This window comes from bacterium (genome assembly GCA_035945995.1).
Lineage (GTDB): Bacteria > Sysuimicrobiota > Sysuimicrobiia > Sysuimicrobiales > Segetimicrobiaceae > DASSJF01.
In genome coordinates, this window is the sequence record DASYZR010000143.1 from 1 (window position 1) to 56,894 (window position 56,894).

55 protein-coding genes and 2 tRNA genes (1 of these 57 running past the window's edge) are annotated in these 56,894 nt (G+C 70.4%); 13 read left to right on the forward strand and 44 right to left on the reverse strand.

All coding sequences use genetic code 11. The annotated features are described in order from the left end of the window. The first annotated feature begins 161 nt into the window (after positions 1–161). Positions 162–713, forward strand: a complete 552-nt coding sequence (locus VGZ23_16200) for a hypothetical protein (protein ID HEV2359135.1) — start codon at positions 162–164, stop codon at positions 711–713. 372 nt (positions 714–1,085) lie between these two features. Further along, the gene (locus VGZ23_16205) at positions 1,086–1,376 is read left to right on the forward strand and encodes a hypothetical protein (protein HEV2359136.1); all 291 of its coding nucleotides are present in this window, start codon (positions 1,086–1,088) and stop codon (positions 1,374–1,376) included. 78 nt (positions 1,377–1,454) lie between these two features. Here the strand turns inward: VGZ23_16205 and VGZ23_16210 are convergent, their stop codons facing one another. The 4 genes from VGZ23_16210 to VGZ23_16225 all read right to left on the reverse strand — a co-directional run bounded on the left by VGZ23_16210 (position 1,455) and on the right by VGZ23_16225 (position 3,386). Then, on the reverse strand, positions 1,455–2,291 hold the full coding sequence (locus tag VGZ23_16210; GenBank protein ID HEV2359137.1) for a hypothetical protein: 837 nt from the start codon (positions 2,289–2,291) through the stop codon (positions 1,455–1,457). Between the two features lie 20 nt (positions 2,292–2,311). Then, positions 2,312–2,427: transfer RNA gene (locus VGZ23_16215), tRNA-OTHER, on the reverse strand. Between the two features lie 89 nt (positions 2,428–2,516). Then, a complete protein-coding gene (locus tag VGZ23_16220) occupies positions 2,517–2,906 on the reverse strand; it encodes a hypothetical protein (protein ID HEV2359138.1) in 390 nt (129 codons plus the stop codon). Between the two features lie 404 nt (positions 2,907–3,310). Next, positions 3,311–3,386 (reverse strand) — tRNA-Lys (locus tag VGZ23_16225). 68 nt (positions 3,387–3,454) lie between these two features. On the opposite strand from VGZ23_16225, the gene VGZ23_16230 reads away from it, so the two are divergent. Beyond that, on the forward strand, positions 3,455–3,793 hold the full coding sequence (locus VGZ23_16230; protein ID HEV2359139.1) for a DUF6616 family protein: 339 nt from the start codon (positions 3,455–3,457) through the stop codon (positions 3,791–3,793). A gap of 62 nt (positions 3,794–3,855) precedes the next feature. Here the strand turns inward: VGZ23_16230 and VGZ23_16235 are convergent, their stop codons facing one another. Genes VGZ23_16235 through VGZ23_16260 form a run of 6 tightly spaced genes read right to left on the reverse strand, consistent with a single transcriptional unit; the run spans position 3,856 to position 9,927 of the window. Beyond that, positions 3,856–4,908 (reverse strand): ABC transporter substrate-binding protein, encoded by a 1,053-nt coding sequence (locus VGZ23_16235; protein ID HEV2359140.1) that lies wholly within the window; start codon positions 4,906–4,908, stop codon positions 3,856–3,858. A gap of 29 nt (positions 4,909–4,937) precedes the next feature. Further along, positions 4,938–6,125, reverse strand: a complete 1,188-nt coding sequence (locus VGZ23_16240; protein ID HEV2359141.1) for a CoA transferase — start codon at positions 6,123–6,125, stop codon at positions 4,938–4,940. Further along, complete coding sequence (locus tag VGZ23_16245; GenBank protein HEV2359142.1) at positions 6,125–6,925, reverse strand: enoyl-CoA hydratase-related protein; 801 nt, start codon at positions 6,923–6,925, stop codon at positions 6,125–6,127. The genes VGZ23_16240 and VGZ23_16245 overlap by 1 nt, the downstream gene beginning before the upstream one ends. Then, the gene (locus VGZ23_16250; protein HEV2359143.1) at positions 6,922–8,268 is read right to left on the reverse strand and encodes an FAD-dependent oxidoreductase; all 1,347 of its coding nucleotides are present in this window, start codon (positions 8,266–8,268) and stop codon (positions 6,922–6,924) included. The genes VGZ23_16245 and VGZ23_16250 overlap by 4 nt, the downstream gene beginning before the upstream one ends. Before the next feature lie 46 nt (positions 8,269–8,314). After that, positions 8,315–9,145: an ABC transporter permease gene (locus VGZ23_16255; GenBank protein ID HEV2359144.1), complete on the reverse strand. Its 831-nt coding sequence runs from the start codon at positions 9,143–9,145 to the stop codon at positions 8,315–8,317. Continuing rightward, entirely contained in the window at positions 9,142–9,927 is a 786-nt protein-coding gene (locus VGZ23_16260; protein ID HEV2359145.1) for an ABC transporter ATP-binding protein, read from the reverse strand. Before VGZ23_16260 ends, VGZ23_16255 begins: the two co-directional genes overlap by 4 nt. A 116-nt stretch (positions 9,928–10,043) precedes the next feature. On the opposite strand from VGZ23_16260, the gene VGZ23_16265 reads away from it, so the two are divergent. Both VGZ23_16265 and VGZ23_16270 read left to right on the forward strand, forming a co-directional pair. Further along, on the forward strand, positions 10,044–11,357 hold the full coding sequence (locus tag VGZ23_16265; GenBank protein ID HEV2359146.1) for an amidohydrolase: 1,314 nt from the start codon (positions 10,044–10,046) through the stop codon (positions 11,355–11,357). A gap of 49 nt (positions 11,358–11,406) precedes the next feature. Continuing rightward, positions 11,407–12,534 (forward strand): FAD-dependent oxidoreductase, encoded by a 1,128-nt coding sequence (locus VGZ23_16270; GenBank protein HEV2359147.1) that lies wholly within the window; start codon positions 11,407–11,409, stop codon positions 12,532–12,534. A gap of 18 nt (positions 12,535–12,552) precedes the next feature. Here the strand turns inward: VGZ23_16270 and VGZ23_16275 are convergent, their stop codons facing one another. After that, positions 12,553–13,380 carry a glucose 1-dehydrogenase gene (locus tag VGZ23_16275; protein HEV2359148.1) on the reverse strand — a complete coding sequence of 276 codons (828 nt, stop codon included), beginning with the start codon at positions 13,378–13,380 and terminating at the stop codon, positions 12,553–12,555. A 5-nt stretch (positions 13,381–13,385) separates the two neighbouring features. Then, complete coding sequence (locus VGZ23_16280) at positions 13,386–14,594, reverse strand: FAD-binding oxidoreductase (GenBank protein ID HEV2359149.1); 1,209 nt, start codon at positions 14,592–14,594, stop codon at positions 13,386–13,388. A gap of 245 nt (positions 14,595–14,839) precedes the next feature. On the opposite strand from VGZ23_16280, the gene VGZ23_16285 reads away from it, so the two are divergent. From VGZ23_16285 to VGZ23_16305, 5 genes are all read left to right on the forward strand, one after another. Then, positions 14,840–16,171, forward strand: coding sequence for an extracellular solute-binding protein (locus VGZ23_16285; protein ID HEV2359150.1), 1,332 nt, complete (start codon positions 14,840–14,842; stop codon positions 16,169–16,171). 8 nt (positions 16,172–16,179) lie between these two features. Next, positions 16,180–17,103 (forward strand): sugar ABC transporter permease, encoded by a 924-nt coding sequence (locus VGZ23_16290; GenBank protein ID HEV2359151.1) that lies wholly within the window; start codon positions 16,180–16,182, stop codon positions 17,101–17,103. Next, entirely contained in the window at positions 17,103–17,948 is an 846-nt protein-coding gene (locus VGZ23_16295; GenBank protein HEV2359152.1) for a carbohydrate ABC transporter permease, read from the forward strand. Before VGZ23_16290 ends, VGZ23_16295 begins: the two co-directional genes overlap by 1 nt. A gap of 122 nt (positions 17,949–18,070) precedes the next feature. Beyond that, a complete protein-coding gene (locus tag VGZ23_16300) occupies positions 18,071–19,537 on the forward strand; it encodes an alkaline phosphatase family protein (GenBank protein ID HEV2359153.1) in 1,467 nt (488 codons plus the stop codon). Positions 19,538–19,635: 98 nt separating this feature from the next. Beyond that, positions 19,636–20,427 (forward strand): SDR family oxidoreductase, encoded by a 792-nt coding sequence (locus VGZ23_16305; protein HEV2359154.1) that lies wholly within the window; start codon positions 19,636–19,638, stop codon positions 20,425–20,427. A gap of 48 nt (positions 20,428–20,475) precedes the next feature. Here the strand turns inward: VGZ23_16305 and VGZ23_16310 are convergent, their stop codons facing one another. Together VGZ23_16310 and VGZ23_16315 are read right to left on the reverse strand one after the other, a co-directional pair. Continuing rightward, complete coding sequence (locus VGZ23_16310) at positions 20,476–21,414, reverse strand: permease (protein ID HEV2359155.1); 939 nt, start codon at positions 21,412–21,414, stop codon at positions 20,476–20,478. Between the two features lie 115 nt (positions 21,415–21,529). After that, entirely contained in the window at positions 21,530–22,672 is a 1,143-nt protein-coding gene (locus tag VGZ23_16315; GenBank protein HEV2359156.1) for a citrate synthase, read from the reverse strand. A gap of 152 nt (positions 22,673–22,824) precedes the next feature. Here VGZ23_16315 and VGZ23_16320 point away from each other — a divergent pair, with 152 nt between their 5' ends. Beyond that, positions 22,825–24,438, forward strand: coding sequence for an ABC transporter substrate-binding protein (locus VGZ23_16320; protein HEV2359157.1), 1,614 nt, complete (start codon positions 22,825–22,827; stop codon positions 24,436–24,438). A gap of 52 nt (positions 24,439–24,490) precedes the next feature. Here the strand turns inward: VGZ23_16320 and trpA are convergent, their stop codons facing one another. From trpA to aroE, 24 genes are all read right to left on the reverse strand, one after another. Next, positions 24,491–25,315, reverse strand: a complete 825-nt coding sequence (gene trpA / locus VGZ23_16325) for a tryptophan synthase subunit alpha (protein ID HEV2359158.1) — start codon at positions 25,313–25,315, stop codon at positions 24,491–24,493. Next, positions 25,312–26,556 carry a tryptophan synthase subunit beta gene (trpB, locus tag VGZ23_16330; protein ID HEV2359159.1) on the reverse strand — a complete coding sequence of 415 codons (1,245 nt, stop codon included), beginning with the start codon at positions 26,554–26,556 and terminating at the stop codon, positions 25,312–25,314. Before trpB ends, trpA begins: the two co-directional genes overlap by 4 nt. Then, on the reverse strand, positions 26,553–27,191 hold the full coding sequence (locus VGZ23_16335; protein HEV2359160.1) for a phosphoribosylanthranilate isomerase: 639 nt from the start codon (positions 27,189–27,191) through the stop codon (positions 26,553–26,555). Before VGZ23_16335 ends, trpB begins: the two co-directional genes overlap by 4 nt. Continuing rightward, a complete protein-coding gene (gene trpS / locus VGZ23_16340; protein ID HEV2359161.1) occupies positions 27,188–28,261 on the reverse strand; it encodes a tryptophan--tRNA ligase in 1,074 nt (357 codons plus the stop codon). Before trpS ends, VGZ23_16335 begins: the two co-directional genes overlap by 4 nt. Then, positions 28,254–29,108 carry an indole-3-glycerol phosphate synthase TrpC gene (trpC, locus tag VGZ23_16345; protein ID HEV2359162.1) on the reverse strand — a complete coding sequence of 285 codons (855 nt, stop codon included), beginning with the start codon at positions 29,106–29,108 and terminating at the stop codon, positions 28,254–28,256. The genes trpS and trpC overlap by 8 nt, the downstream gene beginning before the upstream one ends. A gap of 6 nt (positions 29,109–29,114) precedes the next feature. Next, complete coding sequence (trpD, locus tag VGZ23_16350; protein HEV2359163.1) at positions 29,115–30,134, reverse strand: anthranilate phosphoribosyltransferase; 1,020 nt, start codon at positions 30,132–30,134, stop codon at positions 29,115–29,117. A 4-nt stretch (positions 30,135–30,138) separates the two neighbouring features. Continuing rightward, positions 30,139–30,771, reverse strand: a complete 633-nt coding sequence (locus tag VGZ23_16355; GenBank protein ID HEV2359164.1) for an aminodeoxychorismate/anthranilate synthase component II — start codon at positions 30,769–30,771, stop codon at positions 30,139–30,141. A 46-nt stretch (positions 30,772–30,817) separates the two neighbouring features. Beyond that, a complete protein-coding gene (gene trpE / locus VGZ23_16360; GenBank protein ID HEV2359165.1) occupies positions 30,818–32,299 on the reverse strand; it encodes an anthranilate synthase component I in 1,482 nt (493 codons plus the stop codon). Further along, the gene (locus VGZ23_16365; protein HEV2359166.1) at positions 32,296–33,150 is read right to left on the reverse strand and encodes a prephenate dehydrogenase/arogenate dehydrogenase family protein; all 855 of its coding nucleotides are present in this window, start codon (positions 33,148–33,150) and stop codon (positions 32,296–32,298) included. Before VGZ23_16365 ends, trpE begins: the two co-directional genes overlap by 4 nt. A gap of 8 nt (positions 33,151–33,158) precedes the next feature. Next, on the reverse strand, positions 33,159–34,181 hold the full coding sequence (aroF, locus tag VGZ23_16370) for a 3-deoxy-7-phosphoheptulonate synthase (protein HEV2359167.1): 1,023 nt from the start codon (positions 34,179–34,181) through the stop codon (positions 33,159–33,161). Between the two features lie 452 nt (positions 34,182–34,633). Beyond that, positions 34,634–35,716 (reverse strand): S-adenosylmethionine:tRNA ribosyltransferase-isomerase, encoded by a 1,083-nt coding sequence (locus VGZ23_16375; GenBank protein HEV2359168.1) that lies wholly within the window; start codon positions 35,714–35,716, stop codon positions 34,634–34,636. Beyond that, positions 35,713–36,489 carry an SDR family oxidoreductase gene (locus VGZ23_16380; GenBank protein HEV2359169.1) on the reverse strand — a complete coding sequence of 259 codons (777 nt, stop codon included), beginning with the start codon at positions 36,487–36,489 and terminating at the stop codon, positions 35,713–35,715. Before VGZ23_16380 ends, VGZ23_16375 begins: the two co-directional genes overlap by 4 nt. Positions 36,490–36,623: 134 nt before the next feature. Then, positions 36,624–37,244 (reverse strand): response regulator transcription factor, encoded by a 621-nt coding sequence (locus VGZ23_16385; protein HEV2359170.1) that lies wholly within the window; start codon positions 37,242–37,244, stop codon positions 36,624–36,626. Further along, on the reverse strand, positions 37,241–38,320 hold the full coding sequence (locus tag VGZ23_16390; GenBank protein ID HEV2359171.1) for a GAF domain-containing sensor histidine kinase: 1,080 nt from the start codon (positions 38,318–38,320) through the stop codon (positions 37,241–37,243). The genes VGZ23_16385 and VGZ23_16390 overlap by 4 nt, the downstream gene beginning before the upstream one ends. Positions 38,321–38,460: 140 nt before the next feature. Continuing rightward, entirely contained in the window at positions 38,461–39,507 is a 1,047-nt protein-coding gene (gene nadA / locus VGZ23_16395) for a quinolinate synthase NadA (GenBank protein HEV2359172.1), read from the reverse strand. An 8-nt stretch (positions 39,508–39,515) separates the two neighbouring features. Beyond that, positions 39,516–40,466, reverse strand: coding sequence for a carboxylating nicotinate-nucleotide diphosphorylase (gene nadC, locus VGZ23_16400; GenBank protein HEV2359173.1), 951 nt, complete (start codon positions 40,464–40,466; stop codon positions 39,516–39,518). Positions 40,467–40,492: 26 nt separating this feature from the next. Then, positions 40,493–42,520 carry a molybdopterin-dependent oxidoreductase gene (locus VGZ23_16405; GenBank protein ID HEV2359174.1) on the reverse strand — a complete coding sequence of 676 codons (2,028 nt, stop codon included), beginning with the start codon at positions 42,518–42,520 and terminating at the stop codon, positions 40,493–40,495. A 61-nt stretch (positions 42,521–42,581) separates the two neighbouring features. Further along, on the reverse strand, positions 42,582–43,328 hold the full coding sequence (locus VGZ23_16410; protein ID HEV2359175.1) for a sulfite exporter TauE/SafE family protein: 747 nt from the start codon (positions 43,326–43,328) through the stop codon (positions 42,582–42,584). Next, complete coding sequence (gene aroA, locus VGZ23_16415; protein HEV2359176.1) at positions 43,325–44,602, reverse strand: 3-phosphoshikimate 1-carboxyvinyltransferase; 1,278 nt, start codon at positions 44,600–44,602, stop codon at positions 43,325–43,327. Before aroA ends, VGZ23_16410 begins: the two co-directional genes overlap by 4 nt. Beyond that, the gene (gene aroH / locus VGZ23_16420; GenBank protein ID HEV2359177.1) at positions 44,602–45,009 is read right to left on the reverse strand and encodes a chorismate mutase; all 408 of its coding nucleotides are present in this window, start codon (positions 45,007–45,009) and stop codon (positions 44,602–44,604) included. Before aroH ends, aroA begins: the two co-directional genes overlap by 1 nt. 74 nt (positions 45,010–45,083) lie before the next feature. Beyond that, positions 45,084–45,647: a type II 3-dehydroquinate dehydratase gene (gene aroQ / locus VGZ23_16425; GenBank protein ID HEV2359178.1), complete on the reverse strand. Its 564-nt coding sequence runs from the start codon at positions 45,645–45,647 to the stop codon at positions 45,084–45,086. Further along, complete coding sequence (gene aroB / locus VGZ23_16430) at positions 45,640–47,361, reverse strand: 3-dehydroquinate synthase (GenBank protein HEV2359179.1); 1,722 nt, start codon at positions 47,359–47,361, stop codon at positions 45,640–45,642. The genes aroQ and aroB overlap by 8 nt, the downstream gene beginning before the upstream one ends. A 29-nt stretch (positions 47,362–47,390) precedes the next feature. Then, positions 47,391–48,524: a chorismate synthase gene (gene aroC / locus VGZ23_16435; GenBank protein HEV2359180.1), complete on the reverse strand. Its 1,134-nt coding sequence runs from the start codon at positions 48,522–48,524 to the stop codon at positions 47,391–47,393. A 5-nt stretch (positions 48,525–48,529) separates the two neighbouring features. Further along, positions 48,530–49,444, reverse strand: coding sequence for a shikimate dehydrogenase (aroE, locus tag VGZ23_16440; GenBank protein ID HEV2359181.1), 915 nt, complete (start codon positions 49,442–49,444; stop codon positions 48,530–48,532). Between the two features lie 168 nt (positions 49,445–49,612). Between aroE and VGZ23_16445 the strand changes: the two genes are divergently transcribed. Then, positions 49,613–50,191, forward strand: coding sequence for a phosphoribosyltransferase family protein (locus VGZ23_16445; protein ID HEV2359182.1), 579 nt, complete (start codon positions 49,613–49,615; stop codon positions 50,189–50,191). 1 nt (position 50,192) lies between these two features. Beyond that, the gene (locus VGZ23_16450) at positions 50,193–51,503 is read left to right on the forward strand and encodes an MFS transporter (GenBank protein HEV2359183.1); all 1,311 of its coding nucleotides are present in this window, start codon (positions 50,193–50,195) and stop codon (positions 51,501–51,503) included. Here VGZ23_16450 and VGZ23_16455 read toward each other — a convergent pair. The 6 genes from VGZ23_16455 to gyrB all read right to left on the reverse strand — a co-directional run. Beyond that, entirely contained in the window at positions 51,400–52,083 is a 684-nt protein-coding gene (locus VGZ23_16455; protein ID HEV2359184.1) for a histidine phosphatase family protein, read from the reverse strand. The two genes, VGZ23_16450 and VGZ23_16455, sit on opposite strands and share 104 nt — an antisense overlap. After that, positions 52,080–52,481 carry a twin-arginine translocase TatA/TatE family subunit gene (locus tag VGZ23_16460; GenBank protein HEV2359185.1) on the reverse strand — a complete coding sequence of 134 codons (402 nt, stop codon included), beginning with the start codon at positions 52,479–52,481 and terminating at the stop codon, positions 52,080–52,082. Before VGZ23_16460 ends, VGZ23_16455 begins: the two co-directional genes overlap by 4 nt. Positions 52,482–52,579: 98 nt before the next feature. After that, a complete protein-coding gene (locus VGZ23_16465) occupies positions 52,580–53,095 on the reverse strand; it encodes a putative metallopeptidase (protein HEV2359186.1) in 516 nt (171 codons plus the stop codon). Positions 53,096–53,104: 9 nt separating this feature from the next. Continuing rightward, the gene (locus VGZ23_16470; GenBank protein ID HEV2359187.1) at positions 53,105–53,611 is read right to left on the reverse strand and encodes a DinB family protein; all 507 of its coding nucleotides are present in this window, start codon (positions 53,609–53,611) and stop codon (positions 53,105–53,107) included. A gap of 81 nt (positions 53,612–53,692) precedes the next feature. Beyond that, positions 53,693–56,131: a DNA gyrase subunit A gene (gyrA, locus tag VGZ23_16475; GenBank protein HEV2359188.1), complete on the reverse strand. Its 2,439-nt coding sequence runs from the start codon at positions 56,129–56,131 to the stop codon at positions 53,693–53,695. Between the two features lie 3 nt (positions 56,132–56,134). After that, a protein-coding gene (gene gyrB / locus VGZ23_16480) for a DNA topoisomerase (ATP-hydrolyzing) subunit B (protein HEV2359189.1) crosses the window boundary here: on the reverse strand, positions 56,135–56,894 show its 3' end. It continues 1,157 nt past the right edge of the window; 760 of the gene's 1,917 nt are visible here — the last part of the coding sequence; the start codon falls outside the window, past its right edge — the gene reads right to left on this strand; its stop codon occupies positions 56,135–56,137.

Genomic DNA, 56,894 nt, shown 5'->3' on the forward strand with positions numbered 1-56,894 from the left:
ATCGGCGCGACGACCTTCCCCCTCGATGAACGGCCGCTGGGGGAACCGGTTCGTCACGTTTGTCCGGCCGCCCTCCGCAGCGACAAGGCGCTGCATGGTCAAATGCCCAATACATTAGGACCACGTGACCCGCCTGAAGACGAAGGGGGCAGGCTGTTATGTTGGACCGGCAGACGGTTGAGCGGGTGGCCAGTTACTATCCGCCACAGGAGCAAGCGAAGGACGACATGGTTTTCTCCGAGGCCTTTCGAAAGCCGATCCGAGCGCGGCGGTACCTGGAGATGAAAGACCTGCTTCGCATCGCGGATTGGAAGTCGCCGCGACCGAAGCCGCTCCTCCGTAGCAACAGCGCCGAGTTACTGCAAACAGTCAGCCGGAAGGCGTTCGCCGAGCGCGATCCAGAAGAGGCCATCCGGCACCTGGACCGACTGCGTGGCGTGTCGGTTCGCATGGCGAGCGCGATCTTGACGATCTACGAGCCGGATACATACACGACCCTGGACCAGAATGCGTGGCGATCATTGGCGCGGCTGGGCTATGTCGACGACCCGGGAACGAATTTGGATGCTTTCCTCAGCAAGCCGGAGACGTACGCGCCTTATCTCGCGACGTGCCGGAACCTAGCGACCGATTGTCGCGTGTCGTTGAGGACCTTGGATAAGTGTCTGTGGGTGCTCCGAGGTCGGACTCCTGCGGAATTCTTCGGCACGTGATCCATGCCCAACCAACAGGGCGCGGAGCGTCCCCCGTGGGGGCGACCGCCGCAGCGCCGAACGAGACCATTACGTTAGGGGGAGGGGCCTTGACCATCATCAAGTTCCAACAGGAGTTGTTCAGGGCACTGATGCGGGCGCGCATTCCTCGCATTCCTCAGGGTATCAAGACCGAACAGTCCTTGGAGCGCCAGTTTATTATCCCTCACGCCATCCGCATCGCGGCAGCGCAGGACGACATTCTGCTCTTCAGCCACCCCTGGGGCAACAGGCTACGCTGCACCGGCGGGTGCGCCGAGAATCCCGCCCGGCGGCCCGGGTCGGGAGGTCGGCTGTCCAGACTGCTGGGCGGCGAGCAAAGCGTGGGCGACGGTGGAGGCGTTCGGAACGCGGCACACCTTCGACATGGTGGCGAGGGACCGTGCGGGTCGCACGCTCGCGGTCGAAATCAAGTTAGTCTCCGCCCGTGGCGGCCGGATGCCGAACGGCGACATTCAACGCTTCCTCGGCCAGGTGGCGCTCGCGGCGACTAAACACGATGCAGTCATTGGGGTGTGCGGGTACCACGGCAAACTCAACGCCAGGTGGCGTGACGACACTCCCGATGTGGAGAGGTGGCTCAGCGGGCGCAACGCGCAACTTGTGTTCCGCTACGTCGGATGAACTGAACGTGCGAGGAGGGCGTCTGAGAGACAGGAAGACGCGGCTGACGTACTCCCGGCCACTGCCAGGGACGGCACGTCAGGAGCCTGATTGGACGTCAAGCCTATTCTCTCGTTGGAGCCGACGTATCAATTCTCTGAGCGTTAGCACCTCCATGTCACCCACCTGCGCGCGGCGAATCAATTCGCGTAGTCTCCCATCATGTGTTACAAAGACATCGGCGGGCGATGCCGAGGCTGCGTGGTGAAGGTCGCCGAAATGCGCTTCCTCCAGTTCGCGATTACCGAACATTCTTGCATGCGCGAGCACCAATGGTACTACGACACCCAGCCGGATCGGCTTGAGCGCAAGCAAACCGGCCCAGCCGCGCCGTTCACACTGGACGAGGACACCCGCACGCTCGGCCATGATTCGCAGCCACTCAACAGCATGAGCGTTCATGAACTGCTTGAAAGTGAGGCGGCGCGGCATCGCGGCCCGCCATCTCTCCATAGCATGGGTCCAGCCGTCCGTCCACGCGGTTCGCTGCTGCTTGTAGGTAAGCACCGTTCGTAGAAGAGCGCCGTAGTCGCGCGGCGTTGGTGATGTCAGGCGCGCCAGGTCGAGGTTTGTGGCGTACGGGCTTGCCGCAGCACCAGTCCCACGCGCGTACGCTCGGAAGCAGTCGTTGAGAAGGGGCACAACGTGGTTGATGATATGCGCCCGATCCGTGAGCCCGACGATCCATCGAATCTCGTCGAGCGCCTGCTTCTTGTTGTCCATAAGTAGCACTTCCGAAACCGTGACAATGCTCAACGACAGCGATAGATGACCATGCTTGGTGGCCATGCGCAACGTGGCTTCATCTTGGTCCATGGCACCCCGGGTGCGATGGCGGAGATGACTCAGCACGTTCCTGTCGAGGTAGACGATCATGGTCCATGGTGCATCCCTGCTGGTCCGGCTGCCGGGAGTCGAACCCGGACGCTGTTTCCAGCAGCGGCTTGTACCGCGCTCCTCGCGAGATGACCGCGATACAAGCCGCCGCGTCTGCCAGTTCCGCCACAGCCGGAAGGCCGGAGAGTTGGGAGCATTATCCTCACTCGCCATCGACCTCGTCAAGAGACGGTGGCTTGCCGCTGGTTCACCCGGGTGTTTACGTTAGCGCGGCCCGTCCCCGTTCCCGTCCGGCCCGACCGTCGGCATGTACGACAGCATGCGCCGCTCCGCCGCCGCGCGCTCGCTGGCAAGGTACTCCTCGCGCCGTTCCTGGAGCCACTGCCTGATCCCGTCCCGCAGTTCCGGCGGCATCTCCTTCAGCGCGGCGGCCGCCTCGGGGGCGAACGGCCCGCTGGGCTCGTCCGGCGGCTCGATGACGACCGGCGCCCGACCCCAACCTCTCGCGGCGAGCCACTCACCGGCCAACATGCGGTCACGTAGGCTGATACGGCGTCGCTCCCCGATGGACACGGCGTCTCCGGCGAACACGGCGCGGTAGAATCGGACGAGGTCCTCGCCGTCGCCGACAGCCTGCCTGACCAGCGCCGCCAAACCTCTTGGTCTCCCCCCGCCGTTTCTGCGCGCGTCGAAGCCAGCGAAGAATGGTCGGCCGATCGGCAGTTCGGTCGCAGTTTTGTGCGGTGCGCCGCCGTCACCGTTCCGCTCAGTCATGCCGACCTCCGTCTACCGACAATCCCACGTCCATCATGAAGCCAGAAGGGTTGGCGGTCAACCAAACGGATGTATGAGTACGGTGCGCGGCACCGACAGAATGCTTCAGTCGGTCGGGTACCTGTTCAGCCGGTCGTCGTCACTGGCGCATGGAGCACCCCGACGGAAAGCATCCCCCGAGGGGGACGGTCGCCGCCTAAGTTCGGCTGAATGTCGGCATCGGACCACCAAAGTGGGTAGCAGGAGGGTAGCAGATGAAAGCGGTCCTTCGCCAGCCCTTGATCTGGTGGGCCCTGAGGGACTCGAACCCCCGACGCCCGGGTTAAAAGCCCGGCGCTCTACCCGCTGAGCTAAGGGCCCGCAACCACGATCTTATCATAGATGATGCCGAGGCTAAGCCCGGAATCGTTTCGGGGTATATCTCTACCGTGTATTATTATCTCGAGGAATGGAAGCATCGCCGCGAATGGCTCGCCCTGACTCCGGAAGACCGGGGGAAGTTTCTGTTTGACCTCAGCCCGACGATTCAGCGGTTGGTCGATGCCGGCGCCGAGCTCGTGGGATATTGCCTCAACCATACCGATCACCACGGAAGAACCGATCGATTCCTGCGGATCTGGCGGATTCCCGACAAGGAGTTCGCGCAGCGGATCGAAGAGGCACTCGAGCGGGCCGGCTGGCACGCATTCTTCGAACGGGGCGAGGCGCGGGGAGAAGTCCTGACCCCGCAGGTCGCGATCCCCTATCTCGTCAACCCCGAGAAATAGGGGGCTCCAAACGCCGTGACGTCCGCCGGGGAGCGGACTAGCCGCCCCCCGGCGTTCTACGTTCAGATCTTCGGCGTCTTCGCCATCTCCACGATCTCGTTGGTCATCACGTCGGTCGGCGCGACCTCTTTGGGGATCTGCTGCAGGCCGTAGTACGTGTCGCTGATCGCCTTCCAGACTTTCGGGTCCATGTAGCCGAGCCCGTGTTGCTTCGTCAGCGGCGAGGACAGATAAGGAATCTCGTTCTTCCACGTCTGCAGCTCCAGCGGACGGCTGAGGGCCGGCGCCGCCTTGAGCACCCAGTCGACCGCTTCGTCCGGATGCGCCGCCGCGTAGGTCCAGCCGCGCGCGCTCGCGGACAGGAACCGGGCCAGCACATCCTTGCGGTCGCTCAGCACGCGGTCGGTCGTGAAATACGTGTACGCGTACAGCTGGATGCCAAGGTCCCACAGCTTGAAGTAACTGTAGCTCCCCGCCTGCCGCACGGCCTCGATCTGCGGCGCGTCGATGATCCAGCCGGTGATCACGTCCACCTGCCCCGTGATGAGCGGGCGGGTGTCGCCGCCGACAAACTGGACCTTTACCTTGTCCGGCGGGATGTGATACTTGGCGAGCACCGCCGCGAGCAGCGGGCGCGCGGTCGCCTGAATACCGATCGTCTTGCCCTCGAAGTCCTTCGGCGTGTGGATGCCCGACTTCGTCAGGAAGATGAACGCAAACGGGTGGCGCTGGAGCACCGCGCCGAACGCCTTGACGGGCACGCCGCGGCTGCGCGCGTTGACCAGGACGGCGACCGACGACACGTTGCCGAACGGCACGCCGCCGCCGGCCACGATTTGAATCGGGTCGATGTTGGGGCCGCCCGGCTGAATCTTGAGGTCGATGCCGGCGTCCTTGAAATACCCCTTGCCGGCCGCGACGAAATCGCCCGCCATCTGGGCGTTGGCGAGCCAGCCGAGCTGTTCGGACAGTCCCGTCATGCCCTGCGCCTGCGCCGGCGACCCCAGGCCGAGCAGCCGGCCGCCGGCCAGACCGAGGCCGAGCGCGGTTCCTCCGGAAAGGAGAGCGCGCCGGCTCACCGGCCGCGTGAACAGCGTGATCGTGTCCCGTCTCATTCCGACACCCCCAGTCGAATCGTTCGAGATTACACTGCCGCGTCCGCCCGCAACCGTGCGATGTCGCCATCACCGTAGCCGAGTTCGCGGAGGATCTCGTCGGTGTGCTCGCCCACCTCGGGCGCGCCCCGGCGCACCCGGGCCGCCGTCTCACTGAGCTTCACCGGGTTGCCGACCGCCGCCACGCGGCCCCGCCCGGGATCCGGGATGTCGATGACCATCTCGTTGTGGGCGACTTGGGGATCGGCAAAGGCTTCGGCCAGCGTGTGGATGGGGGCGCACAAGATGTCCTCGCCTTCCAGGGCCGCCAGCGCCTCCGCCCGGGTGAGCTCCGCGATCCGGCGCCGGAAGATCGCCTGCAGCTCCGCCCGGTTGGTCATCTGCGCGGCCTCCGTCGCGAACCGCGGATCCTCGTGCAGCGGCTCGAGATGGAGCGCGCGGCAGATGTCCCGCAGCGGTTCCTGCTTGAACGCGCCGAGAAACAGGAGCCACTTCCCGTCCCGGGTCTGGAAGTGGCCGTTGAGCGGCATCCGGCTCCAATTGATCTCCTGGCCGGCGTTGATGAGGCAGGTCGCTTCCTGCTGCTGCATATAGAGCATGCTGTCGAAGAGCGACGACGAGACGAGTTGCCCCCGCCCGGTCCTTTCCCGCGCGAGGAGGGCGAAGAGGATGCCCTGCACCAGCAGCATGCCGGCGGCGAAGTCGCACACGGCGACCGTGAACGGCTCCGGCGGCGTCCCGGGTTCGGCGCGGCGCATCAGCGCGCCGCCCATCGCCTGCGCCAGCCAGTCCTGACCGCCCTTCGCCTGATAGGGACCCGAGGGACCGAAGCCGGTGCCCATCGCATAGATGAGACGGGGGTTCAGCTCCCGCGCCTGTTCGTAGCCGCAGCCGAGCCGTTCCATGGCCCCGGGGCGGAAGTTATGGACGAGAACGTCGGCGCGCCGGATCAGCCGCGCCATGATGTCCCGGCCGCCGGGCCGGCGGAGATCCAGCGTCATCGCGCGCTTGTTGCGGTTCCCGGCGATGAAAAGGTAACTCGTGCCGTCGGGCTGCGGGAGCGTCGTCCGGAGAAAGTCGCCGCCGCCCGGCCGCTCGATCTTGATGACGTCGGCGCCGAAATCGCCCAGCATCTGCGTCCCGATGGGCCCGAGTGTGATCTGGCTGAAGTCGAGGACCCGAATCCCCTCGAGCGGCTGCGGCGATCGCTGCGCCATTACTTCCCCCTCCAGCGCGGCGGGCGTTTCTCCCGGAAGGCGCGCGTCCCCTCCTCGGCGTCGTCCGAGGCGATAGCTTCCATCACGCGCCGCGGGAACCAGCGGGGCGCGGCCCACGACGGCACGTCCCGCGCCTCCATGGCGATCTGCTTGGTGCCCTCGACCGACAGCGGGGCGCACGCGATGATCTCGGCCGCCCATCGCTCCGCCGCCGTGATGAGCTCGGCCGGGGGGACCACTTCGTTGACGAACCCCGCGCTGAGGCCCTCGCGCGCGCTCACGCGGCGCCCGGTCAACAAGATCCCCATGGCGGCTTTGTAGGGAATTTGGCGGGTGAGCATCGCGATCCCGCCGTCGAGCGCCATGTACCCTACGCGGGGCTCGGGGAAGCCGAACTCCGCGTGATCGGCCGCCACGATCAGATCGCAGGCCAGCGCCAGCTCGAATCCCGTCCCGAGCGCGAGCCCGTTCACCGCGGCGATCACCGGCGTGAGGAGATCGCGCCGGAAGGAGAGCCCGCCGGCCCCCAGCTGGGGGCCGTTCCAGAGATAGGGGACGCCGTTCGCCGCGTCGGGATCCTTGAGGTCGGTGCCGGCGCAGAACGCCCGGGTGCCCGCGCCGGTCAGAATCGCCACGCGGATCTCGCGGTCGTCGCGCACGTCGTCCCACGCCGACGAGAGCGCCGCATGCGCGGCACGGCTGAGCGCATTGAGCACGGGCGGCCGGTCGATCGTCACCCGGGCCACCGGCCCGTCCTTCGTGTACTGAATTCCGGCCTCGCGGCGGGCGGCGTCGTTCATGCCGTAGTCCCCCCGTAGCGCGCCGTCGCGACGATCGGAGAGCCGAGAATCGCGCCCTGGGCGACGAGCCGCTCCTGGAGGGCGCCGACGTCGACCCGCCGGGGCTCGAGACCCGCCTGCGCGGCCATGGCCGCCGCGGTCCCCGCCGCCTCGCCCATAACCATGCACGGCGGGATCTCGCGGCTGATCTTCTGCGCCTCCGGCGTCGCCGAGTAGTGCCGCCCGGCGACGAGCAGCCCGTCGACCTGGACCGGCAGCAGGCTCCGGTACGGCATGTAGTAGTCGCGGCCGCGGCCGATGACGTCGGGAAAGGTGCGCCGCTCCGCAATATCCTCCTTCGTCACCACGTACTCGCCCAACAGGAGCCGCGTCTGCCGCACGCCGGCCTGGGGCGCGGCGTCCAGGATGTAGGCGCGTTCAAACCCGGGAAAGTGCCCGCGCAGCCACGCGGCCGCCTTGACGAACCGGCGGCGCGCCTCCAGCTCCAGCCTGGTCAAGTCTTCCACCCGGAGCCCGTCGAGGCCGTGGAGGTGCGGTGTGTTGCACCAGATCACGCCGTCCCGCGGGGTGCGCAGCCACCACAAATCCCACGAGGCGCCGAAGATCTGCTTGACCTGCTGATTGAGCCGGCGCGCCTCGTCGGGGCGCTCGCGCTCGAACCGCATGGCCCGATCGACGTCGACGTCCGCCAGGCGGTGGACGAGAGTCATCATGTACGCCCCTTTGATGTGGGGCGCGCCGGCGCCGGCAAACACGTCCCCATCGCCCGTCGCGTCGATGAAGACGCGGCCTTCGATCGCCTGCCGGCCCTCTTTCGTCTCCACGATCACCGCGCGCAGGCGGCCGTCGTCGACCACCGCGCGCGAGAACCAGGAATGCAGCCGCAGCGTGACGCCGGCGTCGAGCGCCATCTCGTGGGAGATCTGCTTCCAGACCTCCGGATCAAACGACGCGCCATACGTCGTGGGGTGCGGATGGAGGCGGGCGTAGAAATCCTCGAACCCCCACCGCGCCCACTTCCACCACAGCTCTTCGTCCTGCCGGAAGCACTCGTCGAGGGGCGGGACGACGCATCCTCCGGCCGCCGCCATGCGCTCGACGATCTCATGGCCGATGCCGCCGACGGTGCGCCCGCCGCGGTCGCACATGTCGTCGAGCAGCAGCACCATCCCGCCGGACGCGAGGCCCCCGAGGTAGCCGTACCGCTCGAGGATGAGCACGTGCGCGCCGTTCCGGGCCGCGGCCACCGCGGCGGCGATTCCCGCGGGGCCTCCGCCGACCACCACCACGTCGGCTTCCGCCGCCACCGGCACCTCGCGCGCGGGTTCGTGAACGGTCTTCATGGCGGACCCCCTTCCGGTACGCGGACGATCCCGACGCCGCCCATCGCTATCGGGCGGCCCCGCCCGGCCGGCGCCACGGCACGGCGTAGATCTCCAACAGCGAAATCAGCCCGAACAAGGCGAGGGCGAGCGCCGAGGCGACCGCCATGGTGGCATAGAGGAGCGGCGTGCGGTAGTCGTAGGTCGCCGCGAGGATCAGGTAGCCGAGCCCTTTGTTCGAGCCGATCCACTCCGCCACGATCGCACCGAGCAGGCTGGCCGTGCTCGCGATGCGCAAGGCCGAAAAGAGATACGGCAGCGACGTCGGCCACCGCAGGTGGCGGAACACCTCCCACTTCGTGGCCGAGAGCACGTGCATCAGCTCCTGGGCCTGGGCGTCGACCGCGTTGAGCCCGTCCACCATGTTGACCAGGGTGGGGAAGAACGTGATCAGCGCGGCGATCGCGATCTTGGGCGCGTACCCGTTGCCGAGCAGCAGGACGAGGATCGGGCTGATGGCCACGATCGGCAGCGTGCGGACGGTGACGGCGAGGGGATAGACCGTGTGCCGGAACGTCCGGTTGTGGACGAACCCGATCGCGATCAGTACGGCAATGACGTTGCCCACCAGAAAGCCGCCGAGCGTTTCCACGATCGTCGGCCAGGCGTTGACCGCGAGAAGGACGGGCTGGGCCTGGAGGGCAGCCGCGACCTCGAGCGGCGAGGCGGCGAGGTAGTGCGGAACCTTGAACACCACCATGATCGCCTGCCACAGCGCCAGCACCGCCAGGATGCCCCCGACGGACAGGGCCCACCGCCGCACGGCGCTCTCACGGTCCGGGCCCTGCCCGGCCGCCGCGGCGGACGCGGGAGCGAGCGGGTGCGCCGCGGTCTTCACGCCCCATCCTCCAGCGCGGCCCGCAGCTCGGCCGTATACCGCGTGAACTCCGGTGCGTCCTTCATCTTGGGCTCGCGCGGGTACGGCAGACCGATGTCCACGATACGCCGGATGCTCGCCGGCCGCGGCGACATCACCACGACGCGCATGGAGAGGTAGACGGCCTCCGCGATGCTGTGGGTCACGAAGACGACGGTCCGCCGGACCTCGGTCCAGATCCGCAACAGCTCTTCGTTCAGCCGGTCCCGCGTGATGGCGTCGAGCGCGCCGAAGGGCTCGTCCATCAGCAAGACCTTGGGATCGCTCACGAGCGCGCGGGCGATCGCGACGCGCTGCTGCATGCCGCCGGAAAGCTGGGCCGGGCGCGCCCGGTTGAATCCGTCCAGCCCCACGAGCCGCAGGAGTGCTGCGGGCGTCGCCGGGGCATGGTGCCGCGCGCCCCAGTTCCCGATGCGAAGGGGCAGGGCGACATTTTCCTCGGCGCTGAGCCAGGGCAGCAAGATCGGCTGCTGGAACACCATGCCCAGGGCCCGGGTCCGCCGGGCCTCGGCGGGGGAGACGCCCAGCACGGACGCACGGCCCCGGGTGGGCGGGAGGATGTCCGCGATGACGCGCAGCAACGTCGATTTGCCGCAGCCGGAAGGGCCGAGGAGCGACACGAACTCCCCCTGCCGGACCGCGAGCCTGATCCCGCGGAGCACTTCGAGGGCGCCGTCGGGGACCGCAAAGGCCATGCCGACGTCGTCGAGCTCGATCGCCGGCACCTCCACCATGACGGACATCTGCATCGCGTTCTGCGATTCGCGAAGAGAGTCCTCCGCCCGGGACCCCGCCGCGAGGCCGCGGAGGATAGGCCGGCTTGACCGACGAGCGGACGCGCGATGGGGGGAGCGTGCGCATGGGTGACCCGATCCGGCAGATCCTGAGGGGCGGCACCGTCGTGACCATGAACCCGCGGCGCGACGTGTTCGCTCCGGGCACCATCGTCCTCGACGGCGCGCGCATCGTGCACGTCGGCGCGGGAGGCGACTGGCCGGTCCGGGACGGCGATACGGTCGTGGAGTGCGGGGGACATCTCGTCATGCCGGGCCTGATCAACACGCACACGCACGCCGGGTTTGCGCTCTTCCGCGGGCTGGGGGAAGACCGCTCGCGCGCGGAGTGGTTCGCCTCGGCCTACGCGCCGCCCCACATGGACGGCGCGCGCCCGGACGATTACTACTGGGGCACGATGCTGGGCGGCCTCGAAATGCTGACGAACGGGGTCACGTGCACCGCGGACCGCTTCTCCCACATGGCCGTCATCGCCGAGGCGTTCGACCGCCTCGGGATGCGCTCCGTGCTCTGTCACACGCTGCGCGACCTCACGGCGCCCCTGGAATGGGCGCAGGCGCTCGCCCTGATCGACCGGTGGGGCGTGGCGCCGGAGTCCCGGATCCACTGCGGCCTCGGGCCGCACGCGCCCGATACCTGTTCCGACGATCTGCTGCGCCGCGTGCGGCAGACGGCCGGGGAGACCGGCGCGCGTATCTTCATCCACTGCGCGCAGGCGGAGGCGGAACTCGCCGCGCTCCGCGCGCGCGGCCACGGCGGCGGGGTGCGGTGTCTCGCCGGCACGGGGCTGCTCGGGCCCGACCTCGTGGCGGCGCACTGCATCTACATCGACGACGAAGAGATCCGGCTACTGGCGGACAGCGGGAGCTGGGTGAGCCACTGCCCCGTGAGCGCGGCCCGGATCGAAGGCCGCCTCGCCCCGATCCCGTCCCTCCTCCGCGCCGGCGCGCGGGTGGCCCTGGGGACCGACTGGGCCGTGACCAACAACGGCATGGACCTCTTTGACGAGATGAAGTGCGCGGGCGTGCTCAACAAAGTGGCGGCCGCGGACCCGTCGGTGCTGCCGTCGGCGGCGCTGCTGCCGATGGCGACGATCGACGCGGCCCGCGCCCTGGGCCTCGAGGCGCAGATCGGCAGCCTGGAACCGGGGAAGCGCGCGGACGTCATCGCGCTGGCGATGGACGCCCCGCACCTGCGGCCGTGGCACGACGTCGCGGCGACGCTCGTCTACTCGGCGAAGGGGCTCGACGTGCGCCACGTCTGGGTGGACGGGCGGTGGCTGGTTCGGGACCGGCGGCCGCTCGACCTGGACGCCGAGGACGTGTATGCCCAGGTAGAGCGCATCTGGAGCCGGTTGAGGGCGAACGGCCCCGACTGACGCGGGGCGAACGGCCCCGTCTGACGCGGGGCGAACGGCCGGTAGGTCCATGCCAACCACCCACGCGGACGTACTGATCGTCGGGGGCGGTGTAATCGGCTCGTCGATCGCCTACCATCTCGCCCTCCGGCGGACCCGCGTGGTCGTGCTGGACCAGGCGCCCCCGGCCACGCCGCCGAGCGCGTCGTGGGCCAGCGCCGGCGGCGTCCGGCAGCAGCGGCGCGATCCCCGCGAGTGGACCTTGACCCGGGCGGCCGCCCGGCGCTGGCCCGGCCTGGCCGGCGAACTGGGCGCCGACATCGAGTTCCGGCACAGCGGACACCTGCACGTCGTCGAGACCGACGACGACCGACGCGTGCTCGAGGAGCGCGTCGCGCGCGAGCGTGATGCCGGGCTCGGCGTCCGGATCGTGGACGCGACCGAAGCCCGGCGCCTCGCTCCCGGCATCGCGGACACCGTGATCGCGGGCGCGTTCAGCCCGGGCGACGGGCAGGCCGACCCGATCAAGACGACGCGCGCCTTCGCCGCGGCCGCGGCGGCCCGTGGTGCATCGTATCGCACCGCGGGGCCGGCCCGACTTCTCGGCGAGGGGCACCGGGTGCGCGGCGCCGCCGCGGGCGGCGACACGTTCACCGCAGACACCGTCGTCGTCGCGGCGGGCGCGTGGAGCGCCGGCCTCGTCCGGCCGGTCGGCGTGCGCCTGTCGATCGTGCCGCGCGGTCCGCAGATGATCCTGACCGACCCGGCGCCGGCGGCCCTTGCGCCCACGATCACGGGAAGCGGGCGGGCGCTCTCGCTCAAGCAGCTGCCGAGCGGCGCGTACTTTATCGGCGGGGGCTGGCCGTCGGACGTCGACGCCGCCAGCATGACGTGCGCGGTCCGCGACGACAGCGTCCGGGGCAGCTGGCGCGTTGCGACGGAGGTCTGGGTACCGCTGCGGGCCTGCCGGATCCGGCAGGCGTGGTGCGGGCTCGAAGGCGAGAGCGCCGACGGCGTGCCGCTGATCGGACCGGTGCCGGGCGTGGCCGGACTTTACGTCGCCGCGGGTTTCTCCGGGCACGGCTTCCAGCTAGCGCCCGCCGTTGGGGCGGCCGTCGCCGCGGCCCTGCACGGCGAGCCGGCCCCCGGTCTCGACCCGCTCTCCCCGGCCCGCGCGGGGGCGATCGGCGCCGGTTAGCGCCGCCCGTCTTTACACTTAGGAGCCCGACGACTCCGGGGATGTCTCGCCGGCGATCGCCGGGAATCGGCTGAGCGGGAAAATATCCACCGTCGCCGATCGTTGTTGGACCAGCAATCCCCCGTCGACGACCAACAAGTGGCCGGTGATGTAGCGCGCGTCGTCAGAGGCCAAGAACACCGCGGGACCGGCGAGCTCGTCCACTTCACCCACCCGTCCCAGCGGGATGTCTTCACCTCGCGCCCGTTTGACGTCATCGTTCATGTTCGAACTGTCAATCGATCCGGGTACGAGCGCGTTGACGCGAACGCCATACGGCGCGAGATCGAGCGCCATCGCACGCGTCAGGGCTTCGACGCCGCCCTTCGCCGCGTCGTACGCGGCGTTGCCGCGATGCGCTCGAGAGGCACCGCCACTGGACACGTTGATAATGACGCCCGATCGCTTGCGCGCCATCACCTGCGCGGCGCGAACGCTGCAGAGAAACACGCCCGTCAAATTGACGGCGACAATGCGCTCCCACCACCCGTCGTCGGCGTCCAGAAAGTGACGCATCGTATCGGTCAGACTCGCGTTGTTGACAAGCACGTCGATGGTGCCGAAGTGCCGAAGGGTCGTCTCCACCAATCGATCGACCTGGGTTGGGATGGAGACGTCGCCGGCAACGGCCACCGCCGACCGGCCGCCGGCCACCAGAGTCTCGGCCACCTCTTCGGCGGCGGCGCTGACGTCGTTGACGACGACGTGTGCCTGCTCGGCGCCGAAGCGTGTCGCGATCGCCCGTCCGATGCCGCGCGCTGCGCCCGTCACGATCGCGACTTTGCCCGCCATCCGCGTCGCAGGCATCATCGCTAGCCGAGCATGACCCCCCGGCCCGGCTCGTTGGGACGATCGCCGTATTCGTGTTCGCCGATAAGAAGCGCGCCCTCTTTGAACCGCGTCGCGCGAAACGGCCGCAGCGGCACGGTGCGCGGCTCGCCGCCGGTCATCCACTCCGCGAGCGCCGCGCCGAGCGCCGGCGCGGTCTTGAACCCCGACCCGTTGTCGCCGGTGCAGATCCAGAGTCCCTCGATCTCCGGGTGGCGGTCGATGATCTGCTTGCCGTCGGGCGTGATCGTGATCGCCCCGGCCCATCCGCCGCGCATCGGCGCGCCGGTGACAGCAGGCATGCGCCGCGCCAGGCGCTCCCGCGCCCGGATCACGTAGTCGCCGTCCACGCCTTCGTCGAGGGTGTCCGGGTTCGGCAGATCCTGGCGGGTCGAGATGCCGACGAGCGTGCTGAGAAACCCCGCGCCCTCCGGGCGCATCCACAGATCGTTCGCGCCGTCGATGCAGATCGGATGAAGCGCCGCGTGCTGAGGCGGCCGCCGGAAGAGCGTGACCTGCACGCGCACGGTGGTCAGCTCGTCCGCCGCGCCGACCGGCCGCAGCAGCGGCAGCGCCCAGGCCCCGCCGGCCACGACGACCGCGGGCGCGGCGATGAAGCCGTCCGAGGTCTCGACGCCCTCGACCCGGCCTCGCTCGACGCGGAGCGCGTGCACTTCCGTCCCGACGCGCACGTCCGCGCCCAGGTCCGCGGCGCGCCCGGCGAAGCCGTGCGTCGTCGCCACGGGATCGGCCATCCCTGAATCGGGCTCATAGGCCGCGGCCACGATGTCGTCGGTCCGCCACGACGGGACGATCGCGTGGACGTCGTCCGGCCCGATCACCGTCGTGTTCACCCCGACCCGCCGGAGCATCGCGACGTTGGCCCGCAGTTTGGTCTCGTTGGCCGCGGAGACGAGTCGCAGCATCCCGGTGTTGACGAAACCCGACGAGCCGGCGCCGACCACATCGTACCAGTGCTGGAAATACGGCAGGCTCGCCGCGGCCAGGCGGGCCTCCGGCTCGTTCGCGTAGTGCATGCGCACGAGGGCGCCGGACTTGCCGGTCGCACCGGCGGCGAGAAAGCGCCGCTCGCAGAGCACGATCCGGCCGGCGCGGCGGGACGCGAGGTGGAATGCGACGCTGGTCCCGACGACGCCGCCGCCGATCACCACGGCATCCGCGGTTGCCGCCATAATGATGCCTGATTCAGCCGCGCCGGTGCGGCTCTCCTGCATTCGATGCCGCCGCGTGCTCGCACCCCGGCGTGCGCATGTGGTACGCGCGGCGAAAGGGGGGGCGCACGGGGGAAGCGAAGCCCCCCGTGCGCCACGGTGCGCGCAGGGGGGGTGTTGACATGGCCAGTATGCGAAAGGTTCGGCGAGGACTTCGTCAATCCACCGCGTCGGACGCGCCTCGCTCCGACGGCCACGCTCCGCGTGTGTCTCGGCGGGCACTGCTCCGGGCGGCAGGCGCCGGCGCGCTGGGGCTCGGCGCGCTCGGCACCGCCCCGGGCCTGCTGCGCTGGGGCGGCGCCGCACCCGCGACGCTCAAGGGCACCTCGCTCACGACGCTGCAGGCGACGTATTTCATCCCGGCCGCCCAGGATCTCTTCAAGAAGCAGGTGCAGGAGTGGGGCCAGGCCAACGGCGTCAACGCCAACGCGGATTTCCTCAACTGGCCCGATCTGCAGCCGAAAATCTCCGCCGCGATTCAAGCGGGCGGGTACGACATCGTCGAGCTGTGGCCGGGCTGGAACTATCTCTACGCGGACAATCTCGTCGATCTCACGGACATGACGGAGGCGTACGCAAAACGGGACGGCGGCCTCGAGGCGTTCGCGGCCACCGACGCCAAGGTGGGGTCCCGGTACTTGGGGATCCCTCACGGACAATCGAACGACGCCCTCAACTATCGCATCAGCTGGCTCAGGGAGGCCGGGGCGAACGTCCCGGATGCCGCGGTCCAGGCCAGGACCGGGAAGATTCTTGACCTGACGTGGGATCAGTTCTTCGCCCTCGGCAAGAAGCTCAAGGCGAGCGGCCATCCGCTCGGGCAGGCCTTTGGCCACAGTCAGGGCGACCCGCCGAGCTGGGCGTACCCATACATGTGGAGCCACGGGGCGATGGAGGTGGAGCGGGACGGCAAGACGGTCGCCTTCAACAAGCCGATCTTCGTGGACGCGATGAAGAAGCTTGTGTCGGCGTGGAAGGAGTCGTTCGACGAGACGGGTCTGTCCTGGGACGACTCCAGCAACAACAAGGCGTTCCTCGCAGGACAGATCGCGGCGACGCTCAACGGCTCGAGCATCTACGCGGCCGCGCTCAAGGACTACCCCGACATCGCCAAGGATATGAACCATACAATGATCCCGCGTGGCCCCGCCGGCCGGTTCGCCCTGCTCGGCACGCGGACGCTCGCCATTCTCAAGAATTCGAAGAACATCGCCGGCGCGAAAGAGTTTCTCGCCTGGTGGTTCCAGGACAAGCAGTACGGCGACTGGCTCCACATTCAGGCCGGCTACAATCTGCCGGCGATGAAGAAATGGGCGAAGGATCCGATGTGGGGCAAGGACCCGGTGATGTACGCGTTCAGCAAGGAGGCCAGTGTCGGCCGCGACCAGGGGTGGGCGGGGCCGCCGAACTCCAAGTCCGGCTTGGCGTTCTCGAAGTACATCATCGTGGACACCTACGCCAAGGCGATCCAGTCGGGCGACGCCGCCGGCGCGATCAAGTGGGGGGCCGACCAGCTGGGGGCGATCTACGGGCGGTAGTAACCGGGGTGCCCACGACGGTTGCACAACCGCACGTGCCGGCGGCGCGTCACACGCATTCGCTCTTGGAAAACGAGCGGAGCCTCGGGCTCCTCCTCATGCTGCCCGGAGCGCTGCTGCTGGTCGTCTTCATGGCCTACCCGTTCTTTCTCGGGTTGTGGCTCTCGGTGACGGACAGCACGATCGGACACGCCGGCCGGTTCGTCGCGTTCCGCAACTTCACCGACCTGCTCGGCGACAGCATCTTTCGGCAGACGGCGCGGAACACGTTCATCTACGCCTTGGTCACCGTCCCGTTCAAACTCCTGCTGGGCCTGGGCCTCGCGCTGGTGCTGAACGCCCCCATCCCGTTTCGCAACGCGGTGCGGGCCGGCGTCCTCATGCCGTTCATCGTGCCGACGGCGTTGAGCAGCCTGGGGTGGCTCATGATCTTCGACCCAATCTTCAGCCCCATCTCCTGGCTGCTCCGGCACTGGGGGCTCATCGCCCGCAACATCAATTTCCTCGGCGGCCCCGTGCTGGCCATCGTGTCCGTGATGATCGCCAACATCTGGCGGGGCACGCCGTTCTTTGGGGTGACCATTCTCGCGGGCCTGCAGGCCGTGCCGGCGGAACTCCACGATGCGGCCGCGATCGACGGCGCCGGCGCCTGGCACCGGTTCCGCAACGTCACGCTGCCGATCATCACCGGCGTCATGCTGATCAGCACGCTCTTCTCGATCATCATGACGTTCGCCGACTTCCAGCTCATCTACATCCTCACGAAGGGCGGCCCGGCAAACGAAACCCACATCTTCGGCACGTATGCCTACCAGATCGGCCTGAGCGCGACGGAGATCGGGCAGGGCGCCGCGATCGCGCTGTACATGTTCCCGCTCCTTGCGGTCCTCGCGGTGCTGCTGCTGCGGTACCTGCGGCGGGACGTGGCGTGATGGTCGGCAGCCGGAGCGCGGTGCGGCAGATCTTCGCGGTGTACCTGCCGCTCGCCGCCTTTCTCGTCTTCCTCCTGGCGCCGTTCTACTGGATGGCGATCGTCTCGCTCAAGCCGCCGGCCGACCTGTTCAATCTGCGGTTCAACCCGCTGTGGGCGCGGCACTTCACGCTCAACAACTACGTGTACCTCTTTCGCGACACCGCCTTTGCGACGTGGGCCAAGAACACGCTGATCATCTCGACGGCGGCGACCATCCTGTCGCTCGTCTGCAGCGTCCTGATCGGGTACGCGCTGGCGCGCCTGCGGTTTCCGGGCAGCGGTGTGATGGGGATGTCGATCTTCCTGGCCTACCTCGTGCCGCCGACGCTGTTGTTCCTGCCGCTCGCCCAGGTCGTCGGCTGGCTGCGCCTGTACAACACCTATTGGGCGCTCATCCTCACGTACCCGACGTTTCTCATTCCGTTCGGCTCCTGGCTGCTGATGGGCTACTTCCGGACCATCCCGCGAGAGATCGAGGAATGCGCGCAGATCGACGGCAGCACCCGCGTGGGCACACTCCTCAGGATCGTGCTGCCGCTCTCGCTGCCGGGCGTGCTCTCGGCCGCGATCTTCTCGTTCACGCTCTCGTGGAACGAGTTCCTCTACGCCCTCATCTTCATGTCGTCGGGACCGCTGAAGACGATTCCCGTCGGCACCGTCAGCGACCTCATCCGGGCCGACGTGCTGTTTTGGGGTCCGCTGATGGCCTCGGCGGTGCTCGGGTCCGTCCCGATCGCCCTCATCTACACGTTTTTCGTGGAGCATTACGTCTCCGGCCTCACCGCGGGCGCGGTGAAAGGCTAGCAGCCGCGGCGCCCGCCGGGAACTCCTCACCCGGCCCCGGCGCTCTCTGCTCTCGACAGCGGGCGCGGAGGCTTCCTCATCCGTGCGATCCGGCCGCGCACGCCCGCACACGGAGGGGGTCCATGCGGATCAACGCCCAACAACTCCACCCGGCCACCAGGCACCGCCGTCCGCGGATCGTCTGCCGGTTCCGCCGGGCGGTCCTCGCCGTTCTCGGAACGGCGCTGAGCGCGCTGCTGCCGTGGGGACTGCCGGCCGGCTGGCTCCAGGAGACGCCCGCCGCGGATCTCGGCGGCATCCACAAGATCCAACACGTCGTCGTCATCATGCAGGAGAACCGCTCGTTCGACGCTTACTTCGGCACCTACCCCGGCGCGGACGGCATTCCGATGCGGCAGGGGGTGTGCGTGCCCGATCCGCGGGCCGGCGGGTGCGCGAAGCCGTTTCACGATTCGCGCGACCTCAACCGCGGCGGCCCGCATGGCGCGGCCAATGCCGCGGCGGACATCGACGGCGGTAAGATGGACGGGTTCATCGCCCAGGCGGTCCGGACCGGGCGGTGCCGCAATGTCTTCGATCCGACCTGCGCCGGCAGCGCCGCCGCGCCGGATGTGATGGGCTACCACGATGCGCGGGAGATCCCGAACTACTGGACCTACGCGCGCGAGTTCGTGTTACAAGATCGCATGTTCGAGCCCAACGCCTCGTGGAGCCTGCCCGAGCATCTGTTCATGGTCTCGGAGTGGTCGGCGCGGTGCGCGACCGGCGATCCGATGAGCTGCGTGAACGAGCTCCAGAGTCCCGACCGGCTTGGAGGCCGGCGCAGTCCCGGCACGCGCGCGCCCAACTACGCGTGGACGGACCTGACGTACCTCCTGCACAAGGCCGGCATCAGGTGGGCGTACTACGTCGCCGAGGGCACTCAGCCGGACTGCGACAACGACGCGGCCAGTTGTCCCCCCAAGCCGCAGCGCGCCGGGACGCCCGAGATCTGGAATCCGCTGCCGTGGTTTGCGACGGTGCGGAACGACGGCGAGCTGCGGAACATTCAGACCGTCCCGCACTTCTTCGAGGCCGCGCGCGGCGGAACGCTGCCCGCCGTGTCCTGGGTCGTGCCGAACGGCCGCACGAGCGAACACCCGCCGGCCCTCGTCAGCGCGGGCCAGACGTACGTCACGAGTCTGATCAACGCGGTCATGCAGGGACCGGACTGGAACAGCACCGCGATCTTCCTGGCCTGGGATGATTGGGGCGGCTTCTACGACCACGTCGCACCGCCGACGATCGATGAGAACGGCTACGGTCTCCGCGTGCCGGGGCTGGTGATCAGCACCTACGCCCGCCGCGGCTACATCGACCACCAGGTGTTGAGCTTCGACGCCTACGTGAAATTCATCGAGGACGATTTTCTCGGCGGCCGGCGCATCGATCCGCGGACCGACGGCCGGCCCGACCGCCGTCCGACCGTCCGCGAAGACGCCCCGCAACTCGGGAACCTCGCGGCGGACTTCGACTTCACGCGGCCGCCGCGCCCGCCGCTGGTGCTCCCGCTCAAGCCGTCGCCCGGATCGGCCTCGGCCGGCCCGTAGCGCGCGTTTCCGGCCCGACGCCGCGGGCAAGCGGGCCGCGGCAACGCCCGACGCTGCGGGCCAAGGGGAAGGGGCGGCCGGACCGAAATAGCGGGAGCATGGCGGAAGAACGTCGTTGGGCCTTGATCCTCGGCGCGAGCAGCGGCTTCGGCGAGGCGACGAGCCTCGAGCTCGCCGCGGCCGGCTACGACATCATCGGCGTCCACCTGGACCGCAAGGGCACGATGCCGCACGTCGAGGACGTGATCGGCGGGATCCGCGCCGCGGGGCGCGCGGCCGTGTTCTTCAACGTGAACGCCGCGGACCCCGAGCGCCGCGTCGAAGTGCTCGCGCGCGCCCGCGAGGAGGCGGGCACGGGCGGCGCGGTCGGGGTGCTGCTCCACTCGCTCGCGTTTGGCAACCTGCGCCCGTACATCGCCGAGACGGCCGCGGACGCGATCACCCCGGCGCAGATGGACATGACCCTCTCGGTGATGGCGCACAGCCTCGTCTACTGGACGCAGGACCTCGTGCACTCCGGGCTGATGCGGCGGGGCGGCAAGATCTTCGCGATGACCAGCGCCGGCGGGACACGCGTGCTGCCGAACTACGGGGCGGTCTCGGCCGCCAAAGCAGCGCTCGAGTCCCACATCCGCCAGTTGGCGATGGAACTGGCGCCCCGCGACATCACCATCAATGCGATCCGCGCCGGCGTCACGGATACGCCGGCGCTCCGCAAGATCCCCGGCAACGAGGCGATCGTCGAACAGGCGCTCCGGCGCAACCCCTCGGGCCGCCTCACCACGACGCGGGACGTCGCCCGGGCGATCGCCGCGCTGTGCGGACCGGGCACGGAATGGATGACGGGCAACGTGATCGGCGTGGACGGGGGCGAGGACGTAATCGGTTAGTGCTCCTCCAACTTGATTGGTGGGGCATGGTATGGTGGGGAGGATAGTCTAGACGAGCCTGTTAAGCAGATAGCCGAGCATGCCGGTGAGAACCACCACGCTGGCAGCATAGACGACCGCCGTTCGCAATCCCATAACCCGAGCAACAGGGCCAAGCGTGGACAGGTTCGTCCCCACACCCGCAACCAGCAGGATCATGCCGCTGCCAGCGCCGAGTCCCTTATCAAGCAATGTTCGTACCCACGGCAATGAGGCGAGACTGTCAGTGTAAAAGGCTCCCGCGACGACAAGAGCTACCAAGATTCCCCACAGGCTCGCTTTCCCAAGATACGTGGTGACAAGTTCTTTTGGCACGGTTGCTTCGATTGCCGCCCCCAACAGGATACCGGCAATCATCCAGGGGCCAAGCTCCCGCAACAAGTCAAATGCGAACCGTGCTCCAGACTTTGCCTTGTCCCTCGGGTTGGATAAGTCGAGCAGACGCTGGTCCGCAGAGTCCACCGGGCCGGCATCGCAACACCCCGCTTCGGTGCATCCGCCGGCCTCGGGAAGCGCGGGGGCGGCCGATACCCCCGACGAACGACCAATAACGGTATCGATGAGCACACCGGCCAAGGACCCAACCACGACCGCGGAAAGAGAGACGATCAATCCGGCACGCCAACCCAGAAAGATGACCAGAGCCGTTAGACCATACCAGTTGAACCACGGAACAGCAATCAAAAACGCACAGGCGGGTCCCCGATGGCTCCCCGAACGGTAGAGGGTTAATGCCGTGGGGATGCCCGAGCAGCAACAGAGGGGCATAAGGAATCCCCATGTGGCTGCCAGCGCGTTCGCGCCGACGATGCTTCCGCCGAGATGGCGGGCGACCGCCGCTTTGTTGACAATCGCGTTGAGAATCCCGGCGACGAGGAAACCCAGCACTGCCACTTCGGCAAACTCCCGAAGATAGCCTAACGCTGTATGCATGAAGATCTGTAGCATCGTAGCACCGCCCTGGCAACTGGGGACCAGCCGCTAACCGTGGCGCTGGTCCCCAGTCTTCGGAACCGATGGCTTGCTCAACTCATCGGCACTCGCGGCCCGCGGGCCGGACCGCCTAGCGCTGGTCGATCGGGAGATACACGCGATTGCGTGGGCCGACGTACTCGGCCCGCGGCCGGATGATCCGGTTGTCGGCCAGCTGCTCGAGCACGTGCGCGGTCCAGCCGCTGATCCGGCTCACCGCAAACACCGGCGTGAACAACTCCAGCGGGATGCCGAGCTCGTAGTAGGACGACGCCGAGTAGAAGTCCACGTTGGCGTGGATCTTTTTCTCCGACAGCATGAACTGCTCGAGCGTCCGCGACATCTCGAACCACTTCAACTCGCCCTTGCGCCGGCCCAGCTCTTCGGACATCCGGCGCAGGTGCGTCGCGCGCGGGTCTTCGGTCTTGTAGACCCGATGCCCGAACCCCGGGATCTTCTGCTTCCCGGCCAGCATCTCGCGGGCGGCCGGGAGGACCTTCGACGGCTCGCCGATCTTCAGCAACAGACGCATCACCGCTTCGTTGGCCCCGCCGTGGAGCGGCCCCTTGAGCGTGCCGATCGCCGAGGTGATCGCGGAGTGCATGTCGGCGAGCGTCGCCGCCGTCACGCGGGCGGCGAAGGTGCTGGCGTTCAGTTCGTGATCCGCGTGGAGAATCAGCGCGATCTCCATCGTCTTGACGCTGGTGTCGTCGGGACGCCGGCCCCAGAGCATGAAGAGAAAATTGGCGGCGTGACTGAGCGAGGGATCGGGCGGGATGGGATCGTTCCCATCGCGGCACCGCCCGATCGCGGCCACGATCGTCGCGAGTTGCGCGGTCAGCCGCACCGACTTCCGAAGATTCGCCGCCGGGGAGTCATCGCGCGTCTCGGGATCGTAGACGCCGAGCGCCGACACGGCCGTGCGCAGGGCGTCCATCGGCAGCACGGCGCGGGGAAACCCCCGCAGCATGTTCAAGACGGGGTCGGGCAGTGCGCGCGCCGCGACGAGGTCTCGCTGCAGGGCGCTGAGCTGGTCGCGGGTGGGCAGGTCGCCGTGCCACAGTAGATACGCGACTTCTTCGAAGCCCGCGTGCGCGGCCAGGTCGTGGATGTCGTACCCTTGGTAGATCAGCCGGCCTTCGATCCCGTCGACGAAGCAAATCCGGCTTTCCGCCGCGACGATGCCCTTGAGCCCTTCGGCAACATGGCCGGGCGCCCCGGATGCGGAGTCCACGCCCCCACGGTACCGGCGCGCGCGCGGCGTGTCAAATGCGCGGGGAGGACTTGCCCGGTGCCGTCAGAGAAGCGACCGTCACTGCTCGGCGTCTGCGGAACGCGCTGCCTGACTCTGTCCCGGATGAATCGCAACACATGAGGAGGATGACCATGCCGACTCGAGGCACGCGGCGGAGAACCGTCCGGTGGGCGGCCGGTGGTGCGGCAATCGTTCTGGCTCTGGCCGGGATCCGGGTGAGCGCGGCGCCCGCGAAAGGCGGGACGCTCGTCGCCGGCCTCGACTCGCAACCCTCCACGCTCGACCCGCACGCGTCGACGGCGGCCATCAGTTACCTGATCGCGAGCCTGAACACGACCGAAAGCCTCGTCTACCAGCGGCCGGACGGGGTGATCGTCCCGTGGCTGGCCGCGGCCTACACGACGTCGCCCGACGGCAGGACGTTCACGTTTGCGCTGCGGAAGGACGTCGCCTTCAGCGACGGCGCGCCGTTCAATGCCGAAGCCGTGAAGTGGAACCTCGACCGGATCGTGAGCCCCGGGTTCAAGGCGGGGGGCGCCCTGAACGCGCTGCTCGGGTATACCGGCACGACCGTCGTGAACGAGTACACGGCACGCGTGACGTTCAAAGAGCCGTACGCCCCGTTCCTGGCCAACGCGGCCGTCGGCGTGCTGGCCATGCTCTCGCCGAAGACCACGCCGGCGCAGGGGGCGGACGTGGCCAAGCGGCCGATCGGCACCGGGCCGTTCACCGTCTCGGAGTACGTCACCCAGGATCACATCACCCTGGTCCGCAACGCCGCCTACAACCGCCGCGCGCCGTGGAGCGACCATCTCGGCGCGCCCTACCTCGACCGGATCGTATGGCGGAACATCCCGGAGAGCGGCAGCCGCAACGTCACGGTGGAGACGGGGGAGACGCAGATGATCTACCTGTACTCGTCGCCCGGGTCCGCGCTGGCGCAGCTGCGGGCCAACAAGGCGCTGCGGATCGAGACCCGGCCGTTCCCCGGCTCCTCATACTTCTGGTGGCTGAACGTCAGGCTCGCACCCACGGACGACGTGCAGGTCCGCCGGGCGCTCAGCTACACCGTCAACCGCGCCGCGATCGTCGGATCGGTCTACAAGGGCCTCGACGTCATCGGCTGCGGCCTGCTCAGCCAGTCGCTGCTGAACGATCCGGCCGCGTGCAAGTACTACCCCTACAATCCGGCGAAGGCCGCGCAGCTGCTGAACGAAGCCGGGTGGAAGATGGGGCCGAACAACGTCCGGGTGAAGGGCGGCAGGCCGCTGTCGGTCGTGATCAACTCGCTGACCTACGGCGGCGGCAACTTCCCGGAAGTCGAGCTGGTCCAGGGCCAGTTTCTGCAGCTCGGGATCGACGCGAGGATCAAGAGCCAGGCCGCCGCGCCCTGGGTCGACGACAACTACCGGTGCGCCACGAACATGGGATCGATCTTCCTCCGCACCAACGAACCGGATGCGCTCTACGCGCTGTTCGATTCGGCCACGATCGGCAGCAACTTCAACTGGTCCTGCTACTCCAACCGCGACGTGGACGCGCTGCTCGAACAGGGCCGCTCGCAGCTCGATCCCGTGAAGCGGCACGCCCTCTACGTCAGGATCCAGCACATGCTGCTGGATCAAGCCGTCGCGATTCCGTTGATGGATAAGCTGTCGGTGTGGGCGATTCGGAACGAGGTGAAGAACGTCAAGTACAACTACTCGTCGTATCCGGCGCTCGGCGACGCCTACATCCAAAAATGAGCCGGCGCCATCCGGCCATCGACCGGTCCCGGCGCGAGCGGCGGGACCGCGCTCAGCGCTCGGCGATCGCCGCGCTGAGCTGCCGCACAAACGCGCCGACGCGGGCCAGGTCGCGCGGCGCCTCTTCGATCATCTGCACGAGCGCGCTGCCGACGATCACGCCGTCGGCCACCCGGGCGACCTCGCGGGCCTGGGCCGGGCGGCTGATGCCGAAGCCGACGCAGACCGGGGTGGCGGTCTCGGCCCGGATCCGCGCCACGAGCTCGGGGAGGCCTACGGGCAGCGCGTCGCGCACGCCGGTCACCCCGGTCCGCGACACGCAGTAGACGAACCCGGTCGACGCCGCGGCGACCGCCCGAATCCGCTCGGGCGTGCTCGTGGGCGCGGCCAGAAACACCGTCGCGAGCCCCGCGGGGCGCGCCGCGCCGGTGAGCTCCTCCGCGGTGTCGGGCGGCAGATCCGCGGCGATGAGGCCGTCGAGGCCGGCGGCCGCGGCGTCTTGCGCGAATCGGCCGGGTCCGTAGCGGAGAATCAGATTATAGTAAGTCATGAACACGAGCGGCGCCTGGGTGCGCGTCCGCAGCCGCGCGACGAGATCGAGCGCCGGACGGATTCCCATCCCCTGCGCCAAGGCGCGAAGGCCGGCGCGCTGGTTCACCGGACCGTCGGCGATCGGATCGCTGAAGGGCACGCCGAGCTCCACCGCGTCCGCGCCGGAGGCGACCAGGGTCTCGACGAGGCGTTCCGTGGCCGGCACGTCGGGATCCCCCGCCATGACGTACGGAATCAAGGCGCAGCGCCGCTCGGCCCTGAGCCGCTCAAACGCCTGCACGAGGCGGTTGTTCGGGAGCACGGCCGTGGCTGCCGGGCCGGTCACGTCCGGAGTTCCTCCCGCATCGTCTTCGCCACCGTGTCCACGTCCTTGTCGCCCCGTCCGCTGAGACACACCAGGATGACCTTGTCGCGGCCCAGGTCGGGCGCGAGCGTTCTCAAGTACGCGATCGCGTGGGACGACTCGAGCGCCGGGATGATCCCCTCCATGCGGCACAGCAGGTGGAATCCGTCGAGGGCTTCCGCGTCCGTCACGGCCACGTACCGGGCCCGTCCGGTGTCCTTGAAGTACGAATGCTCGGGGCCGACGCCGGGGTAATCCAGGCCCGCGGAGATCGAGTGTGTCGGCAGCACCTGCCCGCCGGAGTCTTGAATCACGTAGCTCATGGCCCCGTGCAGCACGCCGGGGGAGCCCGCGACCAGCGTGGCGGCATGCCGGCCGGTCGCAACGCCCGAACCCGCGGCCTCGACGCCGATGAGGTCCACACCGGCGTCGTCCTTGAATGGATAGAACGTCCCCATCGAATTGCTGCCGCCGCCGACGCAGGCGACGACCGCGTCGGGGAGGCGCTCTTCGGCCGCCAGCATCTGGAGCCGGGCCTCCCGGCCGATCACGGACTGCAGGTCGCGCACCAGCATGGGGTACGGATGCGGCCCGACGACGGAGCCGATGACGTAATACGTGGTCGCGACGTTGGTCACCCAGTCCCGCAGCGCCTCGTTGATCGCATCCTTCAGGGTGCGGCTCCCGTTGTCGACCGGCAGGACGCGCGCGCCGAGGAGCCGCATCCGGAACACGTTGAGGGCCTGGCGCGCCATGTCTTCGGTCCCCATGTAGACTTCGCAGGGCAGCCCGAAGACGGCGGCCGCGGTGGCCGTCGCCACGCCGTGCTGCCCGGCGCCGGTCTCGGCGATGATGCGCTGCTTCCCCATCCGGTGCGCGAGCAGCACCTGGCCGATCGCGTTGTTGATCTTGTGCGCGCCGGTGTGGAGCAGATCTTCCCGCTTGAGGTAGATCCGGGCGCCGCCGAGAGTGTCGCTCAGCCGGCGCGCGAAGTAAAGCGGCGTCGGGCGTCCGCAGAAGGTCCGGAGATAGCGTTCCATGTCGGCGGCGAAGACCGGATCGTGCTGCGCCGCGGCGTAGGCCGCTTCAAGCTCGGCGAGCGCCGGGACCAGCGTCTCCGGCACGAACCGGCCGCCGTAGTTCCCGAACCACCCGGCCGGCCGTGTCACGCCGGCCTGCGCGTCGATGCCGGTCTGGGGCTGCGCCTGCCCAGGTCCTGTCATCCCCGCACCTCCTGCGCGGAGTTCCACTCCTGCACGCGGGCGAGAAACGCGCGAATCTTCTCCGGATCTGCCTCCCCGTCCGTCTCGACGCCCGTGGCGACGTCGACGGCGTAGGGCCGGACCCGGCGGATCGCGTCCTGGACGTTGTCCGCGGTCAGGCCGCCGGAGAGGATGATCGGTCCCGCGTCCCGCGCGCGCGCGGCAAGACTCCAGTCGAACGCCCGTCCCGTGCCCCCGGCCTCGCCGGGAACGTGGGCGTCGAGCAGAAACCCGGCGACGCGGTACCGCCCCAGGCCGACGACGCTCTCCGGCCCGCGCACCTTGATCCCCTTGATCACCGGCAGGTCGAAGCCGGCGCAGACCTCCGGGGATTCGGCGCCGTGGAGCTGCAGCGCGTCGAGGCCGACGCGCGCGGCGATGTCGCGCACCCGATCGGGGTCCTCGTCGACGAACACGCCGACCTTGCACACGAACGGCGGCAGCGCCCGCGCGATCTGCCGGGCGACCTCCGTCGGCACGTACCGCCGACCGGGCCGCCAGAAGTTGAACCCGACCGCGTCCGCGCCGGCCTCGGCCGCGACGAGCGCCTGGGCGAGGCGGCGGACGCCGCAGATCTTGACGCGGACCGCGATCATTCGACGGCCGCCTCGTCGCGGACCCCGCGGAAGTAGTCCATCCCCATCCGCTCCAAACACAACGCCAACGTCGCCTGCGCCTCGCGGCGCGCGACCCGGCTGCCCTCGAGGACGATCTCGCGCAGGCGCTCCGGCTGCGCGGCCCACCGCGCCCGGCGGTCCCGGATCGGGTCGAGGAACTCGTTGATGACCCGAACGAGGCGCTTCTTGACCTCGACGTCGCCCACGGTCCCCTTGCGGTAGCGCTCCTTCAGCTCTTCGACCTCCGCGGCGTCCCGGTTGAACGCGTCGTGGTAGGTGAACACGGGATTTCCCTCGACGTGCCCGGGATCGGTCGGGTGGATCCGCGTCGGATCCGTGAACATCCCCATGACCTTGCGCCGCACCGTCTCGGGGTCGTCGGAGAGATCGATCGTGTTGCCGAGGGACTTGCTCATCTTGGCCTCGCCGTCCGTGCCCACGAGCGTGCCGACCCGGCCGGTGATCGTCGCCGGCTCGGGGAACACCGGCCCGTACAGCTCGTTGAAGCGGCGCGCGACCTCGCGCGTGACCTCGAGGTGGCTCGACTGGTCCTTGCCGACCGGCACGACGTCGGCGCGGACCATCAGGATGTCCGCCGCCTGCAGGACCGGGTACGTCAGGAGGCCGGCGGTCGCGGTCTCGAGCTTGAGATCGCGCATGACTTCCTTGAGCGTCGGCACGCGCTGGAGCCGCGGGACCGTCGTCAGCATCGAGAAGATGAGGTGCAGCACGGCGACTTCGGGGACCAGCGACTGCACGTAGATCGTGCTGCGCTCCGGGTCGATGCCGACGCTCAGGTAGTCGAGCAGGAGATCCTCCACGTTGCCGGCGATCTCCCGGGTCCGCTCGACGCCGGTCGTGAGCACGTGGTAGTCGGCGACCAGGAAGAAGCACTCGTATTCTTCCTGCAGCCGGAGGCGGTTCTCGAGTGAGCCGACGTAGTGTCCGATGTGCAGCCGGCCGGTGGGCCGGTCGCCCGTGAGGAGCCGGCCTTTCTTGCCCGGCGCGGTCCGCCGGACGGCCGTGTGGGTGGTCTGGGTCTCAGGCATGGTCCCTCCCCGTGTTCGCCCCTCCGACGGGACGCTCTTCCGGCCCCGCGCCGAGCAACTCGCGGACGCGGGCGCCCGGGTCGGCCGACCGCATCAGCGCCGAGCCGACGAGCACGGCATCGACGCCGAGCCGCGCCATTTCCTCGACGTCCCGCCGCTCCGCGATGCCGCTTTCGGCCACCACCGTCACGCCGGACGGGACGCGGGGCCGCAGCCGCCGGGTCACCTCGAGCGAGGTCGCGAGCGTATCGAGGTTGCGGTTGTTGATGCCCACCAGGCCCGCGCTGGCCGCGAGCGCCGCCTCGAGCTCGCCGTCCGTGTGCACCTCGACGAGCGCCGCCATGCCGAGGTCCGCCGCGAGGGCCATGAGGTCCGCGGCCGCGGCCCGGTCCAGGATCGCCGCGATCAGGAGCACGGCGTCGGCGCCGATCGCCCGCGCCTCGTACACCTGATAGGGTTCCAGCGTGAAGTCCTTGCGCAGCAGCGGAACCTCGACGGCCCGCCGCACCCGCGTCAGATGCTCGTCGGCGCCGTGAAAGAACCGCGCGTCCGTGAGCACGGAGATCGCGGCCGCACCGGCTGCGGCGTAGGCGCGCGCGATCGCCGCGGGATCGAAGTCCGCGCGGATCGTCCCGGCGGAGGGCGACGCGCCTTTGACTTCCGCGATCAGCCGGATGCCCCCGCCTGAGCCGGTCAGCGGCCCGCCTGGGGCGCGCAGCGCGGCGTGGAAGGGCCGCGCGGGTGGGGCGTCCGCGGCCCGCCCGCGCACGTCCGCGGCGGGCATCCGCCGCCGGCGGTCCGCCAGCTCCTCGCGTTTGTGTGCCACAATCTGCTCGAGGACGCCCATCGCCGGCTACGCGAACTTCGTCCGAAGCCGCAGCGCCTCGAGCCGGTCGTACGCGCGCCCGGTGTCGATGCTCTGCGCCGCCCGGGTCACGCCGTCGTCGAACGTCTCGGCGATCCCCGCCGCGACGAGGGCGACGCCGGCGTTCAGCACCACGATGTCCCGGCGGGGCCCGCGCTCGTTCCCGTTCAAGATCGCGACGGTTGTCGCGGCGTTCTCCTGCGGCGTGCCGCCGCGGAGATCCTCGAGCGCCGCCCGCCGGAAGCCGAACTGCTCCGGGGTGATCGTGGACGTGCGCACCGCCTCGTCCCGGACTTCCGTCACCTGGGTCGGCCCGCACAGCGTGATCTCGTCCATGCCGTCGAGACCGTGCACCACGAAGGCCCGGTCGGCGCCGAGCTGCGCCAGCACCCGGCCCATCACCTCGGTGTGCGCCGGGCTCGGCACGCCCTGCAGGTAGCGGCGCGCACCGGCCGGGTTGGTGAGCGGGCCGAGGATGTTGAAGACCGTCCGGATGCCGATCTCGCGCCGGGGCGCCAGCGCGTGCTTGAACGCCGGATGGAACCGCGGCGCGAACAGGAAGCCGATCCCGACCTCCTCGACGCAGGCCTGGACGACCTCGGGCGGCGCCTCGAGATTCACGCCCAGCGCCTCGAGGACGTCGGCGGCGCCGCTGCGGCTGCTGGCGGCCCGGTTGCCGTGCTTCGCGACGTGCCCGCCGGCGCCGGCGATCACGAACGCCGAGGTGGTCGAGATGTTGAACGTGTTGAGGCGATCGCCGCCGGTGCCCACCACGTCGACGAGGTGGTCGGCGCGGGGCGCGATCGTCACGGCGTGTTCGCGAATCGCGCGGGCGAACCCGGTGATCTCGTCGACCGTCTCGCCGCGGATCGCGAGCCCGGTGATGAAGGCGGCGATCTGCGCCGGCGTGGCCTCGCCGTCCATGATGTGGCTCATCGCGGCGTGAGCCTCCGCCTCCGTGAGGGTCTCGCGGGCGGCGACTTTGGCGATCGCGGGTCGCAGCGGCATCGTGCTAGCTCCCCACGGCTACCGCCGGCGCCTGCGGGAGCGTTCCGGCGAGTCCCGGCGGCGTCTGTCCCCGCGCCACCGCCAGGAAGTTCCGGAGTATGGCGTGCCCGTAGTCGGTCAGCACCGATTCGGGGTGGAACTGCACCCCCTCGACGATCGCGGTGCGGTGACGCACGCCCATGATGACGCCGTCCTCGGTGCGGGCGGAGACTTCGAGCGACGGCGGCAGGCGGCCGGGGTCGATCACCAGCGAGTGGTATCGCGTGCCGGTGATCGGGCTCGGCAGCCCCGTGAAGATCGTCCGGCCGTCGTGATGGATGCGGGACGTCTTGCCATGCACCGGCGCGAGGCCCCGCACGACCGCGCCGCCGCAGGCCGCGCCGATGCACTGGTGTCCGAGGCAGACGCCGAGGATCGGGACCCGCCCGGCGAGGGATGCGACGAGCGGCGTGCTCACGCCCGCTTCCGCCGGGGTGCACGGGCCGGGCGAGACCACGATCGCCTCCGGCCGCAGGGCCGCGATCTCGTCGACCGTGCTCGCGTCGTTTCGGCGGACCTCGAGCTCCTCCCCGAGCTCGCCGAGATACTGCACGAGGTTGTACGTGAACGAGTCGTAGTTGTCGATAACCAGGATCATCGCCGTCTCCTCCGCCGGGCCCGCGACATGGTGCGACGCCGTGGCCCTACAGACCGCGCCGCGCCATCTCGATGGCGCGGATGAGCACCTTCGCCTTGTTCACGGTCTCGTCGTACTCCGCGGCGGGCTCGGAGTCCGCGACGATGCCGCCGCCGGCCTGGACGTACGCCACGCCGCCGCGCAGCGCCAGCGTGCGGATCGCGATGCACGTGTCGAGCGCGCCGCCGAAACCCGCGTAGCCCACCGCGCCGGCGTACGGCCCGCGCGTCGTCGGCTCCAGCTCGTCGAGGATCTCCATCGCCCGGACCTTCGGCGCGCCGCTCACGGTGCCATGGGGAAACACGGCGCGCAGCACGTCGAACGCGTCGAGCCCCGGCCGGAGCCGGCCCTCGACGAGGCTCACGATGTGCATGACGTGCGAGTAGCGCTCGACCGTCATGAGCTCGGGGACGCGCACGGTCCCGTACCGCGCGACGCGCCCGACGTCGTTGCGCGTCAGGTCGACGAGCATGACGTGCTCGGCGCGTTCCTTCTCGCTCCCGAGCATCTCCTGCTCGAGCCGCCGGTCCTCGCCGTCGTCGAGGCCGCGCCGGCGGGTGCCGGCGATCGGGCGCATCTGGATGCGATCGCCCTCGAGCCGGACCAGGAGCTCCGGAGACGCCCCGACGAGGGTCGCGTCGCCGCCGCCGAGATAGAACATGAACGGCGACGGGTTGATGGCGCGCACGGCGCGGTAGACGGCGAACGGGTCGAGATCGCCGACGTCCGCGGCAAAGCGCTGCGAGAACACGATCTGGAAGGCGTCGCCGGCGTGGATGTACGCCCGGCAGGCCTCGACCGCCGCGAGATAGCGCTCCCGCGTCATGTTGGAGCGCAGCCGCAGCGGCGGATACGGGCCCCCGGCCGGGACCGCGGGCATCGGCGCGCGGAGCAGGTCGATCCACCGCTCGATCCGCTCCCGCGCGTCGTGGTAGGCGCGTTCGGCGCCGTCGTCGACGCACGCGTTGGCCACGATCCGGATCCGGTGGCGGACGTGGTCGAAGATTACCACGGTGTCGGCGAGGGCGAGACTGAGGATCGGCAGGCCGTAATCGTCGGGAGGCTGGTTCGGCAGACGTTCGATCGTGCGGATCAGATCATAGCCGAAGTGCCCGACCAACCCCCCGTAAAATCGCGGCAGGGCCGGATCGGCGACGGGACGGTATCGCGCGAGCACGTCGCGGGCCGCGGCGAGCGGCTCCTGCCGGAGGCGGCGGACCGTACCGCCCTCGTGGATCTCCACGCGATCGGCGAACGCGCGCAGCACAAGACGCGGCGCGGCACCCAGGAACGAGTAGCGCGCAACCTTCTCGCTGCCCTCCGCGCTCTCGAGCAGGAACGGGTACGGCAGGTGCCGGATGCGCAGAAACGCGGAGATCGGCGTGTCGAGGTCCGCCATGATCTCGCACGAGACGGGCACGAGATTCCCTTCCCGGGCCCGGCGGTCGAACTCGGTCACGGTGGGCGCGAGCGGGACGGCGGCGCTCACGGCTCGCTCCGCGACGAGAGCTCGAGGCGCGCGCGGCGCGCGTCGTCGAGCAGCTCTTCTAAGTTTGTCCCGCCGGCGAGCGCGCGCTCCAGGCGATCGAGCCGGTCGCGAAATGCGCGCAGCGCCTCGACGATCTCCCCCCGGTTGAGCCGGCAGATCTGCGCCCACAACGGCACGGGGCTGCCGGCGACCCGCGTCGCCCCGAGGAACGACGGCCCGGCGGCCGCGGTCTCCCCCTCCGCCGCGCCCACGAGCGCCGCGGCCACGAGATACGGCAGGTGGCTCACCCGCGCCACCGCCCGGTCGTGCGCGTCCGGGTCCACCACCATCGGCCGGGCTCCGAGCGCCTGCGCGAGCGCGGCCAGGCGGTCCAGCGCCGCCTCCGCCGTCGCGGTAGTGCGCGTGAGGAGGTACACCGATCCCTCGAACAGCTCCGCGGACGCGGCGCCCACGCCGCGGCTTTCGTTGCCGGCCATGGGGTGGCCGCCGACGAACGCCACGCCCCGCTCGGGATCGAGGGCCGGTTCGACCGCCCGAACGATCTCGGCCTTTACGCTCGCCACGTCGGTCAGGATCGCCCCCGCCGCGAGGTATGGCAGAATCTCCCGCGCCAGCGGGACGATGAGATCGGGCGGGGTGGCCAGCACCACAAGGTCCGCCCCCGCGACACCCTCCACCGGATCGGTGGTCCCGCGATCGATCGCGCCGCGCGTGCGGGCCGTGCCCAGGGTCTCGGGCACGCGGGCGACCCCGACCACCTCGCGCGCGAGCCGCCGCCGGCGCATCGCCATGCCGAGCGAGCCGCCGATGAGGCCCACCCCAATGACCGCCGCGCGGGCAAACGGCGTCATCGCCGCGCCTACACCCGCCGCCCGACCGCGAGGGCGATGCCGTCGAGCTCCTGCATCAGCAGCGCGAAGCTCTCCAGCGTGAGCAGTTGCGGCCCGTCGCAGAGGGCGTGATCCGGCTCCGGATGCACCTCGACGAGCAGCCCGTCCGCGCCGGCGGCCACGCCTGCCCGGGCCATCGGGATGACGAGCCTGGACTTGCCGGGCCCGTGACAGGGATCGACGATCACCGGCAGGTGGCTCAGCGATTTCAGGACCGGCACGGCCGTGATGTCGAGCGTGTAGCGCGTGTACGTCTCGAACGTGCGGATGCCGCGCTCGCACAGCACGACTTTGGGGTTGCCCTCGGCCATGATGTACTCGGCGGCCAGGAGCAGCTCTTCGATCGTCGCGCTCGGTCCGCGCTTCAGCAGCACCGGATGCCCGGACCGCCCGACCTCGCGCAGCAGCGTGTAGTTCTGCATGTTGCGGGCCCCGATCTGCACCATGTCCGCGTATTCCATGACGAGCTCCAGTTGATGGGCGTCCATGGCTTCGGTGACCAGCGGCATGCCGGTCTCGGCGCGCGCCTCGGCGAGGATCTTGAGGCCTTCCTCTTCCAGCCCCTGGAACGAGTACGGCGAAGTGCGGGGCTTGAAGGCCCCCCCGCGGAGGATCTGCGCGCCGGCGGCTTTGACCGAGCGCGCCGTCCGCAGCGTCTGCTCGCGGGTTTCCACCGTGCACGGCCCGGCCATGACGACGACGCGGCCGCCGCCGATCGCCACGTCCCGCACCCACACGATCGAATCCTTGCCGCCGTGAAACTCGCGGTTGACGAGCTTGTACGGCTGGAGGATGCGCACCACGCTTTCGACGCCCGGCAGCGCTTCCAGACTCTGGCGAAGCGACTCCTTGGTGTGACTGTCTCCCACCACGCCGATCACCGTCCGTTCGACGCCTTCCATGACCTGCGTGCGAAGTCCGGCTTCCTCGATCTGCCGCGTCACCGCCTCGCGCTCGGCCCGGCTGTATCCCGGCTGCATGACGACGATCATCCCGCCCGCCTCCTTGCCGCGAAATACACAAGCCCCCCGTCCTCTCGGGACGGGAGGCTCATCGGGCCCCGCGGTACCACCCCACTTCCCCGGCGCGACACCGGGGCGCTCGACGGGACGGAGCCGCCCGTCTGGGGCGCGGCTCGATCCCGGCCTCCGGATTACGGGGGAGGATGCCGGCGGCGACTACTCAGCGGGCGGCCCACAGCGTGAGCCAGTACGTCCGCCGCCTTTCGGTCCGCCCCTCACGGGTCCATTCGGTCCGGGCATCCGTCCCGCGCTTTCACCGTGTTCGCGCGGGTCTCTACGATCGGACCGCCCGGCCTACTCGCCCCGGTCATCAGGTTTGGTACCCTCCATGGTAGCACAAGAAGTCAAGTCCAGGCGAAAAGCGCAACGTCCACGGTTCACGATAGGGCCGGCGGCGGCGAATTGCCGCCGGTTGCCGGCGGCTAAAGAATCAGGTGCAGGTCGCCGAATTCGTGCCAGAGGTATCCGCCGGCGATCGCCGCACGATAGGCGTGCTCGAGGTGTGTCCGCCCGGCGAACGCCGTCAACATCGCGAGATGCGACGCCCGCGGCTCGTGAAAGCCGGTGAGCAAAGCGTCCACTGTGCGGATCCGCCGCTCGGGTGTGATCACGAGATCGGTCCATCCCTGCGACGCTATGAGCCGCCCCCGCGGATCGACCGCGCTTTCGAGGGCGCGGACGACGGTGGTGCCGACCGCGATCACCCGGCGGCCGCGCTCCCGGGCCGCTTCGATCGCCGCCACCGCCTCTCGCGGGACACGGTACCACTCTTCGATCGGCGGTTCGTCGCGCTCGAGGCTCGCGACACCTGTGTGGAGCGTAATCCGAGCCAGGCCGATGCCGCGTGCGGCGGAACGGGCGAGAACGTCGGGGGTGAACGCACGCCCCGCCGACGGCATCTCCGCCGATCCCGGCTCCCGCGCGTACACGGTCTGGTACATCGCCAAGGGCCATTCACCGCGCACGTACGGGTAGGCGATCGGCCGGCCCACGCGCGCGAGGTACTCGAACGCCGGCGCCCGCAGTTGGAGTTGCGCGATCCACAGGCGCTGCGATCCGGGGTAGGAGGCGACGATCCGGGCCACTCCGCCGCCGGGCAGGGCTAGAACTTCGCCGAGGTCGACGCGGGTCTGCCGCGGCTCGACAATCCACAACGACGCGGGGAGGCTTGTCGAGAGGTGCAAAGCCACGGCGGTGCCGTCGGCGCGGCGTGCCGTGAGCGCCGCCGGAAGCGTCCCAGAATCGTTCACTACGAGCAGGTCGCCGGGCCGGAGCACGTCGGGTAGATCCGCAAACCGGTAGTGGCCGACCCGGCCGCTCTCCCGATGGGTCACGAGGAGGCGGACTTGGTCGCGCCTGAGGCCGCGCGCCTCCGGCGGCTCGCGTGCCTCGAGCTCGGGCGGCAGGGCAAACTCCGGCACGCGGTCCCGGGGCGTGTTCGGGTCATGGCTCAACGATGGGGTGGGGGCTGCCGCGACGGCGGTTAGTGTCGCAAGCGGCATCATCGGACCTGCCCCCGCTGCATGCCCCGCGTCAGACGGGGGCCAACGGGCATGCGCTGCGCCGCGAAACGCCCGAAGGCTGCCGTCTCGTCCTCGACCAACTGCAGGAACGCCGGCGCCGACACCTCAGGCGGCGGAAGGTGCGATAGGTCGACACCCGGCTCGGCATCCCGGTGCATGCGCGTGTTCATCTCGCCGGGGTCGACAATGTACGCGCGAACACCGGTCCCGTCAAGCTCGGCGGCCAGAATACGGGTGAGGTGCTCGAGCGCCGCCTTGCTGGCGCCGTATCCGCCCCATCCGGGATAGGCTTCGACGGCGGCGTCGGAGGTGACGTTGATGATGACGCCGGTCCGCCGCGCCTTCATCTGGGGCAGCACGAGCTGGATCAAGCGCAGCGGCGCTGCAACGTTGATCCGAAAGATCTCCTCGAAGATCCGGGGATCCAATGCCTCGAGGCGCGGCATCGGGCTCGCGCCGAGCGTCGAGGCGTTGTTGATGAGAACGTCGATGTGTCCGAACCGGGCCAGTCCGTCCCGGACGAGCCGCTCCGCGTGCGCAGCATCGGCGACGTCGCCGGCAACGGCCAGGATCTCGCCGGCCGCACCGGAGCGGGATGCGACATCGCGCAGACCCGCGACCGCGTCTTCAAGGGCGCCGGCGCCGCGGGCGGTGAGAATGAGCCCTGCGCCGCGCGCGGCAAGGAGCCGTGCGACTTCACGGCCGAGGCCGCGCGAGGCACCGGTGATGAGGACAATCGTGTCGTCGGTTCGCATGATCGCTGCCTCCTGCGCATTCGCGTGCGACACGGCAAGTGTGCGCGTCCGGCGGCAGCGAAAAACCGGCCGCGGGCACAGCGAAGTACCCCGTCGTTGGGGAGCGTCCGGCCCTGTCCGGCAGGACAGGGGAACTACAGGAGTCCCCGCCTAGCCCCCTCGGCGACGGCCTGCGCCCGGTTGTCCGCGCCGAGCTTGTTCATGATCGAGCTGACGTGGAACTTCACGGTTCGTTCGCTGATGCCGAGATCGCGGGCGATCTGCTTGGTCGATCGCCCCGCGGCGACTTTGTGAAGCACCGAGCGTTCCCGCTCGCTGAGCAGCGAGGCCCGCCGCGGCGATCGGACCTGGCTCAGGACTTTCGCGGCCACGGGAGACGCGAGGTACGAACCGCCGGCGTGGACCGCCCTGATGGCCCGGGCGATCTCATCGACCGGGGCGCCCTTCAACACGTATCCGCGCGCGCCGGCCTTGATCGCACCCAGCACCCGCTCGTCCGTGTCATACGCGGTGAAGACGATGATCGCGACGTCCGGGGAGGCCGCGAGGAACCGCGGAATGGCCTCTATTCCGGTCATGCCCGGGAGCTCGAGGTCGAGCAGGATCGCCTGAGCCTGCGACCTCGCGAGCCCCGCCAGCGCGTCCTCGGCGGAACCCGCGGCGCCGGCGACCTCGAAGTCCGGTTCGTCTTCGAGCATCGCGACCAATCCCTCGCGAACGACCGGGTGGTCGTCGACCACCAAGACGCGGATCACGGACCGGCCGCCTCGAGCGGCACGGACGCGGTCACGGTGGTGCCGCCCCGCCGCGAGCTCGCGACGTGGAGCCGTCCGCCGAGCAGCTGCGCCCGCTCCCGCATCCCGACGAGGCCCAGCCGGCCGGCGGGGACCCGGCGGAGCGTGAAGCCCCGGCCGTCATCGCGAATCGACAGCCGGACGCGGTGCTGGGTGCGCGACAGCGCGATCGCGACCTCGTTGGCCTCCGCGTGCCGCCGGACGTTGGTGAGGGCCTCCTGCGCCACCCGGAACAATTCCGCCTCCACCTGCGGCGGGATCGGGCGGTCGCCGGTCGTCCGGACGTGGACGCGCACGCCGGTCTCGGCGGTCAACGCGCGGGCCAGGACTCCGAGCGCCTCCGGGAGCGGCCGGCCGGCCGCCGGGGCGGCCCGGAGGGCCAGCACGGAGCGCCGGGCCTCCTCGAGGCCCGCGCGCGCCACGTCGAGCGCCCTGGCGACCCGTGCCTTCGCGCGCCCGGGGCTTGCATCCACCGTGCGCACCGCGCCCTCCAGGTGCAGCGCGATCGCGGTCAGGGACTGGGCCAGCGTGTCGTGAATCTCCCGGGCGATGCGGGCCCGCTCCTCCGCCCGCGCCAGCCGGGCGCCGGCTTCGGCCAGCCGGGCGCGCTCGATCGCGATCCCGACCTGGTAGGCGATCGTCGACAGCAGCTGCAACTCCTCGGACGTCAGCTCCCGCCACGACGGCCCGGTGACGTTCATGATGCCGAGCGGCTTGTCCTGAAAGTAGAGGGGAATGCTGGCGTGGTAGGCGAGCCCGCGCGTGAGATCGGTCGCGTGCTTCTTGACCGCCGGCCGGAGCCGGCTGCACTCGATCATGTCGATGTTCTTCGGGGTCAGCTCGCCGTCCCGGAAACTCTCGATGCACCAGCACGGCCGTCCCGCCATCCGAACGGGCTTTTGCAGGTACGGAGGCAGGTGTTGCGCGGCCGCGTTGTACCACCGGCCCGATTCGGGATCGACGAGCCAGACCCATCCGGTGCGCAGGCCGAGAAGATCGGCGACCATCGCGAGCGTTCGTTCGAGCGCCCGCTGCACGTCGGGGGCGCTGTTGAGGGCTTCGGCGATCGCGGCCAGGACGCGCAGCTCGCGGACGCGGCGGCGCGCGGCGACGGCGCGGCGCGCGGCGGGGATGCCCGGTCCGGCCGCCTGGGCCCACGGCGTGAGCCAAAGATGCGTCAGCCGGTCGCCACCATGCGCTCGACGGCGCGCGCGGCGCGGACGCGGATCTCCTCGGGCACGTGGACCTCGTAGCGCATCTGCCGCAGCGCCTCGAGCGTGTCTTCGAGCGTGATCTGACTCATGTGCGGGCAGCGCACGCTGCAGAGCCGCAGCATTTCCTTGTCCGGGTTGGCGGCGGCGACGTTGTCGCCCATCGCGCACTCGGTCAAGAGGAGATAGCGCCGCGCCTGCGACCGCTCGACGTATTTGACCAGGGCCGTGGTGCTGCCCGAGAAATCCGACGCCGCCACCACCTCCGGACTGCACTCGGGATGCGCGAGCACGATCGTGTCGGGGAACTGCCGCCGGACGCTCTCGATGTCCCCGACCGTGAACTTCTCGTGCACTTCGCAGCGGCCGCCCCAGCCGACGAGCGCCCTCTGCCCGTTCGGACCGGTCGCGCCGGCGTCACCGGCGTCGCCGCCCGGGCGCGCGATGATGACGCGCCGGCCGGTCTCGCGGGCCACGTTGCGGGCGAGGTATTCATCGGGCAGGAAGATCACGGTGTCGCCCGCGAGCGAGTTGACGACCTCGACGGCGTTGCTCGACGTGCAGCATACGTCGACCTCGGCCTTGACGTCGGCGTAGGTGTTGACGTAGGCGACGATCGGGACGCCGGGGAACCGCTCCCGAAGCGCCCGCACGTCGGCCGCGGTGATGCTCGCGGCCAGCGAGCAGCCGGCGCGCTCCGACGGGATGAGCACGACCTTGCCCGGATTGAGAATCTTTGCCGTCTCCGCCATGAACCGGACGCCGCAGAACACGATGACGGACTTGTCGGTCCGCGCGGCGCGCCGGGACAGTTCCAGCGAGTCGCCGGTGAAGTCGGCGATCGAATAGTACAGCGCCGGCTCCATATAATTGTGGCCGAGGATCACGGCGTTCCGCTCGGCCTTGAGCCGGTTGATCTCTTCGGCGAGGTTCGCCTTGTAGCGGAGCTCGGGATCCGGCACCACGTCGTGGAGCCGATCCTTCAACCGTTCGTACAGCGCGGCGGCCGACATGCGCGTCCCTACCTTTGCGGCGTCTTCCCCGGCACGGGGGGACCGGCGAGTTCGAGGCTGATGTCCAGGGCCTTGACCGAGTGCGTGAGCGCGCCGACCGAGATGTAGTCTACCCCGGTCCGGGCGATCTCCGCGGCGGTCTCAAGGCGGACACCGCCGGACGCTTCGAGCGGCACCCGGCCGGCGGCGATCCGGACCGCGTCCCCCATCTCCGCCGGGCTCATGTTGTCCAGCAAGATCCGGTCGGGTACCAGGTCCAGTGCTTCCCGCAGTTCCGCGAGCGTCCGGACCTCGACTTCGATCAACACGCGCCGGCCGGCCCCGCCTTGCGATCCGGCGCCGTCCGGATCACCCGCGCGGTCGACGGCGGCCGTGAGGGCGGCCCGCACCCGGCGCACCGCCGCGGCGATCCCGCCCGCAACCGCGATGTGGTTCTCCTTGATGAGCGCCATGTCGAAGAGCCCGAGCCGGTGGTTGGTCCCGCCCCCCAGCCGGACCGCGAGCCGGTCCAGCCGGCGCAGCCCGGGGGCGGTCTTTCGCGTATCGAGAATGACAGCGCGCGTGCCTTCCACCGCGCGCACGAACGCCCGGGTCGTTGTGGCGATCCCCGAGAGCCGCTGCAGAAAATTCAGCGCGACGCGCTCGCCGCTGAGCAGCGCCCGCACCGGGCCCGCGACCGTGCCGATCACCGACCCGGCCTCGACCGCCTCACCGTCGGCGGCCGCCGGCCGGACCACGACACGGGGATCGAGCGCCGCGAACGTCGCGGCCACGACCTCCCACCCGGCGACCACGCCGGCCGCCTTGGCCAGAAACTGCCCGCGGGAAACGGCGTCGGCGGGGACGATCGAGTCGGTCGTGACGTCCCCGGCCCCGAGATCCTCATCGAGCGCACGGCGCACGATCGCCTCGATCTCCTGCGCGTCGGGTCCGGTCTGCACGATTTGAGGCGTCATCATAGCGGCAAACGTCATTGTAACGCAGATTATTGCGCCCGGCGGACCTCGAGGAAGGTGCTCTGGTAGGTGGCCCCGTCACCGACGTCGGTGTAGCGACCGGAGCAGAGCAGGTTGACCGTGCCGCGGCGCGCTTCGCCGCTCGGGCGCTGGCCGGGCACAAGCACGACGCCGGCCGGGACCTCGTCGCTCACCCGCAGGGTGAGACCTACCGTGCCGCGATCGTTGTGCAGATCGACCGCATCGCCGTCTCGCAGCTCCCGGCGCGCCGCCTCCGACGGGTGGAGGACCGCGACCGGCGGACCCTGCCGGAGGCGAAGCCCCGGGTTGCCGGAAAACGCCGTATGGCTCTGGTAGTAGCCGGGGGCGGTGAGGAGGCGCAGCGGCCACCGGGCCGCGTCCGCCGCCTCACCGGGGTCGGGCCGCCAGTCCGGCATCGGCGGGAGGCCCCGCGCGGCGAGCGCGGCCGAGTAGAATTCGAGCCTGCCCGACGGCGTGGCAAACCGCTGGCCGCCGGCGGCCGGGGCGATCTTGATCGGTCCGGCCCGGCGAACCGTGCCGGGATCGACCGCGGCGGCGGGCCCGGCCGCGTCGCTCCACAGCGCGCGGAGCAGTTCGTCGGTCGCCATCGAAAAGACCGCGTCGTTCACCTCGAGCCGGCGGGCAAGTTCTTGGGCCAGCCGGCGGTTCGGCCACGCCTGGCCGACCGGCTCGACGGCCTGGGGGCCAAACTGCATGTAGTAGGCTCCGTAGGCCCGGTAGAAATCCTCGCTCTCGAGGAACGTCGCCGCCGGCAGCACGATATCGGCGTACCGCGCGGTGTCGGAGAGAAACGGCGCGTGCACCACCGTGAACAGGTCGTCGCGGGCGAGACCCCGGCGCACCGCCCCGGCGTCGGGGCACGTCACGGCGGGGTTGTTGCCCGCCACGAACAGCGCGCGGATCGGCGGATGATCGAGATGCAGCAAAGCCTCGCCGAGCCGCGAGTGATTGACGGTCCGCGTCGACGCGGGGCCGGAGGGACGGCGGATCGCGCCCATCGTGAACCCGAAGCCCGGGGCCGTGCTCAGCAGGGCGCCGCCGCCCCGCCTGGCATAGGCGCCGGTCACCCCCGGCAGGAGCGCGACCGCCCGGATGGCCTGCCCGCCCTGGGCGCTGCGCGACATCCCCCACCCGAGGCGGATGAACGGCGAGCGGGCGCGGCCGTAGGCGTGCGCCAGGCGCTCCACGTCGGCGGCGGCGATCCCGGTGATCGCCTCGGTCAGGGCCGGCGAGAAGCGCGGCAGGACGTCGCGCTCGACCCGGTCGAACCCCGCGGTTTCGCGCGCGAGGTAGGCACGGTCGCACAACCCGTCGCGGACGAGCACGTGCATCACGCCGAGCGCGAGCGCGGCGTCGGTGCCGATCCGCGGCGCGAGGTGCCAGTCGGCCTGGGCCGCGGTGCGGCTCCGGCGGGGATCGATCACGACGAGCGTCGCGCCGCCGCGGCGGGCCTGCTCGACTTTGGCCCAGAAATGGACGTTCGTCGTCACCAGGTCGGCGCTCCACGCGATCACGAGGTCGGAGTGCACGACCATCTCGGGATCGGCGCCGCCCACCGCGCCGAGGGTCGCCTCCCACGCCGCGTCCGAGCAGCTGTCACAGACCGTCCCGGCGATGAGGCGTGTCGTGCCGAGCGCGTGGAAGAGCCCGAGCAGCAGCCCACGATTGAACAATCCCTGGTGGGCGCTGTAGCAGTACCCGAGGATGCCGAGTGGGCCGTCCGCCTCGATGATCGCGCGCCAGCGCGCGACGATCTCGTCGAGCGCGGCCTCCCACGGCACCGGCTCGAACGAGCCGCCGCCCTTGGAACCGGTCCGCCGGAGCGGCTGTGTGAGCCGCTCCGGCGAGTGGACGAGTTCGTGTTCGCGGGACACCTTGGCGCAGGCGAACCCGGCCGTGAACGGCTGCGCGGGGTCCCCCCCGACGCGCGTAATACGGCCGTCTTCGACGTGCACGAGCAGCGAGCACATGTCGGGGCAGTCGTGCGCGCACACCGTGCGGACCACTGTCTTCACGGGGCGGTTCCCCCTCGCGGACGGGCCGGTGTCTGCGCCCATAGTAGCAATTCTCGGCGCGCTACCGCAGCAGCCCGCGTGCCAGCAGATTGATGGACGCGAGAGACACGATTCCGAGCACGATCCGGCCGAACAGCACGGGGTCCAGCCGGTGCTGCAGCGCCATCCCCGACCACGTGCCGATCGCCATGGGGATGCAGCCGGCGAGCGCCAGCAGCAGCACCCGGCCGGCATACAGCCCGAGGTGCGCGTAGCTCGCCACCTGCACGATATTGCCCACAAAGAACATCATCGTGATCCAGAACACGAAGTCGCGCCCCGTCATGCGCAGCAGATGGAGGTAGCTGGCCAGCAGCGGTCCGAGGATGCCGGTCGCGCCGCCCAGCACTCCGGCGGCGAGGCCGACCAAGGGCGCCGCGCGGCGACCCGCCGCTTCGGGCACCCGGGCGGTGAGCCGGAACATCGCCGCGATCACGTAGCCGAGCGCCACAGCGCCCACGAGCACGGACAACCGTCGCGAATCCAGCGCCGTGATCGCCGCCGCGCCGGCCAGCGTTCCGACCGCCACGCCCGTGATCGCGAGGATGAGATGCGTGCTGGCGCGGCTCGCGGACCCACGGCTCACCATGATCAAATTGCTGAGGAGGGTCGGCACGGCGATCACCGGCACGGCGGCCCGCGGCCCGATGATGGCCGACAGCAGGGGGACTCCCAGGAGGGGAAAACCGAACCCGATCGCGCCCTTGATCGCGGCGGCGCCGGCGATCACGACCGCCACCAGCGCGAGATGCGGCGCGTCGACCGTCACGCCCCCGTGAGCCGCCGCAGCGTGTCCTCGAACCCGGGAAACGACGCCCGGATGCAGTCGGTGTCGTCCACGGTGACCGGGCCGTCGGCGCGCAGCCCGGCGACCGCGAGCGCCATCGCCATCCGGTGATCGCCGCCGCTCGCGGCGCGGCCGCCGCGGAGGCGCGGCACGCCGCGGATCGCGAGCCCGTCGGGCTGCGCCTCGACCCGCGCGCCGAGCGCCCCCAACCCGCGGGCGAGCGCGGCGATCCGGTCGGACTCTTTGACGCGCAGCTCGGCGGCGTCCTTGATCACCGTCTCGCCGTCGGCCACACTCGCCGCCACGGCCAGAACGGGGAGTTCGTCGATCAGGCGGGGGATCAGGTCGCCGGCGATCGTCGTGCCGTGGAGCGGGGCGGCGCGGACGGTCACGTCGCCGGCCGGCTCGCCGCCGTCGTCCCGGAGATTGTCGACGGCCACCTGCGCGCCCATCGCGCGCAGGACGTCGAGCACGCCGGTGCGCGACGGGTTGAGGCCGACGCCTTCCACGGTGAGGACAGACCCGGAGACGATCGCGGCGGCCACCAGGAAAAACGCCGCCGACGAGATGTCGCCCGGGACCCGCACCGGCGTCGCGGACAGCACGGCGGGACCCCGCAGCCGCACCGTCCGTCCATCGGACGCCACCGGCACGCCGAAGGCCGCCAGCATCCGCTCGGTGTGGTCGCGGCTGCGGGAGGGCTCCGTCACGGCCGTCTCGCCGTCCGCGAAGAGGCCGGCCAGCAGGATCGCGGACTTCACCTGCGCGCTCGCCACGGGCGTGGCGTGCGTCGTCGCGCGCAGCACCGCGCCCTCGATGGCGAGCGGGGCGAGCCGGCCGCCGGCGCGGCCGCGGATCCGTGCGCCCATACGGCGGAGCGGCTCGGCCACCCGGTCCATCGGGCGGCGCCGGATGCTCGCATCCCCGGTGATGACGCTGTGAAACGGCTGGCCGGCCAGAATGCCGGTGAGCAGACGGATGGTCGTGCCGGAGTTGCCCACGTCGAGCACGTCGTCGGGCTCCCGCAGCGGCCCGCCGCGGACGACGACGCCGGCGCCGTCGTCGTCGATCTCGATGCCGAGCGCGCGGACGCAGTGCACGGTGGCCAGGCAGTCGTCGGCGCGGAGAAACCCGTCCACGCGGGTGGCGCCGCGCGCGAGCGCGCCGAGGAGCACGGCGCGGTGGGAAATGGACTTGTCGCCCGGAACGCGGACCGTGCCGGAGAGCGCGCGGCCCGGCGCAACCACGATGGCCATCAGACCCCGGGGTTGGTTACATCGTGGCCGGCCGCTGAGTCCGCCGGCGTCAGGTCCGGGCGGAGCCGCTCCGCGCCGCGGAGGTAGACGTGACGGACTTCGTCGGCGGTCTTCGTCGTGTTCACGAACATCAACGCGCGCACGCAGCGGGGCAGCGCCCCGGGCACGGGGATCTCCTGGGAGCACATGAGCGGCACCTGCGTCCAGCCGAGCGTGCACCGCGCGGCCTCCGCCGGAAAGGCCGCGTCAAGATCCGGCGTGACGGTGAAGATGACCCCCGCGATGTCGTCGGCGTCGACCTCGTTCCGGGTCACCATCTCTCTGAGCATGGCCGTCGTCGCCTCGAAGATCGCGCGCTCGGTGTTCGCGTCGACGGTGGTCGCGCCCCGGATCCCGCGAAACCGCATGATGGCTCCTGTCGCTGCGCCGTGTGGGCCGCGCGTTCCTTCGACGGCCCGGTGAGGCCTCCTGTGCCCGACGCCTACCTGGCCCGGCGCCGCGCGCCGGCGCGCGACGCGCGCGCGGCGACCCGCTTCGATCCCCGCGCACGGGCGCCGTCCACCCGCGGCGCGGGGCGGACATCGGCCGCGGCCGGGACGGCCTGTGCGGCGCGGACGGCCAGTGCCGCCGCCGCGCGCAGCCCGAGACGATAACTCTCCACGCCGAAGCCCGCGATCTGTCCGGCCGCGGCGGCGGCGATGACCGAGCGGTCGCGGAACGGCTCGCGCGCGTGGATGTTCGTCACGTGCACTTCCACGACCGGAATGCCGATCGCCGCGATCGTGTCCCGCAGCGCGACGCTCGTGTGGGCGAGGCCGCCGGGGTTGAACACGACGGCCGCGTAGCGCGCCGGCGCCGTCTGCAGGCGGTCGATCAACGTGCCTTCGTGATTGCTCTGGGCGGTCTCGATCTCCATGTCGAGATCCCGCGCGAGCACACGCAGCTCGCGGTCGACGTCCTCGAGCGTGGACGAACCGTAGAGGTGAGGCTCGCGGCGCCCGAGCAGGTTCAGGTTCGGACCGTGCAGGACCAGGACCCTAAGCATCGGCGAGCACCTCCTCGAGCAGTACGGGCGGCACGTCGTCGTGGACGGCCGTCCGGCCGAGCGACACGGGCAGGACGAACCGCAGCCGGCCCGCCCGGGCTTTTTTGTCGTGGGTCATCGCCCCGAGGATCGCCGACACACCGCGCGGCCGCGCCGCGCGAAACCCGGCGAGACGGACGGGCAGCCCGGCCCGTTCAAGCAGGGCCGTCTGCCGTTCGAGGAGCCCGGCGTCGCAGACGCCGAGGCGTACGGCGAGGCGCGCCTCCAGCGTCATCCCCACCGCGATCGCTTCGCCGTGCGTGAGGCCGCGGTAGCCGGCCGCCGCCTCGATCCCGTGCCCGATCGTGTGGCCGTAGTTGAGGACGATGCGCCCGCCTGCCTCACGCTCATCCGACGCCACGACGCGGGCCTTGTACGCCGCGCAGCGCTCGATCGTGGACACGAGCGCGCCCGGCCGGCGTGCCAGGACGTCCCGGACGTTGCCTTCGAGGAACTCGAAGAGCTCGGGCGCGCCGATCACCGCGGTCTTGATGACCTCGGCCATGCCCGAGCGAAACTGGCGGCGCGGCAGCGAGGCCAGCGTGTCGATGTCCGCGACGACAAGGGCCGGTTGGTGGACCGCGCCGATCAGGTTCTTGCCCCGCGGATGGTCGACCGCGGTCTTGCCGCCGATCGCGGCGTCGACCTGTGCCAGCAGCGTCGTCGGAAGCCCGACCCAGCGGATCCCGCGGAGGAACGTCGCCGCGACGAACCCGCCGAGGTCTCCGGCCACGCCCCCCCCGAGCGCCAGCAGCGTCGCGTCGCGGTCGAGCTGCGCGTCGACCAGGGCGTCGTACACGCGGGCGGCGACGCGCAGGCTCTTGCTGGTCTCCGACGGCGGCACCTTCACCGTCACCACGTCGCGGCCGGAGGCGCGCAGCGCCTCGGCGAGCGGACGTCCGTACCGCGCGTCGAGCCGTGGATGGGTGAGCAGGACGAGCCGTCCGGCGACGCCCGCGCCGCGCAAATGCCCGTCGAGCCGGGGATACACGGCCCGGCCGATCCGCACGTCGTAGCCGCGGTCGCCGAGATCCACGCGCACGACCCGGTCGCCCATGAACGTCAGCACCATGTCGGCGACCTCCTCGGCGGACGCGCCGGAAGTGTCGATGACGAGATCGGCGTCACGATACGCGGCGCCGCGCTCCGCCAGAAGACGCCGGACGGCGGCTTCGGGATCCGCGCCCAGGAGGGGCCGGTCGCCGGCCGCACCGACGCGGGCGAGAATCGCCCGCGGCGACGCCGTGAGCGCGACGATCACGCCGCGCCGCCTGAGGTGCCGCATGTTCTGCGCGCGCAACGGGACGCCGCCGCCGGTGGCGATGACGGCGCCGCCCATGGCCCCCGCCTCCGCCACCGCGGCGGCCTCGAGGCCGCGAAACGCCGCCTCGCCCTCGTCCGCGAAGATGCGGGCGATCGTCCGGCCGCATCGGGCCTCAATCATCGCGTCCGTGTCGACGAAGCGACGGCCGAGCCGCGAGGCGAGACAGCGCGCGACCGCGGTCTTCCCGGTACCCATGAACCCGATCAACACGATGTTGGGCGGCAGGCCCGAACTGGCGTTCGATGTGCCGGTGCCGGCGCGGGGCGGCGCGGCCGGCCGCGCCGCCCCCGGCGCACCGCCGCCACGCGCGTCATCCGAACCGTCCCGCAGCCCGGATACCTCCGACGCCACCGCCCAACCCCCCGCCGGCACCCCGACCCTCACACGCCACCCGGCCCGCGCTCAACCCAACGCCGGTGCGCATCGTACGCGACGCGCATCTGGTCGAGGCTGTCGCCGCCGAACTTCTCGAGCATCGCGTCGGCAACCACAAGCGCCGCCATCGCCTCACCGATCACCCCGGCGGCAGGCACCGCCGTCACGTCGCTGCGTACCACGGCGGCATCGACACGCTCTTTCGTCGCAATATCGACCGACGCCAGCGGGCTCCGCAGAGTGCTGAGCGGCTTCATCGCTACGCGAACGACGAGCGGCTCACCCGTCGACATGCCGCCCTCGGTCCCGCCCGACTGATTCGTCCGCCGGAAGAATCCGCGCCCGGCCTCGAAGAAGATCTCATCGTGCGCCGCGGAGCCGGGCAGCCGCGCTTCGAGGAAGCCCCGGCCGATCTCGACGCCCTTCATCGCGTTGATCGACACCATCGCCTGCGCGAGACGTCCGTCGAGACGGCGGTCCCAGTGCACGTACGTGCCGAGCCCGACCGGCAGACCGAGTACGACGACCTCGAACACGCCGCCGAGCGTGTCGCCGCGCGCCTTCGCGTCGTCGACCGCGGCAATCATGCGCTGTTCGGCCTCCGGATCGGCGCAGCGAAGCGCGGACGCCTCCGCGATCGCCGGAATCTCCTCCAGGCGGTCGGGCCGCCGCGCGGCCTCGATGCCGCCGAGCTCGACGACGTGACTGAACAACGTGATGCCGAATTCGCCGAGCAGCAGCCGCGCCACAGCACCGGCGGCCACCCGGGCGACCGTCTCACGCGCGCTCGACCGCTCCAGGACGCGGCGCACGTCGTCGAAGTGGTACTTGAGCGCGCCGGCGAGGTCCGCGTGCCCCGGCCGGGGCCGCGTGAGCGGCGGCTCGTCCCGCCGCCAATCCTTGTTGCCGATGACCAGGCCCACCGGCGCCCCGATCGTCGTGCCGTGCATCACGCCGCTGTAGATCTCGGCGCGATCCTGCTCGATCTGCATGCGGCCGCCGCGGCCGTACCCCCGCTGGCGCCGCGCCAGCTGGGCGTTGATCGCGTCCTCGGACACCGGGACGCCGGCCGGCATTCCCTCGACGACGACGAGCAGCCCGCGGCCGTGCGATTCTCCGGCGGTCAGAAACCGCAGCATGGGGGCTACCGTCCCCCCACCCGCGCGGCCGGGGCGTCGCCGAGCAGACCCACCGCGCGCCGCATCACATCCACGGGCGCCGCCCGGCCGGTCCAGATCTCGAAGGCGCGCGCCCCCTGATACACCAGCATCGGCAGTCCCTCGAGCGTCCGGCAGCCGCGCGCCCGAGCCGCCCGCAGCAGCGCCGTGTCGCGAGGGTCGTAGACCATGTCCATCACGAAGAGGTTCGGGTGGAGCGCGTCGGACGTCACCGGCAGCTGGCCCCGCTGCGCCCCGGAGCCCACGGTCGTGGCCTGCACGAGGACGGTTGCCTCGCGCACCCGCCCCGCGATCGCCGCCCCGTCGAGCGGCACGGCGTCCACCGTGCGCCCGGGGAACGCCCGCCGCATGTCGGCGGCGAGGGCCGCGGCACGGTCCCAGTTCCGGTTGGCGATCACCACCGACGCCGCGGCCGCGACGAGCGCGAACGCGGCCGCGCGGGCAGCTCCGCCCGCGCCGATCACGACGGCGAGAGCGCCGTCGACGGTGAGGCCGGCGTCGAGCCGCAGCGCGTCGAGCAACCCGCCGCCGTCGGTGTTGTATCCAATCAGCCGTTCGCCGTCGACCCGGATCGTGTTGACGGCGCCGATCGCCCGCGCCTCGTCCGTGGCGTCGTCGAGATACGCCAGCGCGGCTTCCTTGTGCGGGACGGTGACGTTGGCGCCGGCCGCGCCGAAGGCCGCGAGCCCCCGCAGCGCATCCCCGAGACGGGCGCGGCTCGCGGGAAACGCCAGGTAACACCAGTTCAGGCCGGCCGCGGTGAACGCCGCGTTGTGCATGCGCGGGGAAAGACTGCCACGAACCGCGTCACCAATGACCCCGACCAGTCGCGTCCCCGCGTCGATTTCCGTACGACCCCTCCCGGTCCGCGCCAGGATTATAGGCCCCCATTATAGGCAACATCGGCTGAACGGCACAAGCCTCCGCCCGGCCGCCGAGGGGACGGACCGCGGCCCGCGCAAGGGGCGTCCCGACCGCCGCCGAATGAGTCCGCCGGGCGGCACGGACGTGTTCGGGGACGCGCCGGAGACCTATCCGGGAGGGCCGGGATGCGGTATGAGGGACAGGAGTATTACGAGGTCGCGGTCGCCGGTCTCCGCCGGCGCCTCCCGATCGTGCCGATCAGCGAGTCCCTCTGGATCGCCGCGTTCGTCCTCTGGGGCGACGTCGAGCTGACCAACGCGTGCGCCCGGGCGCTGACGGACCGGCTGCGGCCGTTGTCGTTTGACTGCCTCGTCTCCGTCGAAGCCAAGGCGCTCCCGCTGGCCCACATGGTGGCGACATATCTGTCGGACGAATCGGCCGGGCGGTACTTTCCCTACGCCGTCTGTCGGAAGAGCGTCAAGGGGTACATGAAAGAACCGCTGACGGTCCAGGTGAAGTCGATTACGACGGCCGCGGCGCAGACGCTCGTCCTCGACGGCGGCGACGCGCGCCGCGTGCGGGGCAAGCGGGTCGCCGTCGTCGACGATGTCGTCAGCACCGGCGGCAGCCTGCGCGCCGTCGACGAGCTGCTCGAGCGGGCGAACGCCGAGGTCGTCGCGCGCGCGACCGTCCTCCTCGAAGAAGGCGGGTATTCGGACCCGGGCTTGATTTTCCTCGGCACGCTGCCGATCTTCACGAAATAGCGTGGCGTCACGGCCGGGCGGCCGCGTCCTCGCCGTCTACGGCGCCGGCGCGCTCGGCGCGAGCGTGCTGCTGCAGACCATCCTGCTGTGGCTCGTCTACTTCTACGCGCCCCCGGCCGGGCAGGGCGTCACGCGCCTGGCGCCGGTGCTGGTCGGCCTTGCGCTCGCCGCCGGCCGGATCGTCAATGCGATCAGCAATCCGCCGATCGCGTACTGGAGCGACCGCCTGCGCACGCGGTGGGGGCGCCGGCGGCCGTTCATTGCCGCCGGTGCGCCGGCGCTCGCGGCGTGCTTCGCGCTGCTGTGGCTGCCGCCCGTCGGCGCGGCGGGACTCGTGTACACCTACACCGCGCTCACACTCGCCGGGTTCTTCTTCTTTTTCTCGCTCGTGATGAACCCGTACGCGGCGATGCTGCCCGAGATCACGCCCGGCGGCGCCGGGCGGGCGGCCGCGGCATCCTGGCAGGCCGGCGCGTCGCTCGGGGGCGTGGGGATCGCCATGATCGCGTCCCCGTGGCTGATCGTCCGGTGGGGGTTCGGCGCGATGGGCGCCGCGCTGGCGGCGTTCGCGCTGGTGTGCCTCTGGACGGTCGGCGCCGGTGTGCGTCCCGCGGTCGAGACGGCCGCGTCTCCACACCGTCCCTTCATCTCGGAGATCGCGGGCGTGCTGCGCGACCGCGCGTTTTCGATCTACCTGCTGACACTTGCGCTCCTCTGGCTCGGCACGAGCATGGTCAACACGACCGTCGTCTATGTCGTGACGGTGCTGATGGGCCTGCCGCGGGGGCAGGTCCCGGTGGTCCTCGGGGCGGCGTTCGTGTGCACGGCGGCGGCCTTCGGGCCGCTCGCCCGCGTCGCGCGGACGGCCGGCACGGCCCGCGCGCTCATGTGGACGCTCGGCGCCACGTCGGTGGTCGTCCCCCTGATCGGCACCATCGGCCTGCGCGGGATGCCGTTTACGCCGCCGCTCCAGGGCTACGCGCTCGTCATCCTGGCCGCCGTGCCGCTCGCCGGGCTGCTCGTCCTGCCCAACGTGCTGCTCGCCGACATCGCGGAAGCGGACGGCGCGGCGACCGGCGAGAGACGGGAGGCGATGTTCTACGCGGTGCAGGGCCTCGCGCTGAACGCGGCCACCGCGGTGGCGTCGGCGCTGCTCGGCGCGCTGCTCACCCTCGGGTACAGCGCCGGCCACGCGCTCGGACTGCGGCTTATTCCCGCGGTGGCGGGGGCGTGTACGCTGCTGGCGCTGCTGGCGTTTCGGAGCTACCCCCGCGGCGCGGCCGCAGCCCCTCGAGATGCGCCGTCTCGTTGAGCACGACGACGCGCGCGGTGCCGCGGTCCCACTCGATGACGTTGATCGCCGCGTTGTCCTGGGGCAGGCCGCGGTAGGCCTCGAGCGGCGAGCCGAGCACGCTGAGCAGGATCGTCTTGTTCACCGCGCCGTGCGCGACCGCGGCCAGCGCCGCATCGGGGTGCGCGGCAACGAGCCCGCGCACCGCCGGGAGGACGCGCGCACACACGTCGAGGATCGTTTCGCCGCCCTCCGGGGCCGCGTGGAGCGGGTCGCGCCGCCGCGCCGCGAGCCGGTCAGGATAGCGCGCCGCGACCTCGGCGGTGGTCATCCCTTCCCAGTTGCCGAGCGCGATCTCTTTGAGCGCGTCCACGGTCACGACGGGCAGTCCGTGCGGGGCGGCGACCGCGAGGGCGGTGTCGAGCGCCCGCCGGAGCGGGCTGCTGTAGACCGCGCGCAGCGGCACCGCCGCGAGGGCCTCCGCCAGCCGCTCGATCTGTGCGCGGCCGGCCTCCGAGAGCGCGCTTTCGCCCTGCCCCTGCAGGCGGCCTTCGGCGTTCCAGCCGGTTTGTCCGTGCCGGATGAGGAAGAGCCGGGTCAGCGGGACAGACTTTCCCGCAGCGCGGCGGCGGTCGGCTCCGAGGCCAGCGAGGACGGGTCGTCGTCGGGAACGGCCGCGGCGGCGGGCGGTGGAGCGTCGAGGTCCGGCGAGACAGCGTAGTCCGGCGCCGCGCCGTCGTGCATCCCGGCCGCCGCGGTCTCGTCCGGCGCCGGTTCGGGCGCGGGGAGCTCCGGGACCGCCGAGTCCATCGCCCCGGTCGCCGTGTCGAGATGGTCCTGCATCGCCGTGCGAAACTCGTCGTGGGCGCCCCGCACGGTACTGCGGAAGTCGCGGATCGAGCGTCCGAGCGAGGCGCCGAGCGACGCGAGCTTGGACGGCCCGAAAATCAGCAGCGCGATCACGAAGAGGATGAACAGTTTCTCCGGGTTGTCGAACATCGAGCACCTCGTCTGTCTCAACGCAAGCGCACGCCGGCCGCCGCGTTCCCGAAAGCCATTGTAGCGTACGGACCGCTGGACTCGGAAGGTCCGCCCGGCTACCCGGCCGGCCGCCGGCAGTTGCCGGTGCGGCGCGGCCGGGCCGGCGATCGCGGCGACATCGCGGCCATCGCCTTGCCGGCCGGCTGTGCCGCCAGCACCAGCTCCGCCGCGTGTCCGCGCGGATCGGCGCGCCCCGTGCCGGCGGCGAGGTACTGCTGGTAGTAGCGCTCCACGGTCCGCCGGTTGATGCGGAACGTCGGCGTGCGGTGCGGCCGGAGCGCGCCGCTGAACGTGCGCGGAATATGCAGCAGTTCGTGAATCAGGATGCGGTCCTGTTCGTCTTCGGGGAGCCGGCTGAACTCGGGCTCGATGATCTCGACGACGTAGGCCGGTCCGATCTCCAGGACCTGCTGCCAGAGACTCGGCAGTCCCCAGATCCGCGCCCATGCTTCCGACGTAGAGCCGTACCCGCGCACGCAGAAGACGCGGGACGGATCGACGTGCGAAAAATCCAGGGCGCCCACGATGCGGCGCAGGCGGTCATGGGTCCGGCGGCAGAGCTCCCAGCGCATCGCCGGCGGCTAGCGACCGGCCGTCCCGCGAATGCGGGAGGCGAAGGTGGCGGGCGGCTTGCGGCCGAGGTCGCGGAGCAGCAGGATCTGGCCCCGATGATACCCGAGGTGCTCGAGGTAGTGCAGCAGCGCCCAATACTTGTCCGGCTGCCCGGCCGAGGAGAGCCGTCGGGCGCCGCCCGGCACCGGCGCGGCGAGGTCCGCGGCCCCCACCCCGGCCAGCACGCGGCGCGTCAGCGTCCGTGCCGCGTCGACGGCGCGCAGCACGTCCTCGCGTACGGGCACATCATGGACGAACTCCGCGTCGCGGACGCGGTGCGCGGGAACGCCGCCGATGACCTCGCCGATCCACCACCGCTCGCTCCCGGCGAGATGGCGCAGCAGGATCGCGATGGAGTTGAAGCCGGGCCCGGGACTCCACTGGAAGAGCTCGTCGTCGACGTCGCGCACGGCGGCGAGGAGGGAGTTCCAAACGTCGTCGAGATGATCTTGGATTGCCGCGACACCGGTGTCCATCGCGCCGCACCTCCGGCGGCCGGGACCCGCCGCCGCCCGGACTCTTCGCCGCGCGGGGCGCCTCCCCCCCTGCGACGCTGGCTACGCTTCCGCGGCGTCCTCGCGCGTCACGATCGGCGCGATCGCGGACACGCGATCGCCGGCGTCCAGCCGCTTGATCCGCACGCCCTGCGCCGCGCGCCCCTGCTTCGGGATCCCGCCCACGCTCAACCGGCTCACGATCCCGCGCGCGGTGATGACCAGCACCTCGTCGCCGTCGCGCACCGCGCGGACCCCGACCACGGATCCCGTCTTCGGAGTGAGCCGAATGTTCTTCACTCCGCCGCCGCCGCGCGACTGCAGCCGGTAGTCCCGAAGCGGCGTCCGCTTGCCGAGGCCCAGCTCCGTCACAACCAGCAGGTCTTCCCCGCCGTCGCTCGTCGCCATGCCGACGACCGCGTCGTCCTTGCCGAGCCGCATGCCGCGGACGCCGTGCGCGGCGCGTCCCATCTCGCGCACGTTCGCCTCCTTGAAACGGATCGCCTGGCCGCGCCGGCTGGCCAGCACGACTTCCTGCTTGCCGTCCGTGAGCCGGACGCCGATCAACTCGTCGCCTTTGTCCAGCGTAATCGTCACGATCCCGGCCCGCTTCGCGTTCAGGAACTCCATCAGTCCGGTCCGCTTGACGTACCCGCCGGCGGTGGCGAAGAAGAGGTACCCCGTGTCCTCGAACGAGCGGATCGGGATGATCTCCGTGACGCGCTCGCCCTGCGCGAGGCTGATCAGGTTGACGACGTTGGTGCCCTTCGCGGTGCGGCCGGCCTCCGGCACGTCGTACGCCTTGACGCGATACACCTTGCCGCGGTTGGTGAAGAAGAGCACGAACGCGTGGTTCGTCGTCACGGAGACGATCTCGACGTAGTCCTCTTCCTTCGTCTCCATCCCCATGACGCCCCGGCCCCCCCGGCTCTGCCGGCGGTAGGTGTCGAGCAGCAGCCGCTTGATGTAGCCCTGGTGCGTCAGGGTGAGGACGACGTCGGCGTCGGGAATGAGGTCCTCTTCTTCGAACTCCGCGTCCTTGCCGGTGATTTTGGTGCGGCGGTCGTCGCCGAACTTCGTCTTCACCTCGGCCAGCTCGCCGTTGATGATCGCCATGAGCCGGCGGGGATTCTTGAGGATGTCCTCGTAGCCCGCGATCGCTTTGATGAGCTCCTTGTACTCCTCGTCGATCTTGTCGCGCTCGAGGGCCGTCAGCCGCTGGAGGCGCATGTCGAGGATCGCGTCGGCCTGCGTCTCGCTGAGCTTGAACTGCTTCATGAGGCCGGCGCGCGCCGACGGGACGTCCTTGGCGCGGCGAATCAGCGCGATGACCTCGTCGAGATGCCTGAGCGCGATCTTGAGCCCTTCCAGGATGTGGGCCCGCGCCTTGGCCTTGCGCAGCTCGAACTCGGTGCGGCGGGTGACGACGGTCTTGCGGTGCTCGATGTAGTGCGTGAGCATCTGCCGCAGCGTCAGCACCCGCGGCACGCCGTCGACGAGGGCGAGCATGATGGTCCCGAACGTCGTCTGCAGCTGCGTGTGCTTGAACAGCTGGTTCTGGACGATCTGCGGGTTCACGTCGCGGCGCAGCTCGATGACGATCCGCATCCCGCGCCGGTCGCTCTCGTCCCGGAGGTCGGACACGCCGTTGAGCTTCTTGTCGCGCACCAGCTGGGCGATCCGCTCGATGCACGCCGCTTTGTTCACCATGTAGGGCAGCTCGGTCACGATGACCGCCAGGCGGCCGCCGCGCAACTCCTCGATCGTCGTCTTGGCACGGATGACGATGCTGCCGCGGCCCTCGAGGTACGCCTGCCTGATGCCGTCCCGGCCGAGGATCAGGCCGCCGGTCGGGAAGTCGGGTCCCTTCACGGTCTTGAGCAGGGCCTCATCCGGCAGCTCCGGCGTGTCGATCAACGCGGCGAGCGCATCGACCAGCTCGCCGAGGTTGTGCGGCGGGATATTGGTCGCCATGCCGACCGCGATGCCGCTCGCGCCGTTCATGAGGAGGTTCGGCACGCGGCTCGGCAGCACCACCGGCTGCCGGAGCGTCTGGTCGAAGTTGGGCTCGAACGGGACGGTTTCTTTGTCGATATCGGCCAGCAGCTCCATCGCCATGCGCGACAGCCGGGCCTCGGTGTAGCGCATCGCCCCCGGCGGGTCGCCGTCCACGCTGCCGAAGTTGCCCTGGCCGTCGATCAGAGGATAGCGGAAGCTGAAGTCCTGGGCCATTCGTACGAGGGCCTCGTACACCGGGACGTCGCCGTGCGGATGGTAGCGGCCCATGACGTCGCCGACGATGCGCGCGCACTTCTTGTAGGGCCGGTCGGGCGGGAGCCCCATTTCGTGCGCGCCGTACAGAATGCGGCGCTGCACCGGTTTGAGCCCGTCGCGCACGTCCGGCAGCGCGCGGCTGACGATGACGGACATCGCGTAATCAAGGTACGAGGCCTCCATCTCGGCCTCGATGCGCTGCGTGATGATCTTCTCGTCCCCGGCCATGGCTCAGATGTCCAGGTTGCGGACTTCCTTGGCCTTCCTCTGAATGAACTGCCGGCGCGGCTCGACCTCGTCGCCCATGAGCGTCTTAAACACCTGATCGACCGGGCCCGTGCCGTTCATATCGGCCTCGTCGAGCTCGACCTGCATCAACGTGCGGGTCGAGGGATTCATCGTCGTTTCCCACAGCTGCTCCGGGTTCATCTCGGCCAGACCCTTGTAGCGCTGGACCTCGAAGTGCGCGCCGCGCTTCGCGAGCTGCTTCGTCACCTCGTCGCGCTCGTCGTCGGAGTAGGCGTAGTGCCGCTCCTTGCCGGCGGTGATCAGGTACAGCGGCGGCTGGGCGATAAAAACCTTGCCGTGCTGGAGCAGCTGCGGCATGTACCGGTACAGGAACGTCAGCAGCAGCGTCCGGATGTGGGCGCCGTCGACGTCGGCGTCCGCCATGAGGATGACGCGGTCGTAGCGGCGCTTGTCGAACGCGAACTCCTTGTCGATGCCCGTGCCGATCGCGGTGATGAGCGCCCGGATTTCGACGTGCCCGAGCATCTTGTCCTGGCGCGCCTTCTCGACGTTCAGGATCTTGCCCTGGATCGGCAGGATCGCCTGAAACTGCCGGTCGCGGCCGGCCTTCGCGCTGCCGCCGGCCGACTCGCCCTCGACGACGAACAGCTCGCACTTGGTCGGATCCTTCTCCGCGCAGTCGGCGAGCTTGCCCGGCAGGGTGCTCACGTCGAGCGCGTTCTTGCGGCGCACCAGCTCGCGG

Coding starts and splice junctions, on each gene's coding strand:
- VGZ23_16210 (HEV2359137.1), bottom strand. CDS start 2,291: ATGATCGTCTACCTCGACAGGAACGTGCTGAGTCATCTCCGCCATCGC.
- VGZ23_16235 (HEV2359140.1), bottom strand. CDS start 4,908: ATGAGACGGGACACGATCACGCTGTTCACGCGGCCGGTGAGCCGGCGC.
- VGZ23_16240 (HEV2359141.1), bottom strand. CDS start 6,125: ATGGCGCAGCGATCGCCGCAGCCGCTCGAGGGGATTCGGGTCCTCGAC.
- VGZ23_16245 (HEV2359142.1), bottom strand. CDS start 6,925: ATGAACGACGCCGCCCGCCGCGAGGCCGGAATTCAGTACACGAAGGAC.
- VGZ23_16250 (HEV2359143.1), bottom strand. CDS start 8,268: ATGAAGACCGTTCACGAACCCGCGCGCGAGGTGCCGGTGGCGGCGGAA.
- VGZ23_16260 (HEV2359145.1), bottom strand. CDS start 9,927: ATGTCCGTCATGGTGGAGGTGCCGGCGATCGAGCTCGACGACGTCGGC.
- VGZ23_16265 (HEV2359146.1), top strand. CDS start 10,044: ATGGGTGACCCGATCCGGCAGATCCTGAGGGGCGGCACCGTCGTGACC.
- VGZ23_16270 (HEV2359147.1), top strand. CDS start 11,407: ATGCCAACCACCCACGCGGACGTACTGATCGTCGGGGGCGGTGTAATC.
- VGZ23_16275 (HEV2359148.1), bottom strand. CDS start 13,380: ATGCCTGCGACGCGGATGGCGGGCAAAGTCGCGATCGTGACGGGCGCA.
- VGZ23_16280 (HEV2359149.1), bottom strand. CDS start 14,594: ATGGCGGCAACCGCGGATGCCGTGGTGATCGGCGGCGGCGTCGTCGGG.
- VGZ23_16295 (HEV2359152.1), top strand. CDS start 17,103: ATGGTCGGCAGCCGGAGCGCGGTGCGGCAGATCTTCGCGGTGTACCTG.
- VGZ23_16300 (HEV2359153.1), top strand. CDS start 18,071: ATGCGGATCAACGCCCAACAACTCCACCCGGCCACCAGGCACCGCCGT.
- VGZ23_16305 (HEV2359154.1), top strand. CDS start 19,636: ATGGCGGAAGAACGTCGTTGGGCCTTGATCCTCGGCGCGAGCAGCGGC.
- VGZ23_16310 (HEV2359155.1), bottom strand. CDS start 21,414: ATGCTACAGATCTTCATGCATACAGCGTTAGGCTATCTTCGGGAGTTT.
- VGZ23_16320 (HEV2359157.1), top strand. CDS start 22,825: ATGCCGACTCGAGGCACGCGGCGGAGAACCGTCCGGTGGGCGGCCGGT.
- trpB (HEV2359159.1), bottom strand. CDS start 26,556: ATGACAGGACCTGGGCAGGCGCAGCCCCAGACCGGCATCGACGCGCAG.
- VGZ23_16335 (HEV2359160.1), bottom strand. CDS start 27,191: ATGATCGCGGTCCGCGTCAAGATCTGCGGCGTCCGCCGCCTCGCCCAG.
- trpS (HEV2359161.1), bottom strand. CDS start 28,261: ATGCCTGAGACCCAGACCACCCACACGGCCGTCCGGCGGACCGCGCCG.
- trpC (HEV2359162.1), bottom strand. CDS start 29,108: ATGGGCGTCCTCGAGCAGATTGTGGCACACAAACGCGAGGAGCTGGCG.
- trpD (HEV2359163.1), bottom strand. CDS start 30,134: ATGCCGCTGCGACCCGCGATCGCCAAAGTCGCCGCCCGCGAGACCCTC.
- VGZ23_16355 (HEV2359164.1), bottom strand. CDS start 30,771: ATGATCCTGGTTATCGACAACTACGACTCGTTCACGTACAACCTCGTG.
- VGZ23_16365 (HEV2359166.1), bottom strand. CDS start 33,150: ATGACGCCGTTTGCCCGCGCGGCGGTCATTGGGGTGGGCCTCATCGGC.
- aroF (HEV2359167.1), bottom strand. CDS start 34,181: ATGATCGTCGTCATGCAGCCGGGATACAGCCGGGCCGAGCGCGAGGCG.
- VGZ23_16375 (HEV2359168.1), bottom strand. CDS start 35,716: ATGATGCCGCTTGCGACACTAACCGCCGTCGCGGCAGCCCCCACCCCA.
- VGZ23_16380 (HEV2359169.1), bottom strand. CDS start 36,489: ATGCGAACCGACGACACGATTGTCCTCATCACCGGTGCCTCGCGCGGC.
- nadA (HEV2359172.1), bottom strand. CDS start 39,507: ATGTCGGCCGCCGCGCTGTACGAACGGTTGAAGGATCGGCTCCACGAC.
- nadC (HEV2359173.1), bottom strand. CDS start 40,466: ATGATGACGCCTCAAATCGTGCAGACCGGACCCGACGCGCAGGAGATC.
- aroA (HEV2359176.1), bottom strand. CDS start 44,602: ATGGCCATCGTGGTTGCGCCGGGCCGCGCGCTCTCCGGCACGGTCCGC.
- aroH (HEV2359177.1), bottom strand. CDS start 45,009: ATGCGGTTTCGCGGGATCCGGGGCGCGACCACCGTCGACGCGAACACC.
- aroQ (HEV2359178.1), bottom strand. CDS start 45,647: ATGCTTAGGGTCCTGGTCCTGCACGGTCCGAACCTGAACCTGCTCGGG.
- aroC (HEV2359180.1), bottom strand. CDS start 48,524: ATGCTGCGGTTTCTGACCGCCGGAGAATCGCACGGCCGCGGGCTGCTC.
- VGZ23_16445 (HEV2359182.1), top strand. CDS start 49,613: ATGCGGTATGAGGGACAGGAGTATTACGAGGTCGCGGTCGCCGGTCTC.
- VGZ23_16460 (HEV2359185.1), bottom strand. CDS start 52,481: ATGTTCGACAACCCGGAGAAACTGTTCATCCTCTTCGTGATCGCGCTG.
- VGZ23_16465 (HEV2359186.1), bottom strand. CDS start 53,095: ATGCGCTGGGAGCTCTGCCGCCGGACCCATGACCGCCTGCGCCGCATC.
- VGZ23_16470 (HEV2359187.1), bottom strand. CDS start 53,611: ATGGACACCGGTGTCGCGGCAATCCAAGATCATCTCGACGACGTTTGG.
- gyrA (HEV2359188.1), bottom strand. CDS start 56,131: ATGGCCGGGGACGAGAAGATCATCACGCAGCGCATCGAGGCCGAGATG.